We start from the raw sequence: 57,671 nt of genomic DNA, 5'->3' as shown, positions 1-57,671 counted from the left end.
TGTAAGTTATAGTTATGGTGTACAAGTAGTAATATTAAATGAAAAAGGCAAAGTAGAAAAGGTTGTTGCAGCATATGATGTAGGAACACCTGTTAATATTCAAGCAGTCGAAGGTCAAATTGAAGGCGGTATGGTAATGGGGCTTGGATATGCACTAACAGAAGAATTTAAATGTGAAGATGGTTATTGTAAAACAAAACTTGGAACTCTTGGGTTGATGCGCTCAACAGAAACTCCAGAATTAGAAGTTAAACTTGTCAAAGGACCGGGAGAAATACCACTTTCATTTGGAGCAAAAGGTTGTGGAGAACTTTGTATGATACCAACTGGTGCTGCTTGTTCACACGCGTACTATCGTCTAGATGGAAAGCTAAGGACATCTATGCCATTAAGAGAAACTTATTATAAAAAATAATAATAAAAAGCCTAGTAAAGCAATAAATAGTAATATGTGAAATAAATATTTATAGAACTATATTACTAGGGAGCTAATTAAAAAATAATTAAAAGGAGAGATGTAAATGGAGAAGATTAGTGAGTCAGTTATAAAAAAAGACCACAGTGCAAAAATAAAAGGCGAAGCTCTTTATGTTGGTGATTATGATAATAGCGATATTTTATTTGGGAAAATGCTTCGTTCTAAAAAAGCAAAAGCAAGACTAGTCAATGTAAAATTGCCACTATTACCACATGGATATTATTATGTTGATAAGACGGATATACCTGGAGATAATAATGTAAATATTGTTATGGATGATACACCTGTTTATGCTCGTGAAACAGTAGAATATATTGGTGAACCTATTGGTATGGTTTGTGGACCTGATAGTACTGAAGTAGAAAGAATTATATCAGAAATCGAGGTTGAGTATGAAGATTTAGCTCCAGTATTAAAAATAGAAGATTTTGATACAGTTTTCTTTGATTATGAATATGGTAAAGGTGATATTGATAAAGCTTTCAAGGAAGCTGATAAAATTTACGAAGAGGTTTTTGAAACAGGTTATCAAGATCAAACATATCTTGAGACCCAAGGTATGATGGCTGAAGTAATGGATGATGGTAAAGTATTTGTTCATGGATCAATGCAATGTCCTTATTATGTTAAAGGTGCCATAATGAGAGCTTTAAACCTTGGACCAGATAAAGTACGTATCGCACAAGATGTTACAGGTGGAGGTTTTGGCGGAAAAGAAGCATTCCCATCAATTCTTGGATGTCAAGTTGCAGTGGCAGCTGTTAAAACAGGTAAAAAAGTAAGATGTATTTTTGAGCGTAGGGAAGACTTAGAATTTACATCAAAACGTCATCCATCAAGAAACACATATAAAGTAGCTGTTAAAGATAGCAAAGTAACGGCAATGGATATAGATGTTATGTTTAATAGTGGTGCTTATACAACATTATCTGCAGTTGTATTACAACGTGGAATCATATGTGCAAATGGTATATATAATATTCCAAATCTACATGTTAGGGGTAGAGCAGTAAAAACCAATACAACTCCAAGCGGAGCTTATCGTGGATTTGGAGCACCACAAACTTTCTTTTCAGTTGAAATGATGATGAACCACGTTGCAAAAGATTTAGGTATAGATACTCTTAAATTCAAAGAAGAACATCTGGTGAAACAAGGAGATTCTACATCAACATCAGGTGAATATCATTTCCCTGTACCAATTCCAGCTATGATTGATAGGGTAGATAAAGCTTGTGATTATAGAAGAAAGCATAGTGAATATGCTAAAGACCAGACAGGAAGATATCGTAAAGGTATTGGTATGTCAATGTATTTCCACGGTGCAGGATTTACAGGATCAGGAGAAAGAGATCATATTAAAGCTGTTGCGAAGCTTCATAAATTTTCAGATGGAACAGTTCAAATTCTTGCTTCAAACGCTGATATAGGACAAGGATTAAGAACAACATTCCCTAAAATAGTTGCAAAAGAGTTAAATCTTCCTTTAGAGAAAGTTTTCTATGAGTATCCAGATACAGATGTTGTTCCAGATTCAGGTCCAACAGTTGCATCAAGAAGCTTAATGACAGTAGGAGAACTTTTACGTAGGGCGGCAATTAAACTAAGAAAAGAATGGGTTGATGGCGAAGACCAAATTGTTGAAGAAAGATTTGTTGAGCCAGATTTTATGATTCCATTTTATTTGGATAAATTCCAAGGGGATGCTTATCCGACGTATTCCTGGGCTGTTAATGCTATAGAAGTTGAAATTGACACATACACAGGACTTTCAAAAATATTAGGAGCTTATGGATGTTTTGATGTTGGGACACCTATGGACTACAATATTGTAGTAGGCCAAATGGAAGGTGGATTTTTACAAGGAATTGGTTATGCTTCTACAGAATATATGGTATCTGACGACAAAGGTAGAATTCGTAATAATTCATTCTCTGATTATATTATTCCAACAGCTGTTGATGTTCCAAATCTTTATGTTGATATGTTTGTTGATGAAAAATATCCATTTGGACCTTATGGTGCAAAAGGGGCTGGAGAATTGCCACTAGTTGGAGCTCCAGGTGCCTATGTTGAAGCTGTTGAACAAGCCTTAGGAAGAAATGTAAGGTTGAATCATGCACCATTTACTGCAGAGGATACAATGAAAGTTTTGATGGGAGAGATGGAATAGATGAGTAATAATATAAAATTTAACTTGAATGGTAAGGATGTTATTTATGATGGAAATGCATCAGATAGACTATTAGATATTCTTCGTGAATATTATAAACTTACTGGTGTTAAATGCGGTTGTAAAGAAGGGGAATGTGGAGCATGCTCAATTTTAATGGATGGAGAATTGGTAAATTCTTGTACAGTTGCTATGGGAAGATGTGAAGGAAGTAAAATTGTTACAATTGAAGGCTTCCGCGAAACAGAACGTTTTAAGGTTATTGATAAGGCATATGCATCTGTATCAGCAGTTCAATGTGGATATTGTATTCCTGGAATGGTACTTGCTACAGAAGCTATACTATCAAAAACACCTCATCCAACAATAGAACAAATTCGTGAAGGTATTTCTGGAAATCTATGTAGATGTACAGGATATAACGCTATTGTTAAAGCAATTAAGGTTGCATCAGAGGAGGGGAATGGATTATGGTAAATGGTTTTATGGCGACTTCTCTTAAAGAAGCCTTAGAAATTCGTTCATCTGAAAATGTTACTCCTTATTGTGGTGGCACAGACCTTATGATTGAGAATAAAGAAGGTGCAACCTATCTTTTTTTGAATAAAGTGCCTGAAATGAAAAAGATAGTTGAAGATAATGATTATATAAGAATAGGTGCAGCATGTACCTTTACTGAAGTTTTAAATTCAAGTATTGTTCCGAAGCTTATGAAGGAAGCAGTTTCAAGAATTGCAGCACCTGCAATTAGAAATATTGGAACAATGGGGGGAAACATTGGAAATGGTTCTGCTAAAGCAGACTCTGTACTGATTGAGTATGTTTCAGATGCAAAAGTTGTTGTTGCATCAAAAGATAGAAGTAGAATTGCTCCTATAGATGAATTTTATAAGGGTAGAAAACAACTTGATTTAAAAAAAGATGAGCTAATAGTAGAGATTCTTTTACCTAAAACAGGGCTTGATAATTATTACTATAAAAAAGTTGGAGCAAGAAATGCCCTTGCTATTTCAAGGGTTTCCTTTGCAGGTATTATAAAAATGGATGGTGATATTATAAAAGATATAGCCATTGCATTTGGAGCTATTTCTGGTACTGTTTTAAGGTTTAAAGAAGTTGAAAAATTGTTTGTTGGAAAAACGTTATTTGAAGCAAAAGGAATGAAGGACAAATTTATAAGTGAATATGAGAAAAAAATAGTCCCAACGAAGGGACGTGTTTCTTCAGAATATAGAAAAGCTGTATGCTTAAATCTTCTTAAGGATTTCTTAACAGAAAAAGGAATATAAAATATTATAAACTCTATGATATAAGAAATCTTGAGTAAAAGGAAGTTGTATTGAGATAACTCACTAAATTTGTATTCTGAATATATTGTAAATCAGAGTTAGATTTTTTTAGTGATGCTTTACTTAAACTATCAATACAACTTCCAAAATTTATAAAAGTAATTTTGCAAGGTAAAGTAGAAGTAATTTCTTTAGCTGTTTCATAAGCTGATTTCATATAATTTATATATTCATTATCAGTTGTTGCATTACAGATAAAGAAAACACCACGAACAGCAATAGCATCTGCATTTTTTAGTGCTAAAGAAAGTTTTGAAAGATTTTCTTTGCAAAATGTAGAATTATTATCAAGAGAAAAACTAATAGCAATTGATTCTAGGAATCTTTTTTTATTTAATTCTTTTGAAATAGAATTAATTTTTTCCAATTGATAAAAATCACTTACAACATAACGACATTTTCCAAATATAGAGCGAATTTCGTCATCAGATTGTGCATTTACAATATAGTACAGATCGTCACGAGAAACTCCTTCGTTGTAAGCAGTGAGTATATCTTCTGTAATATTTGTTTTTATAGCACATTTTAATTCTTTTAATTTTTTTATATCACTTTGATTAATATTATTTGATGTATAGATATAATAATAGTTTTCTAAGGTACTAGACAGAGTATTTACTTGTTTTATAAAGTTAACTAATTTGTTCATTAAAATCCCACTTTCAATTTAAAACATTATAAGAAAATTTTAACATAGCAAAAGGGTATTGCAAGTTATTTTAAATAAGAATTTGTTTGTATAGGAGAGTTATAAATGAAGGTTAATGGATTAATTCTTGCTGCAGGAATGTCAAGTAGAATGGGAGACTTTAAACCGTTAATGAAAATAAATAATAAAACGATGATAGAGCGAAGTATAGATAGCATGTTGATGGGGGGAAGTTATAGTGTCACTCTTGTTTTGGGATATCAAGGTGAAAGAATAGAAAGATTACTGAAGAGAAAGGGATATTTAGAGAAAAATGTTATACTTGTTTACAATAAAAATTATGAAGTAACTAATATGATTGATTCAGTTAAAATTGGTATTAGTAATATTGGTGAGTGTGATGCTTTTTATTTATTGCCTGGAGATATGCCAGCAATAAAGGCAAATACATTTATTAAAGTGAGAGAGGCTATGGATAGGACTAGAGCAAAAGCTGTATTTCCAACAATGGATGGATATAAAAAACATCCACCGCTTATTTCAATTGGACTTATTAAGGATATATTAGAATTTAATTCTGATGGGGGATTAAGAGAGATGTGGAAAGAGCTTGATAGTGAAATAATTACTGTTCCAGTTGATGATTTAGGATGCAATTTAGATGTTGATACTAAAAGTCAGTATATAAATGTATGTAAGTATATGACTACATAGAATTATATGGTTGAATAATAATTATCATAATTTATTATATATAAAAGCATCATATTTTATAATGATGCTTTTTATATTAATAGATTAACTTAAATATTAAATATGTTTTATAAGTAAATTGAAATAGTAATTAATGATAAGTAATTATTAGTTGAATACAGCGGTTACCCATTCATTAGTTTGATGCTTTTCTAAAAGAGTAAAGCCATACTTTTCAACATTAGATTTTACCTCTTCAAAGCTCCATTCCACAAGACCTGACACTAATAAGTTTCCACCATGGTTTAGATGAGATTTTATAAAATTCATGAACATTTTAGTTTCTTCTCCACCTATATTTATAAAAATCCAATCAAATTTATCCTGTATTAATGAAGTATTATCTAATATATTACCAACTATAGTAGTTATATTTGTAAGATTATTTAAAGAAGCGTTAAGCTCAACTTCATCTCGTACATCACGAATATCTACAGCTGTTACAGATGATGCACCGGCAATTGAGGAAGCTATAGAAAGAATCCCTGATCCAGTACCAATATCAAGCACAGATTTATTTTTTAAATTTAATTTATTAAGTAGTAATCTTAATATATCTTGAGTTGTTTCGTGAAGTCCAGTACCAAAAGCTCCTTGAGAAATAAAATTTATTTTTTTCTTATGGTCAAAGTTTTCTTCAGGGCCAGCAATAACCCATGTATCGTCTAAGTGTATTATAGGAGACTCAAAAGTAGTATAATCGTTAGTATTTTCTTCAACATTGATATAATCAATCTTTAAAATGTTTTTTAGAGTAATTAAAAATTCATCTAATAATTCTTTAGATTCTTCAAAAGCTACCTTTAGAATTATATCTTCATCATCCTTTTCTAAATAGCCGTATCCATAATCATCTGTAGTTATTTCCAAAGGGTTTTCATAAAATACATTGTATATATCATTTATTGCTAAAGTTTCAATTGTAGAGTCTAATAAAGCGTATGGAAGCTTATATGAAATTATAAACATAATATCATCCTTTCAAGTAATTATTTTATCTTTTGTTTATTAGAGTTAGTATTTTTCTTCTTAAATTTTGAATTATTTTTAGAAGTATTTCTTTTTTTTGATGAAACTACAGATTTAGAAGATTTATTCTTAGCTTTATTTTTGCTTTTAGAAAAATTATTTTGTTTTGTAGAATCTTTTTCAGTTGTTTTTTCTTTCGATAATGTAGAGCTTTTTATTTCTACCGGTTTTTTAGCTACAGAATATCCGAATTTTCCAAGAGGATATTTATCCATCTTGTAATATTCTCCGTGACAATATGTAATTAAATCAGCTTCTTCAAAGTGAATCTTACCCTTATCATCCATAAGACTTTCATCTACGTGGGATCCAACAACATCAGCGATAAATAAATCATGAGTACCTAAAGGAATAATACTTTTAACTTTACATTCTATCGATATAGGACACTCATCTATATAAGGAACGTTTATATTAGTTCCTTCTTTCATAGTAAAGTTCATTTCTTTAATTTTATCGAATTTTCTACCAGGTCTAACTCCACAGTAATCTACAGCTTTTGTCATTTTTGAAGTAGGAAGATTTACTGTAAATTCCATAGTTTCTTTTATATATTCATAGGAAAGACGTTCTGGTCTTACTGAAATTGAAAGCATTGGAGGTTTAGTACAAACTGTTCCTGTCCAAGCTACAGTAAAGACATTTTCCTTTCCTTCTTTGTTTCTTGAAGTTATCAAGACTACTGGAACAGGGTTTAAGATAACACTGCCTTTAAAGTCTACTTTTTTAGTCATATTAAATTCACACCTTTTTTAAAATTATCTTAAAGATTATAACATAATAATTAACGATTAAAAAAGAAAAATAAATAATTTAGTATAAACTAGATATATTATGTATAGATTTTTAATTATTAATAAAAAACGACTGCTTAAGCAGCCGTTTTTCTATCTGTAGTATCTATTTCTTCTATTTTTTCTACTTGATTTTCTTATTAAATTAACTATTATAACAATTAATACGATAGCAATTATAGTACCTATTATTACAGCTGCATAAACAGGCAAGTTAGCTTTGAATATTTGGCCTGTAGTTAAAGCAATAGTTCCTTTAACAGTTTCAGTAAAATGTCCTATTGAGAAAGTTAAATCAACAGAGTTATTAGATGCAACCTTCCAAGCATCGGCGTTTGTATTAGATAGAGAAAGGTTTGCATTTGTATCATTAAAATCATTTTTATAGTATTCTACATCTTGAGCTAATATAACTGGCGCAGTTATTGTTTTTGTTGGCCCAAAGAATTTAAATAGTTTGTAGCTTAAATCTACGTTTCCTATTTCTTCTCCAGTTGTTTTATATGGAACTTTGCTAACTTCGTAGCTATAGTCAGCTACAGCTTTAGTATCATTAAATACATTTGTACCATCAGAGCCATAATCAGATCCAAGTACAACAGTAACTAAATTTCTGCAATCCCTATTATAAAATCCAACAAAGCAATGACCAGCTAAAGTTTCAGTACCAGTTTTTCCACCAACATTACCATCTTTATTAAGATTCTTGTTTCTTGTTTCAAGATCAATTCTACCACCATTAAGATACACAGGAGTATCTTCTAATGTCATAGTTTCTCTTATCCAATCATTTTTATAAGCTGCTATACCTATTAATGCTAAGTCATAAGCTGTAGTTGAATTATTGTTATTAGGATTTGTAGGATCTTCTAATCCATTTGGACTAACAAAATTTGAATTAAGTGCACCAAGTTCTTTGGCTTTTTCATTCATCATCTTTGAAAAAGCTTCAATTGACCCTGCAACTGATTCTGCCATAAGAACAGAAGCATCATTAGCAGAAAAAATCATAACAGCTTTCATAACATCATCTGCTGTCATAGTATCGCCAGGTTTTACACCGCCAGCTATAAAACCACTTAAAGTAGTTTCTGTAAGTGATGCAGAAGTTTCAGTATAACTAATTAAATCACCTTTATTTTTATTTTCAGCAAATAATAACGAAGTTAGTAATTTTGTTGTACTTGCTGGAGAACGCTTCATATCAGCATTTTTAGAGTAGATTACTTCTCCTGTATCTATATCCATAGTTATTGAAGATGCTCCAATAATTTCTGGAGCTTGTAATTCAGATGCAAAAGCTTCAATATTACCTATAAAAGGTAGAATTAAAGTTAAGCAAAGTAATAAAACCATACCTTTAAAAAATCTTTTCGTCATTTAATTTCCCCGTCCTTTTAATTTGTATAACTTTTAAAGATTACTTACCAGAAAGTCTAGTAATCATTTTTTCTTTTGCTTTCAATTCTAAACTATCATCTAGTTTTTCTAGAGCAATTTCTGAGTATTTTACATCAAGAGCAGTTTTAATAAATCTATCTGCAAGCTCAGGGTTTTTGGCTAGTAATGAACCGTGGAAGTATGTGCAATAAGTATTTTTATATACACAACCTTCGTATCCATCTGAACCATTGTTGCCATAACCGTGAATACATTTTCCTAATGGTTTAAGACCATTAACGTAAGTTCTACCTGAGTGGTTTTCAAAGCCTACGTAAGTTTCATCAAATTCTTCGTTATAGATAACAGTATCGCCTATAAATCTTTTATCACCGGCTTCAGTATAAATATCTAATATTCCAAGGCCTTCTATTTTTTCACCATTAGGTGCAGTATAGTATTTTCCTAAAAGCTGATAACCACCACAAATAGCAATCAGTACTTTACCACTATTTATGTATTTAGATAATTCTTCTTTTTTATTATTCATCAAATCATCTGAAACGATTGATTGCTCAAAGTCTTGACCACCACCAAAGAATACAATGTCATAATCTTCTGAATTAAATGTATCATTCATAGATACATTTATAATATTAACTTTTATACCCCTAGCTTCAGCTCTATGCTTGAGTATTAGTATATTACCAACATCACCATAAACATTTAAAAGATCAGGATATAAGTGGCATATATTTAATTCCATAATAATCCTCCAATATTACCAAAGATTTTTTATATAACCTTTAGAGTGTAAGTGCTTTCTATAATTAATCATAGCTGTATAAGTGGCAAGAATATAAACTTTTTTATTCTTACTACCTTTTATGCTTTCTGTTAGTGCATCATATTCTTCATTTATTGAAAATTTTGAAGAGTCTAAGCCAGCAGTTTTTAGTCTTACAGCCATATCATAAGATCTTAATCCAGAAACATATATCTCGTTTAATTCTACATCATTTAAGTGTTCAAAATTTACATCCCAAATCCAAGATACATCTCTTCCATCAGCATAATTATCATTAAGTATAAATGCAGCAGAGAATGGATCTTTACTAAGACATAAAGTATCCAATGCTTGGTTGTAGCCAGCTGGATTTTTTACTAATATTATTTTAACTTCTTTATCATCAATATTAATAGTCTCTTGTCTTCCAAAGCTAGAACTTTGACTTTCTAATGATTTTTTAATTGTTAAGTCATCTACTCCAAGCTCCTTTGTAATACTATAAGCACAAAGGGCATTATAGATGTTATATACTCCTGATTGACTAAGGAATATTTCTGTATCATTAATTTTTACAGTAGAGCTTTCAGATGTAAGATCTATAATTTCATCTACTCCGTATTTTAGTTCAGGACGTTTATATCCACAGCCTGTACAGTAATAGTCACCTAAGTGATTATATGTAACAAAATTATATTGGTATGGAGTTTTACAGAATTTACAGAACTTTGCATCTGCATTTATGTCTATTGTTTTATTCTCATTTATATGTGTTTTAAATCCATAAAAAACTACAGGATTTTTGATATCAAGCTTACCAAGTAGAGATTCATCACCATTTAAAATAAGTTTCGAAGTTGGAACGTTAGTTACACCTTCTAAAATTTTAGTTAGAGTAGTATATACTTCTCCATATCTATCAAGTTGATCTCTAAATAAATTTGTAACTGTAATTATATTTGGAGTAATCTTTTCAGTTATAAATTTTACATTAGCTTCATCTACTTCAATTACTGCATATTTTTCATGATTTTTATCTGAAAATTTATAGTTATCTATAAAAGTAGTAACTATTCCAGAATAAAGGTTTGCACCTGTATTATTTGTAATAACTGAATAACCTTTTTCTTTCAGTATATTGTAAATCATGCTTGTAGTTGTTGTTTTTCCGTTTGTACCCGTTACAAGGATTACATTATATCCTGAAGCAACCTTAGTTAAAATATCCTTATCTAATTTTAATGCAACCTTACCAGGAAAAGTTGTACCACCTTTTAAAATAGTTTTAGTAAGGAATATTGTAAATTTAGTTGCTAAAATACTAATTATTGATTTAATACTAATTTTGCTCACCGCCTATATAATTTATTTAACATTATTACCCAAAAACAAAGAGGCTAAACAACTTTATTTTTATTTAATAATAACATCAATAGTATATCATAAACTTTGATTTATACAAATGAATCTTTAGATTAAATCTAGAAAAATTCTTAATAATTATAGTTCAATAAAATATAGAGTTTTCTGATATATATTTTTGAATATGCTATTAAGTATTTTAGTATTAAGTGAAAGTTATAAGTTATTATAAAATGCGTATAAATTAACATTATAAAACATATAGTATATTGAAAAATATACAAGAGGTGTTTTATGAGTAAGAAGGAGAAAAAAGAGATTAAACATAAAAAGAGCATTAATAATAAAATAGAAAAGCAACAAAAAAAACTTGCTAAAAAACTAAAGAAAAAAGAGAAAGGAAGTATAATTGGAAGGATTTTTAAGGTTAATAATAAGTTTAATTTAGTAGCTTTAATTAAAAATATTTTATTACCATTAGGGGGAGTACTTTTAATAGGTTTCTTAACTAGGAATAGTATGGTGGTATACAATAGCTTGAAAAAACCAATATTTACTCCACCTTCATTTGTATTTCCTATTGTATGGACTATCTTATATATATTAATGGGAATAGCTGCATACAGAGTTTATATGAATAATAAAGCTGGAAAAGATGATAAAGGTGCTTATTTTTATTATTTAATTCAATTATCTATAAATTTTTTATGGTCAATAATATTTTTTAATCTTAGGTTATACGGAATTTCATTTATAATAATTATTATATTACTAGTATTGATAATTTTAACGATAATTAAATTCTTTAAAGTGGACAAGATAGCAGGCGTGCTTATGATTCCATATATTTTATGGGTATCCTTTGCGGCTGTGTTAACATTTTTTATTTGGATGCTTAATGAAATGTAGAAAAAAATATAGTATAATGTAATAGACTTTCTTCATGGAAGTCTATTTTATTTTAAAAATAGTAAGGAATGTGATTATGGGAAAAACATTATTTATAGCTGAAAAACCATCTGTAGCAATGGATTTTGTAAAGTTATTAAAAGTAAATGGTAGAAGAAATAATGGCTATATAGAAGGGGATAATAGCATATTTACTTGGTGTGTGGGACATATGGTTACAATGAGCTACCCAGAAGCATATAATGAAAAGTTGAAATATTGGAATTTAAGAGATTTACCTTTTTTGCCGGAGGAATATAAATATCAGGTAATCCCATCAGCTAGTGGTCAATTTAATGTTGTATCATCGCTTATGAATAGAGAAGATGTAGATACTATTTATGTTTGTACTGACTCAGGGAGAGAAGGAGAGTATATATATAGATTAGTTGATGATATGGCTGGAAAGCCTAATAAAATAAAAAAAAGAGTATGGATTGACTCTCAAACTGAAGATGAAATAAAGAGAGGAATTAAAGAAGCAAAAGATTTATCATGCTATGATTCTTTAGCTCACTCTGCATATTTAAGAGCAAAGGAAGATTATATATTTGGGATTAATTTTTCAAGATTATTAACATTAACATATGGGAAAGTATTAGCAAACTCATTAAAAAAAGATAAAAATGTTGTGATAGCAGTAGGTCGCGTAATGACATGCGTTTTAGGAATGGTTGTAGAGCGAGAAAGAGAAATAAGAGATTTTAAGAAAACTTCTTTCTTTAAAATAGTAGGCTCTTTTAGTAGAGAAAGTGAAGAGAGTATAATAAAGGGCGAGTGGAAGACTCTAGAAGGTTCAAAATATTTAGATTCTCCTAAGCTTTATAATGAAAGTGGATTTAGAAAACGTGAAGATGCGGAAAGTTTAATGCAAGAATTGAGAGATGTAGGACATGGAGTTATAAAAGAAGTTAAAAAGACAAAGGAAAAGAAAAATCCTCCATTATTATTTAACCTTGCAGAACTACAAAATGAATGTACTAAGAAATTTAAGATAAGTCCAGATGAAACATTAAAATATGTTCAAATGCTTTATGAAAAGAAGATGGTCACATATCCTAGAACTGATGCTAGAGTATTATCAACAGCTGTTGCAAAGGATATAAAGAAGAATTTAAGCAAGTTAACAACATTACCAATAGGTAAGGTATTGCAAGATGCTGCTCAAATGATAATAGTAGAAGATAAAGCAAAGTCAATATTAAAAAGTAAGTATGTTGATGATTCTAAAATTACTGATCACTATGCTATAATTCCAACTGGAGAGGGTAGAGAGGTTATAGGAAAGCTTAGTGAGTTAGAAAGAAAAATTTATAGCATAATTTTAAGAAGATTTTTAGCAATTTTTTATCCTTCAGCTCAATATAGTAAGATGAATGTTACTATAGGAATTGATATAGAAAACTTTACTCTAAGTAAAAAAGTATGTGTAGATAGAGGATATCTTGATATTATTGAAGGTGAGAAGGAAGAGAGTGGAGATGATTTCCCAGAAAATATAAGAAAGGGAAATAAAGTTATCATTGATGATTTAGAAATAAAAGAAGGTGAAACTACTCCTCCTAAAAGATATACAACAGGATCTATGATTATTGCTATGGAAAATGCAGGTAAACTCATTGAAGATGAGGAATTAAGAGAACATATAAAAGGTGCAGGTATAGGTACATCTGCTACTAGGGCAGAAATACTAAAGAAATTAATTAACATAGAATACATAGCATCAAACAAAAAGACTCAAATACTTACTCCAACTGAGTTAGGAGAAATGATATATGAATCCATAAGAATATCAATCCCATCATTATTAAATCCATCTCTTACAGCATCTTGGGAAAAAGGGTTAAAGCTTGTTAATGATGAGGAGATAAAACCTGAAGAGTTTATGATGAAATTAGAGACATATACCAAAAAGAATACACACAAAGTATTACAGAATGCTAATATGGGAATGTTGTTAAGAGAAGTTAATAAGGTTAAAGATGTATATGCAAAGTAAAAAAGTTTCAAGTTGTAGATTATGTTAATCTACGCTTGAAACTTTTAATTTTATTTTATAAAGTTAGCTAATAAATTATAGCATAGTGGAGCGAGAAAAACAGTTATAACTCCAGCAATACCAATCGACAATGAGCTCATAGCTCCCTCTGTCTCACCAATCTCAAATGCTTTTGAGGTACCAACTGCATGGGAAGCTGTACCTATACTAACACCAACAGCTACTGAATTAGTAATTTTAAACACTTTGCAGACTGTTGGAGCAACAACAGCACCAATTATACCAGAAATTATTATTGCAAGAACTGTAACTGGAGTTAAACCACCTAATTGATTAGTAATTTCTATACCAATCGGAGTTGTAACTGATTTTGATAGTAGTGATATAGTTATAAGAGAATCTAATTTAAAAAATACAGATATAGATATTACTGATAATATACCTACTAAGCTACCTATAGTTATTCCAATTATAATTGGTATAAAGTTCTTTTTTAATAATTCAAATTGTTTATATAGAGGGACAGCAAGCACTATAGTTGCAGGTCCTAAAAACATATTTATAAATTGACCGCTTTGATTATAAGTATCAAAGTCTATATTAAAAACTTTTAAAAATCCAATAACTATAATAATAGCAATTAAAAGGGGATTAAAAAGAGGAAATTTTGTTTTTCTATATATAATTAATCCTATTTCAAAGGCTATTAAAGATATAAAAAGTCCAAAAAACATATTGTTAGTGAAAATATCCATAGTGATTAAGCGTCCTTTCTTTTGTAATCTGATTTTTTATCTTCTTTTTTCTTTGCAAGCATATTTGAAGTAAATTGAACTATAATTCCAGTTACAGCCATAACTATTATTGTAGTTATTATACAGATAATAATTATTTGGATTGCCGAAGATTTAATGCTATCAAAGGAGTTAATAAGTCCTACTCCAGCAGGAATAAAGAAAAAAGCTAGATGATCTAAAAAGAAAGTAGAAATATCATCAACTTTTTCAACTTTAATTATTCCAGTACATAAAGATACAAAAAGTAAAATCATAGCAATAATATTCCCAGGGATAGGGATATTGAAGATTTTAGATATTAATTCACCTATAAAGTATAAAACTAATATAATAATAAATTCTCTAAAAATTTTCATTTTAAGCCTCCTATACAAATATCATATTTACTTTATCACTAAAGTTCTTTCTAGTAAATCATATATTTAAAATAGATACAATGTAAAAGTTTAAATTATTATTTGATAATTGACAATATTTTATGACAGTTTTTTACAGTGAAAATTAACATTTACTATCTAATAATCATACTATATAAACATAGAAGTAATTAAATATCGGTAAGGAGTAGATATGAAAAAGGGATTAAAAAAGGCTATTGCTTTTATAGCTTCATCAGTTTTAGTTATAAGTGCATTAGTTGGTTGTTCTAGCAATACTACTAAAGATAATGGAGGAGAAACAACTAATGAATTGAAGACTGTAAGGTTAAATGAAGTTGTGAGATCTGTGTTTTACGCTCCGATGTATATTGCAATAAATGAAGGATTTTTTGAAGAAGAAGGTCTATCTATTGATTTGTCAACAGGGCAAGGTGCAGATAAAACAATGCAACAACTTTTAAGTGGAAGTGTTGATATTGGATTCTCTGGACCAGAGCAAGTTGTATATATTTATAATCAAGGTAGAGAAGACTATCCGGTAGTATTTGCACAACTTACTCAAAAGGATGGATCATTCTTAGTAGGAAGAGAAGAAGAGGAAAATTTTGATTGGACATCACTAAAAGGTAAAGAACTTATAGGAGGAAGGCCAGGTGGGATTCCAGAAATGGCACTTGAATACGTATTGAAAGAAAATGGTTTAGATCCAACAAAAGATGTTTCTATGGTTACTAATATTGATTTTACAGCTACCTCAGGAGCTTTTAAGTCAGGAACTGGTGAATATGTAGCATTGTTTGAACCAACAGCTTCTATGTTAGAAAAAGAAGGAAGTGGACATATTGTAGCTTCAGTTGGAGAATCAGCAGGAAATATTGCATATACTTGTTTCTATACAACTAAGTCATATATGGATGAAAATCCAGAAATAATTCAAAGCTTTACTAATGCAATATACAAAGGACAACAATGGTTTGCTACTCATAGCGATGAAGAAGTTGCAGATGCTATTATTTCATTTTTCCCAGGAACAGATAAAGATATAATTATTAATGTTGTATCTAATTATAGAGAGATAGATGCATTAGCTTCTACACCAGAAGTAAGTGAAGAAGGTTTAAACAAACTAATAGATATAATACAAGGGTATGATAGTAGTTTAATTACAGAAAGACCTGATTTTAACACTATAGTAAACAATACTTTTGCAAAGGAAGCAATAAAATAGATATTTATAGAGTTGATAAAGAGGTAATATAAATGAAATCCGGCATTGCTGGATTTCTAATTATCTCTTAACTTAAACAATTGCTATTTTAAGGTGGTGATAAAGTGAGTTTGTTAGAAATTAATGATATAAATATGAATTATCATACAAGCAAAGGTGTTACAGAAGCTATAAAGCATTTAAGCTTCAATATAGAAGAAGGAGAATTTGTAAGCATAATAGGACCATCAGGATGTGGTAAGTCGACTTTACTAAATATAATAAGTGGATTATTAGAACCATCATCAGGTAAGGTTATATATAATGATCCTGAAGTGAAAAACAATTTAGATAAAATGGGATATATGTTTCAAAAAGATTATTTATTTCCATGGCTAACTGTAAGAGAAAATGTATTACTTGGGTTAAAAATAAAAAATATTTTAACTGATGATAATATAAAAAATGCAGATAAGCTTTTGAAAAGCTATGACTTAGAAAAATTTAAGAATCATAAGCCAACTCAATTATCAGGAGGAATGAGACAGAGGGTAGCCCTTATAAGAACTCTAGCACTAAATCCTAGTATATTATTATTAGATGAACCTTTTTCAGCTTTAGATTATCAAACAAGACAAAAGGTTACAGATGATGTTTATGAAATAATTAAAAGAGAAGGTAAAACAGCAATAATGGTAACTCATGATTTAGGAGAAGCTATTATAATGTCTAAAAGAGTGATAGTTTTAACTAAGAGGCCTGCAACCATAAAAGATGATGTTAAAATAATATTTTCTAATAAGGATGCAACTCCTTTTAAAAAGAGACAAGAACCAGAATTTAATAGATATTTTGGTGAGTTGTGGAAGGAGATTGATGGTGTAAATGGATAGAGAACATGAATTGTATTTAAAAAAGATTAAGAGAGATAAAATAAAGATTACAATATATAGAATAACAATTTTGATAGTGTTTATAGCTTTATGGGAAGTGTTAGCTAACTTTAAAATTATTGATCCATTTTTAACATCAAGTCCTAGTAGAATAGTAAAGTCATTTGTTAGTTTTCTAGAACAAGGTACTATATGGAATCATATATTAATAACTTGTTATGAAACTATAATAGGATTTGTATTAGGAACAGTGCTTGGAACAATTATAGCTGTTATATTATGGTGCTTCCCAACTGTATCTAAAATATTAGACCCATATCTTGTTGTATTAAATGCATTACCTAAAATAGCTTTAGCTCCAATAGTAATATTTTGGGCTGGAAATGGTATGTCTGCTATAATAGTGATAACTCTATTAATATCAATAGTAACCACTATTATAAGTGTATTAACAGGATTTAATGAAGTAGATAAAGGCAAGATGTTATTGATGAATACTTTTCAAGCTAGTAAGTGGCAAAAACTTAGGTATTTGATTTTCCCAGCTTCTATTCCAATTTTTATTTCGGCTTTAAAGATAAATGTTGGACTTTCATGGGTTGGAGTAATAATGGGAGAATTTTTAGTTGCAAGAAGTGGATTAGGATTCTTAATAATTTATGGTGGACAAATAGCTCAATTAGATATGGTTATGATGAGCATAGTAATTCTTTCTATAATAGCATTTGTAATGTATAAAATTGTTGCAATGTTTGAAGTTAGAGTTGTTAAAAAGAATGAATAATTATATAGGATATAAATTAACTCTAGTCTTTGTGAGGCTAGAGTTAATTTATAACAATTGAATTATTTTAATAAATTTGATAGAATAAGAAATATGTAAAATGCTGTTGAAAAGGCAGGAGGAATTTATGAAAAAATTAAGTGAAATTTATAAAAGGCTTAATAAAAATGAATGGTTTGAACCTGTATTTGTTATAGGAATGTCTTTAACTGTAACTCTTGGAATTGTGATAGGTGTGCATAGTATTTTTGGACAAGCAGATGTTACTATAGCAGATAATACGGCGGAAGAGTATTTTTATGAAGGAAAATATGATGAAGCTATAGATGAATTTGGAAATCTTCAGAAAGATGAAGAGTGGCCAATATGGAAGGTTAAGCAAGCAGAAGTTTATTCAATTAAGGGTGATTACGATAAATCTAATTCATTGTTAAAGGAAGCAGTAATTATAAGGAATAAGCTTATTCAAAAAGATAGTAGTAAATATTTAGATAAAGATAATGAGTTTATAAATGAGGTAGTATTTACTTTCTTTATGAATAAAGAGTATGATCAAGCTGTATCTTTAGGTGAAGATTACATAATAAATAATGAAGAGTATAAACCGCTTATGAGAACAATGTTAGCTGTATATATGTCTTTAGGTGAAGAGGAGAATGCTAAAGACATAGTTAAGGAATATAACATGGATAAGGACTCAGCTTATGATATGTCTGTTTATGCCAATATGCAAATGGTGACAGGAGATATTAAAGGAGCAATTAAAACTTTAAAAGATGCATTTGAAGTGGATAATGATGAGATTAATATTCTTGATGTACTTAACCAACTTGCAAACTATGATAGGGATGAGGTTCTAAATTCTATAAATGAGCTTGTAGATAATGATGAAGTATATAATCTATTTTTAGCTAAAATATATTCAATGGATGAAACGGAATATGATGAAGCTATAGATATATTAGATTCTTTAGACGAATCATTAAAAGACAATTTAGTTTATGCAGTTTTAAAGGCTCAGTTATTATCTAATAAAGGTAATGAGAAAGAAGCTACTGACATTATAAACAGTATAATTAATAATAAAGAGAATGGATATGCTAAATATTATATTGAAGCTATGGAATACCTAAAGCAAGGTGAATATGATAAGGCTATCGAATCTTGTAAGAAAAGTATTTTGGAAAATAATGATTATGCTGATAATTATGGTATATTATTACCAGAAATATTAATAGCTAAAAATGATATAGACAGTATAGAAAGCTATTTTAGGAAAGCAATACTAAAGGAACCTTTCAATATAAGTATGATTATTAATATAGGTAATTATTATTATAACAACTTAAAGCAGTATGATAAAGCATCACAATATTATGAATTGGCATCAAAGCTTAAACCTAATGATAGTAATATATATTATTTATTAGGAAATGTAGAAGTGAATAAAGAGAAATATGAAGTTGCTATTGAATATTTTGAAAAAGCTATATCTTTAGAGAGTGAAAATGGCAAATATTTCAGAGCATTAGGAACTGCGTATTATAATTTAGGTGATTATGAAGAGGCGTTAAATAATATAAGGGAAGCATACTCATTAGATGAGAATGATGTGTTAGCTCTTAATAATGCTGGTTGTTATTATATGATGGTAGAAAAAGATGTATGGAGAGGTTTTTCAAATATTGAAGCAGCATACGAAGAAATGCCTGAAAGTATAGATGAAAATATTAAGAAGAAAATAATTGATAATTATAATAAAGCAAAAACTATATTCGATAAATATATAGAGGACGAAGATATGGATATAAATATGCCTATTTTTGAATTGTTTTATTAAGAATAAAGAGTTGCATATGCAGCTCTTTTATTTTATCTATAAAAACAATAAAAAATTATTAAATAAAATATTTATGTATACATTTACAATCATTTACACATTTAACCTTAAATGGTAAAATTATACTGGAGTTAATAAATGGGGGATTAAATAATAATGTGTAAGAATTGTATTTTTTCAGAAATCAAAAATAGTGAATATGTATTTTGTAAGAATTTAGAGAGATGTATTTTAAGCACTGAGGCATGTAAAAGATTTATTGAAGATAATTTATCTTTAGTAAAAGCTAAAAAATAAATCTAGATGAATAATTATATTAGGAAGTTATTTTAAACAATTATTTAATATTATTCTAAATTGTTAGATAATTGTAAAAATTCACAAATAACAAAAAATTTACTTTTCAGATAGTAATCTTTATGATATCATAAAATAAGGAAATATTTACAAATAACTTTGTTTATTATGATAGTTTAAGGCATATATTGTAATATTAAGTGAAAAGTTGAAAGAGTTTTTGAGGTATTTGGGTGAGGAGGATTTGTGAAATGGCACAAGAAATTAAAAAAATAGCTTTATTAACAGGCGGCGGTGATTGTCCAGGATTAAATGCAGTAATAAGAGCAGTAACAAAAGCTGCAATTTTAAACTATGGGATGGAGGTAATAGGCTATAAATTCGGGTATAGAGGCCTATATAAAAATGATTTTGTCCCATTAACATTAGATAGTGTATCAGGAATCCTTAATAGAGGTGGTACAATACTGTATAGTTCAAATAAAGACAACCTATTTGATTATCAAGTTGAAGAAAATGGTGTACAAGTAAAAAAAGATGTATCTGATGTAGCAATCGAAAATTTAAAAAAAGAAGGCGTAGATGTATTAATTGTAATTGGAGGAGATGGTACATTAACTTCAGCAAGAGATTTTTCAAGAAAAGGTGTTAAAGTTATAGGAGTACCAAAAACTATTGATAATGATTTAGCATCAACAGATGTAACTTTTGGATTTAATACTGCAATAGATGTTGTAACTGAGGCTTTAGATAGGTTACATACAACAGCTGAATCTCATCATAGAATAATGTTATGTGAAGTTATGGGTAGAAATGCTGGATGGATAGCATTAGAAGCAGGTATTGCTGGGTCAGCGGATGTTATATTAATTCCAGAAATAGCTTATGATATAAATAAGATAGCTGAAAAAGTAAGAGAAAGAGAAGCTCAAGGTAAAAACTTTACTATAATAGTTGTTGCTGAAGGAGCAAAACCTAAAAATGGAGAAGTTGTAGTTTCTAAAATTGTAAAAGATAGTCCAGATCCAATTAGATTAGGTGGAATAGGAAATAAATTAGCAGAAGATTTAGAAAGATTAATTGTAGATCATGAAGTTAGATGTACTGTATTAGGTCATATTCAAAGAGGTGGGAATACTTCTACTTATGATAGAATACTTTCTACAAGATACGGGGTAGCGGCAGTAGAGTTAATAAGAGAAGGAAAATTTGGACATATGGTTTGTTTAAAAGGAGATACTATATCAAGTGATACATTAGAAAATGTTATTGGAAAACAAACTAAATTGGTAAATCCAGAAGGTGAATTAGTTCAAGTTGCGAAGAAAATAGGCGTTACGTTTGCAGAATAATAATTTATGAAATAGTACCTATTTTTTTAGTAGGTACTATTTTTTATAAAATTATTATCAGAAAAATTGTCAGAATACTTCAAAAACTTTTGACAGTATGATATAATTTAATAAAGCAGATTTTATTATAGAAAGCTGGAGGGTATTATGAAAGAGATTAAGAGATATTTAGAATCAAGAATTGGGACATATGGTTTTTTCTTTGAAGATTTAAAAAGCGGGTATGTATATGGATATAATGAAAACGTTTCTATGACTGCAGCAGGATGTATGAAGCTACCAATAGCTGTTTCTTTAATAAAGGCTGTAGAAGATGGAAAAGTAGATTTTTTAGATAAGATCAAAATTCAAAGTGAAGATAAGGTATATGGTACTGGAATAATTCATGAGTTTAATGAAAGAGAATATACAGTTTTTGAGTTATTGGTAATTATGCTGATACAAAGTGATAATACTGCTGCAAATAAAATAATTGATATACTTGGAATGGAAAAAATTAATCAAGATATTTTAGAGATGGGATTAAAAAATACAAAATTAAATAGGAAGACAACAGATGAAAGAGATAATCATACAGATATAGAAAATTTAACTAGTGCATATGATTTAAATTTAATATGGAAACATCTTTATAATGGTACATTTTTAAATAAAGATAATGGTCAGATGTTAATAGATATTTTAAGAAGACAGCAAATAAAAAATAAATTGGCATTATATTTATGTGATGATTTAAAATATGAAATTTCAAGTAAGACAGGTGATAAATACGGTGTAGAAAATGACACAGAATTTATCCAATTACCAAAAGGAGATTTTGCTTTTACAGTTTTATCAAGTGGATTACCAAATAGTGTTTATGGTACTGTAACTTTAGCTAAATGCGGAAAAATGATGTGGGATGAAATTGCTAATAATTGGCATTAATATTCTTTCATTTATAGAGGTAATAATAAAAAAATAAATAAATAGCTTTCCTTAATTGGGAAGCTATTTTTAATAATAGTAGTTATTTAATATATTGAATTAAGGTTATTATTATATTGATCCTTTGAATAAAAACTTTAATTATGTTACGAAATGGTGTAAAATGTATATAACCTAAAATTGGAAAAGAGGATGTAATATGAATAATGAAAAAAATAAAAAATTATATATGGCTATATCAGTTATAATAATTTTTATTTTATTGATATTTATAATAATAACTTTAAAAAATATATATGGTAATTCATCAAAGCAGATAAAAGAGAGTTATGATTTTTTATATGAGTTAGAAAAAGTTGATGCTATAAGTGAAATGGATAGAATGAGTATAAATGAATTTCAAGAGATTAAGAAGGTTAGTGATTTTGCTAATGTTAAATATACTATAGTGAATAATAATTATGTAATTGAACTTAATGATGAATATAAAGTAATTGGTTTTTTTGAACAAAATGTAAGAAAAATATATAACGTTGATAAATTGACAGTAAAAGATTGTAAAGAGTATGCAAAAAAGTATTTAAATAAAATATATAAGGGTGAAGTAACTTTTAAGGAAGTAAAGGATAAAAATCTTGATGAGAACCCATTCTACACAATGGTTTATTATAAAATGAATAATGGTTATATTTGTTATAGTAATGAGATAGTAATTAAAATAAATAAATATGATGGGACTTTAGTTGGTTATTCAAATTATTCTGGAAATGATGAAAAGTTTTTATCTAATATTTATATAACTGAAGAGGACAGTAAAAATATATTCAATAATTATATGAAAGAATTAGGATTAGAAGGTGAAATAGTTAGTAACCCTAAAATTGGATATTTTAATATTGATGGAGAAGCAAATCAAATATGTTACATAATTATTTATAAGATGATTGAAAAAGATAATAACGTTAAGTTTAATGATATAGTTATTAATGCTGAAACTGGTGAGATAGTTAAGCATATTATTAATATAATAGAATTAATAGATGGCGAAGATATAGATAAGTAAAAAACGGACGAGCTATTATAATAGCTCATCCGTTTTTTTTCTTATAGAACATTTTCGTTAGTTGATGAAATATCATTTGTCCATTCTTCAACTTCGTTACCTAATTCGGGAATTGAAGAAGCATAGAATACTGGATCTTTACCAGCTTGTTTTTGAGTGGCATAATCTTTATATGCTTTAATAGCAATATTACTTAATAGTACTATAGCAATTAAGTTAATTACAGCCATAAGTCCCATGAATACATCGGCAATATCCCATACAAATTGCATTGATGCAATTGAACCAAAGAATACCATTCCTATAACTATGATTCTATAAATATATAGATAAATCTTTTTATTTGAAATAAATTGAATATTTGTTTCTCCGTAATAGTAGTTACCAATGATAGAGCTAAATGCAAAAAGTAGAATACAGATTGCTATAAATGTACCACCCCATGATCCTACTTGAGAAATTAAAGCAGATTGAGTTAATTCAATTCCTGTAAGGTTTCCGCTAGCGTAATTTCCAGATAATAATATTATAAATGCTGTAGAAGTACAAATTATTAATGTATCAGTAAAAACGCCTAATGTTTGAATTAAACCTTGCTTAACTGGGTGAGAAACTGAAGCTGTAGCAGCAGCGTTTGGTGCAGAACCCATACCGGCTTCATTAGAGAATAAACCTCTTTTAATACCTTGCATTAAAGCAGCACCTATTCCACCACCAACTATTTGTTCTATTCCAAAAGCATTTTTAAAGATAAGTGCAAATAATGAAGGAATAGCAGTTATATTTTTAGCTATAACAAACATAGCGATTAAGATATAAGCAGATGCCATTATAGGAACAATTACTGATGAGATTTTAGCAACTCTATGAACACCACCAAAAATAATTATAGCAGTTAAAATTGTAATTATAGTACCAATAACAGTTTTATTAATTCCAAAAGAAGATTGGAAAGCAGCTGCTATTGTATTAGATTGTACAGAGTTAAATGCAAAACCAAAACAAATTATAATTAAGATAGAGAATAATACTCCCATCCACTTTTTATTTAATCCTTTTTCCATATAGTAGGCTGGACCACCTCTATAAGAATCTCCATCTTTAACTTTATAGATTTGAGCTAAAGTAGATTCTATAAACGCAGATGCAGAACCTAATAAAGCAATAAGCCACATCCAAAAGACAGCACCAGGACCGCCAACTGCTATAGCTGAAGCAACACCAGCTAGATTACCAGTACCTACTCTTGAAGCTGTACCGATACAAAAAGCTTGGAAAGATGAAACTGATCCCTTTTCAGATGAACCTTCTCCAAGAAGTTTAAACATATCCTTTAATCGTCTAAATTGTATAAAGTTTGTCTTTACGGAAAAATAAATTCCGATAGTAATAAGTGAAATAATTAGAACATAAGTCCATAAAAAATCATTAATATGTAGGATTATACTATGTATTTTATCCATTGTTTACCCCCTATTTTATCTAAAGTTATTTTTTTACTAATTTAATAATAGCTTAAAAAAAAGAAAAATGCAAGAAGTGAAAATTAAAAATTCATAAATTTATATTTCGTATATTAATATTATTGAAAAACGAAAAATATATGAATAACAGTTTAATTAATTATGCATAAAATAAGAGTTGCCTTTAAGGCAACTCTTATTAATTCATATATTATGGCGTTGTACTTTCAGTATTATTTGCAGTGTTATTGTCTAAATTATTAGTATCTGTACCGTTATTATCTTGATTATCTCCATTATCAGGATTTTCTGTGCTAGGATTTTCATTTCCTATGCCAGGGTTTTCTTCTGATGGAATGTCATTTTTCTTTATTGTTAACTCTACAGTACCATCTTTAACTATTTCAGAAGTGAATTTTGTTAAAGTGTAAGTTTTAGGACTTAAAGTGCCTGAAACAGATTCACCACCTACAAAGGTGTATTTGATACCTTTATCATTTAAAATAACGATAGCATCATATAAATCCATATTTTCTTTTAAACCGATTTGTGATAAGTTGATTTTTTCTTCAGGTTTAGTATCATCTTTTTCTGTAGGTACTACATAAGGGTAATCTGCAGCATCTTGACTTGCATTTTCTTTCTTAATAAATACCCTTTCTTCAACTAAATCCTTAGGTGTATCATCAGTAGCAAGTTTATTATTATTTTTATTAACTTTTACTTTTACATGAACATCACAAACAGAGTTTGGTTGAGTACCTTCTATAAACATTTCATTTCTAACTCTATTACCTCTTTGATCTAGATTGCAAAGATCAGTAGCAAGTTTACCGGAATCGATACAAATTGTTGCATTAACGATTCCTGAAGGCTTTTCAATTTCTTTATATTCTAAGCCTTGATGAACTTGAGCCATTACTTTTCCCCAAAGTTCAGCAGCAGCACTACTGTATCCTGACATTGATTGAGGCATATCATAGCCAATCCAAACAGAAGCAGAGTAATAAGGAGTTAAACCAGCGAACCAAAAGTGATCTACATTGTTAGTAGTACCTGTCTTACCAGCAACGGGGATATCACCAAACTTAGCAGCACCAGCATCAAATCTTGTGATAGGTCCTTTTAATATATCATACATAATATATGCAGTTTGTGGTGAGAATAATTGAGTTGCTTTTGGCTCCTTATCAAGAAGTACTTTACCAGTAGCATCTTCAACTCTTGTATATAGTATAGGTTCGTTTCTAACACCATTATTACCAAATGCTCCAAAAGCAGAAGCTAATATAGTAGTGTTTCCGCCATCTCTATCTTCAGGGCGATTATCATGTTGACCTAAAGCTATAGCAGACATAGAAGTTTTAGAAACATCGTTATATACTATTCCGGCTTTTTCACCATATTCTAATGCAGTATCTATTCCAATTTTATCTACAAGTTTAACTGAAGTTATGTTTTTAGAGAAGGCTATACCATCTCTAGCAGTTATAAATCCATCAAACTTAAAGTTGTAGTTATTAAGACCAGCTGTAAAGCCATATTTATTTAAAATTGAAGATGATACAGGTGCATCATCTAATGGAGTAGCAGCTGTTATTATTTTAGTATCAATACCAGGACCATAAACAGTTAATGGTTTAGTAGTTGATGCAATAGGTTTTAAGTCGTCATAGGCTCTGTTTATTGAGTGAGGAGGTTGTTCGCCTCTACCACCTACTAAAGCAAGAACTTTACCAGTTCTATAATCCATTACTGTTGCAGCGGCTTGAAGTAATGGATATGAAATTTCACCTTCATCTTGAACTCCATTACCATTGATATCATCGTATGTTGTAGTATCTCCAGGATTAGTATCCCAATCAACATTTAGATTATTTCTATCATCTAATACTGCTTGAACTGCATCTTGCATAGTAGTATCTAAAGTTGTATAAATTTTTAAGCCACCGTTAACAAATAATTTGTTAACTTCTTCATCTGTATATTTATATTTCTCTTTTAAGTCATCTCTTACTTGTTCTAGTGCTGGGTATATAAACCATTCATATTTAACTTTATAATCAGTTGAAATAGGTTCAAAAGTAAATTGGTTTTCAGCTGTAAAAGTATAAGCAGAATCATATTCTTCTTTAGTTATAAATCCCAATTCTAACATTTTCATAAGAACAGTTTCAGTTCTTTCTATATAGGTATTAGGATAATCTTTAGCTTCTGTATTATATGCACTATAGTATGATGGAGCCTGAGTTATTCCAGCTATATATGCACATTCAGGCAAAGTTAAATCTATAGCGTTTTTACCAAAGAAATATCTAGAAGCAGCTTCAACACCGTATACATAACCACCAAGTGGAATTGTATTTAGATAAGCAGTGATAATTTCTTCTTTACTAAGAGTTTTTTCAAGTTGTAAAGCAAGATATATTTCTTTTATCTTTCTATTAACTGAAGCTAAAGGACCACTTCCTGCTTTATTTTCATTTGAAGCTTCTTCAAATAATAATGTATTTTTTATTAATTGTTGTGTTAAAGTAGAAGCACCATGGACACCACCTTCTCCAGTTAGTATAACTTTTACATCTCTAACAGCAGCACCTATAATTCTTTTCACGTCAATTCCAGGGTGAGTTAAGAAACGCTCGTCTTCTATCGCTATATATGCATTTATTAAATTTTGAGGTATTTGGTCATAAGTTATCATATATCTTTCTTCTTCGGTTGGTATATTATCAATTACTTCACCTTTATTGTCGTAGTACATAGATGTTTGATTTAAATCGTGTATAGATTCAATATCTAACGCAGGTGCAGTTTTAATAACAGCAACAACATAACCTACCCCTACAACTGATAATAGTAAACCGGCTATTAAAATAGTAAGAAAGAAATATTTAAAAAATCTCTTTGTCTTAGAAGGTGGCATCTTTTTTTTCTTGTTTTTACTGGAACCACTTTCTGAATTAGCTTTATTATTTTTAGGTTTATCATTATTAGCCATTTGTTCCTCCCTTTATTAATTTATCTAATTTAAATAATATAATATTATCTTTTATTATAGCATATTAATTATAATAATAAAATAATAAGTAATTTAAGGTGAAATATGAGATATTATACTGAAAGACCAAGAAGAGGTAAAAATAGAACTAAAGTTCCGTATATGCTATTTGTTATTATAGCCATAGTAATAGTATTTAATTCTTTTTTATATTTATTCCAAAAAAGGATTTTACCAACAGTATTAGATATAGCAGAAATAGTTATGAGGTCTGAAGCTGTAAAAGTTATAAATGAAGAAACTATGAGAATTTATGAAGAGAATTTTAATTATGATGATATTATGAAGATTGAAAAGGATTCAGATGGAAACATAACTATGATAAGGTCAGATACAATTAAGCAAAATAAGCTAACTGCTGAAGTCGTGTTAGGATGTAACGAAAAACTTAAAAATTTAGGAGAACTTGGAACAAAAATTCCTCTAGGGTATATGACCAATAATGCTTTTTTTTATAGGATGGGACCTAAGATAACTGTAAATATGGAACAGATAGGTAATATTAATACAAGTTATGACTCTACATTTGAAAGTGCAGGAATTAATCAAGTTAGACATAAAATTTATCTAAATGTAGATGTGAAGATGAGGTTAGTAGTACCACTTGCAAGCAAAGATGTTGAATTAACCTGTGAAATACCAGTAGCGGAAACTATAATAGTTGGTAAAATACCAGATACAGCTGTGAATATAGGTAGATAATAAAGTGAGAAATTAAAAGTGACAAGTTAAAGGTAAAACTACAAGTAGTTTTGCTTCTTGACTTGTCACTTTAAAATGCTATTAGTGTATCAAATAGTATTTTTCTATTATTAAAATTTTATTCCCAATTAAATACATAAGGAACGTTTCTGTAGAATCCATGGTAGTCTAGTCCGTAACCAACAACAAATAAATCTTCAATTTCGAAGCAACAGTAGTCAGGTTTTAGATCAACTTTTCTTCTAGATGGCTTATCAAGTAATACACATGTTTTAACAGATTTTGCTCCTAATTTTTTTACATGATCAATTGCAAATTCCATAGTGTAACCTGTATCAACGATATCATCAACAATAAGAACATTTAATCCTTCGATATTATCAGGAATATCATTAACTACTTTAACCTTTCCAGTACTAACTTCATCATTACCATAACTAGAAGTTGTCATAAATCCAACTTTAGCTTTTACGTCAAGAGATTTAAAGATATCAGCACCAAATACAAAACTTCCTCTTAATAAAGGAAGCACATAAAGTTCTTCACCTTCGTAATCTTTAGAAATTTGTTCTCCTAATTCTCTAACTCTAGTTTTAATTTGCTCTTCAGAAAAAAGAATATTACGCTTCTTATCTTCCATTGTAAACCCTCCAGTACTATAATTCCTTAAAATTACTTATGTAATAATATACAAACTATAATGTAATAAAATTACATTAATATATATTTAGAATATGTTTTAAGTTATGATTTGCTTATTTTGTATTGTATATATAGTTTAAATATTAGCAAGAAATTATAGTTTTTGCAACTCTAAAATACTAGTATCAATAAAGTAATATGATTAATATAATACATTATAGAAATATAGAATATTAAAAATATATTTTAGTAAAGTATAGGGGAAATTGCTTATGATAATTATAAAAGGAGGAAAAACAAATGATAAAAGGTATAGATATATGTAATTACCAAGCAGGTTTAAATTTTACTACAGCAAAAAATATGGGATTTGAAGTTTGCATAATAAAAGCTACAGAATCTATAAACTATACTAATCCTTTATTAGATAGCCAAGTTAACTCAGCATTAAATAATAATATGAAGATAGGATTTTATCATTTTTTTAGGAATAATGGAACAGCAGAGGGTCAATACTTTGTAAGTAAGATTAAGCCTTATTTATCTAAAATGACAGTTAATCCAGCTATAGATATAGAGACAACTTATTCATATTCACAAGTTTTAGATTTTATAAACTACGTAGAAAACTCTTTAGGAATTGAATGTATGGTATATTGTAATTATTCATATGCAAAGCAATTGAGTTTAAACAGTGAAATAGCTAAAAGAACTTTATGGTTAGCTTATTATGGAATAAATAATGGAGAGTATTATGAAGCTCCTACTAACCATGGATTTGCAAAATTTGCAGGACAGCAATATTCAAGTGCTAATTATATTGGAGCAATAAATACAGATACTAATTTGTTCAATGAAAATGTATATATTAAAGGAAAGGTTAATGTTACTGAATCAACAGGTAGTTCAAGTAGTAGTGGAGGAACAAGTACAAATACGACTTATACTGTAGTTTATGGTGATACTTTAAGTGAAATAGCTAAAAAATATGCTGTATCTGTATCAGAATTAGTAAGTTTAAATAAAATAGTAGATCAGAATTTGATATATGTAGGACAAATCTTAAGAATACCAACATCTTCAAGTGATAGAGCTAAGACATCACAAAAAATATATTATACAGTAGTAAGTGGAGATACACTAAGTGGTATCGCAGCGAGATTTGGAACAACTGTTGCAGCTATAGCCAGTCTAAATAAAATATCAAATATAAATTTAATATATGTTGGTCAAGTACTAAGAATTAAATAAAGACTATATGTTAAAAAACAAAATATTTTGAATAAAGTATAATCCACTCATAAAATACTAATGATTAGTTTATGAGTGAATTAATATTTTTATAAGGTATTACTGGATTTATTTACTTTTTAACAGGAATAGTATACAATTAATGAAAGATTTGGGGAAGTTAATATCAGTAAAGTAATAATAAATTAATCTCAAATTAGTTAATTAATATAAATATAATAAAGTGAGTATATTAATTTTAAAAACCTAAATATTAGTTATGAGGTGAGTATATGATATATGGAAATATAGATGGAATTAAGAAGTCGGCTATAGAAGAGTTAGAGAGACTTTATAAATCAAAATGTCCTAAAGATGAAGTTTGTTCATTAGAAATTATACAAACTATTTCAAAGGTTTCATCATTTATTGAAAGAGAAGTAAGTGTAGCTATAGATAGAAGAGGAAACATTAGATCTATAGCAGTAGGTGATTCAACTTCTGTTGAAATAGAAACTTTAGATATAAGAGAAAAAAGACTGGCAGGGGTAAGAATAATTCATACACATCCAAATGGCATGAGTAATTTGTCAGCGCTTGACATTAGTGCATTACTAAAATTAAAACTAGATGCTATAGTAGCAGTTGGAATTTATGAAGATAAAATTTTAGATTGTTCTTTAGGATTATTGACAGTTTTTGATGATAAACTTGATTATGAAGAGATACAGCATATATCTTTAGAAGATTTATCTAAGATACATATATTAAATAAAATATCTTATATAGACTCTCTTATAAAAGAAAAGGATGTTGTTGAGGATGAAGGCGAAAAAGCTATTTTAGTTGGATCTGATACAAGGGAAAGTCTAGAAGAGTTAAGAGAGTTAACAAAGGCTTGTGATATACCGGTATTAGAAAGCGTATATCAAAGTAGAAGTAAAATAGATGCAGCCTTTTATATAGGAAGAGGTAAAGTTTTAGAAATAGCTCAACTTAGACAAAAATTAAGAGCTAATGTAGTTATTTTTGATGACGAGTTATCAGGGTCACAGGTAAGAAATTTAGAGGCAGCTATTGGAGCTAAGGTTATTGATAGAACTACTTTGATTCTTGAAATCTTTGCAAGAAGAGCTAAGAGTAGAGAAGCTAAGATTCAAGTAGAGTTAGCACAGCTTAAATATAGAATGAGTAGACTTCAAGGACTTGGGACTATAATGTCAAGAACAGGTGGAGGAATAGGAACTAGAGGTCCAGGGGAGAAAAAGCTTGAAACAGATAGAAGACATATAAAAGAAGAAATATATGATTTAAATAATGAACTTAAGAAAATTAAGAAGATAAGAGAGACTCAAAGAGAAAAGAGAAATAAAGAAAGTATACCTAAGGTATCATTAGTTGGTTACACAAATGCTGGTAAATCTACTCTTAGAAATCATCTTTGTGATGTAGCAGCTCAAAAAGATGTTCAAGGTAAAGAAAAAGTTTTTGAAGCAGATATGCTGTTTGCAACTTTAGATATAACTACAAGAGCTATAGTATTGAAAAATAAGGGAGTTATTACTTTAACTGATACTGTAGGTTTTGTAAGGAAATTACCTCATGATTTAGTTGAAGCCTTTAAATCGACTTTAGAAGAGGTTATATATTCTGATCTTTTATGTCATGTAGTAGATGTATCATCTGATTATGCTTTAGAGCAAATTGAAGCTGTTGAAGAAGTATTAGCTGAGTTAGGTGCTTTAGATAAAAAAACATTATTAGTATTAAATAAGATTGATAAAGCTACAGAAGAACAAATTATAGCTGTAGAGGAAGCAACATCAAAATATGAAAAAATAAAAATTTCTGCAAGGACTGGAGAGAATTTAGAGGAATTATTAAGTTTAATAGAAGAGAACTTACCTTACACTATGAAAAAATGTGAATATATTATTCCTTATGATAGAGGTGATATAAATTCATTTTTACACAGAAACGGTAGAGTTTTAGAGGAAGATTATAGAGAAGATGGTACTTTCATATTAGCTGAAGTTGATGATGAAACTTACAATAAAACTAATGAATTTATTATAAAAGAAATTTAATATTTGTAGTTATAGCTTTTAGATTGTTAAAAATCTAAAAGCTATATTTTTTAATAAGTAAAATATATTCTTTAAATAGTTATTAAGTATAGTGTATAATTTATATTAAATTGTATTGATACAATTATGTTCTTTAAGAAAAGGGAGTATATATGGAAGAATATATTTTGGAATTAAATGAAGAAGAGCCTAAATACATTCAAATAGCAAATCATATAAAAAAATTAATAAACTCTAAGATAATAAATGACGGAGAAAAACTACCTCCTATTAGAAAGTTAGCAGAGTTTTTAAAAGTCAATAATGTTACTATTATTAACTGTTATAAAAAGCTTCAAAGTGAAGGTTATGCATATCAAAAGATGGGATCAGGAACATTTGCAAAAAGAAGAGAGTTAGTGCAAAGTTTTAAAAATGAGTATAGTAAAGAGATTAAAAATATAATAAATAAAAATTACGAAGATATAATTGATTTTACAGGAGAAAGTTTAATAGATTTATATTTTCCTATAAATGAATTTAAAGATGTACTAAATAAAGTTCTTGATAGAGATGGAGCTGAAGCATTATTAATACAAGAAACACTAGGATATAGTGAGTTAAGAGAGACAATAAATAAAGTATTTTGGAATAAAGAATTTGATGAAGAAGAAATTTTGATTTTATCTGGAGCACAACAGGGAATAGATATAGCAGCTAAAGCTATAGTTAATATTAATGATAATGTGATGGTTGAAAAGCCTACTTATGGGGGAGCATTATCAGTATTTAAGTGGAGAAGGGCAAATATATTTGAAGTACCAATTAATGATGATGGAATTGATATAAAGTTATTCGAAGAAATCTTGAAGAAAAACAAAATAAAATGTTTCTATGCCATGAGTTACCTTCACAATCCTACAGGAATAAGTTATAGCAAGGAATGTAAACTGAAAATTTTAGAGCTTGCAGAAAAATATGATTTTTATATAATTGAAGATGATTATCTTTCAGAATTGATATATGATGAAGAGCTAACTCATGAGCCTTTTAAAATTCTAGATAGAGGTAATAGAGTCTTTTATATTAAAAGTTTTTCAAAGATATTTTTGCCGGGAATTAGATTAGGATATATGATTTATCCAAATGGGTTTAAAGAAGTTATGCAGAGTTCTAAAGTAAATACAGATACAGCTACGTCAACTCTTATGCAGAGAGCTTTAGAGTTATACATAAAAGAAGGATATTTTACTGGGCATATTGAGTCATTGAAAAAAGAATATAAAAAAAGATATAATATAATGAAAAAACTAATTAAAGATGAACTTTCAAATTATGTTGAAATGAAGGAACCTAGAGGGGGGTTATATTTTTATCTTAAATTGAAGGATAAAAATATAAGTTCAAAAGAATTGTTTTATATATTAAAGGATAAGAAAATTTTTATTACCCCAGGGGTGATTTTTTATAAAGAGATAGATGGAGGGATAGATTCTTTTAGATTATGTTTTTCTCAAACTAATGAAGAGAAAATAAAAGAAGGAATCTATACTATTAAGGAGGTAATTGATAAATGGCATATATAACGATAAGACAATATGGTGAAGATGAATTTATAGAAAAAAAATCTCAATTTATAGGATATGCTAAAAGATGTGAAAGTGAAGAAGAAGCTAAAGCATTTGTTGCTGAAATAAAAAGTATGCACAAACAGGCTACTCATAATTGCTGGGCATATGTTGTAGGAAAAAATATGGGGATTCAGAGATACAGTGATGATGGCGAACCACAAGGAACAGCAGGAATACCTATACTAGAAGTTATGAAAAAAAGTAATGTTACTGATTGTGCTATTGTTGTAACCAGGTACTTTGGTGGAATAATGCTTGGAGCTGGTGGTTTAACTAGAGCTTATACAAAAGGAGCATCTATTGCGCTAAAAGCTGGTGGAGTGGTTGAAAAGGTTGAAGGTGTTAATGTATCATTAGAGATGGATTATGATATGATTGGTAAAGTTCAATATATGTGTGGACAAAATAATTGGCATATTGAAGATACAGAATATACAGATAAAGTTATTGTTCATATATTGGCAGAAATATCTGTAGCTGATGAAATAGAGAAGGCAGCAATTGAAGCTAGCAATGGTAAAATATTAATTAGTAAAAGTGATGCAGAGATATATTTTAAAGAAGATAATAGACTTTATAAAATGATTTAAGTATATAGCGTTAGCCTTTAGGTTAGCGCTTGATGATTATACAGCGTGTTTGTAATAGCTATATAATAATAGCTTATGATTTATTAGTAGTAATAAATATTAATGGACAAGTAGATACTAAATATTGAAGACAATTTTATTTTGTAATAATGTACTAAGGGAGAGAAAATAAGAAAGTATGAATAGTAGAAGTAAAGATAGAAAGAAAGTCAAAAAGAAATATATATATATAATTCTTGTAAGTTTAATACTTTTAATTATGGGACTAGTATTTTGGAGTTTATCAATAAAAAAAGTAACAGTTTTAGTAGATGGAAAAGAGATAGTGCATAAAACTAATAAAGAAACTGTAGGTGACGTAATAGATGAATTAGGAATAACTTATAGTGAAAATGATAAATTATCAAAAGGTATATCTGAAAGCATAAGTAATAATGACAACATAGTGATTACAAGAGTAAGTTTTAAAGAAGAGACCGTGGAAGAAGATATTGATTTTGAAGAGAAAGAAGTAAAAGATTATAAAATGCCTTTAGGAGAAAGTAGAGTAATAGATGAAGGTCAAGTAGGGAAGAAAACTTTAGTATACAAAATTACTTATGAAAATGGAGTTGAAGTAAAAAGAGAATTAATTAATGAAGAAATAATAAGTGATGCTTCAGATAGGATTATAGCAAAGGGAATATTTGATCCTACAAGCATGACTGTTTGTGTAAATAAAACAAGGACAGTGGATAGAGATTATGAACCGCAAGACTTAGTAGTTCCTAATGTAAGATCATTGGTTAGTACAAGCAGAATAATGATGAAATCAGAGGCTGCAGCAGCGCTAGAAAATCTTTTCAAAGGAGCGGATGCTGATGGTGTGTATCTTTATGCTGTATCTGGATATAGATCTTATGATTATCAGGCAAGTATCTATAATCCATACTCTGGATATTCTGCACCACCAGGAGCAAGTGAGCATCAATTAGGATTAGCTATGGATGTTAATTCATCTTATTATGGATCGTCATTAACTACTGAGTTTGGATATAGTGTAGAAGGACAATGGGTTAGAGAAAATGCTCATAAATACGGATTTATAGTGAGATATTTACCAGGAAAGGAAGATGTCACAGGATATTACTATGAACCATGGCATATAAGATATGTAGGAGTGGATTTAGCTACAGAATTATATAATAGTGGACTAACTTTAGAAGAATATTATGGAGAATATTAATATTAAATAACTAAATCTAAGAGTTAGATTGTCAAGTGAAACTCCTATTCACATATGTTCATAGGAGTAAGTTCGAATAACTAAATCTTAGATTTAGATTCTCACTTAAGTAAATTGAAAAATAAATTTCGCTATGATATACTGTTTATGGATATTTAAGTAAAGAACAAATTATATTAATTTAGGAGGAAGAAAGATGTCAGGACATTCAAAATGGCATAATATACAAAACAAAAAAGGTAAAGCTGATGCGCAAAGAGGAAAAATATTTACTAAGCTAGGTAAAGAATTAGTGCTTGCAGTAAAAAATGGAGGTCCAGTTCCTGAGAACAACCCTAAATTAAGAGATGCAATAGCAAAAGCAAAGGCTGCAAATATGCCTAATGATACAATAAATAGATCAATAAAGAAAGCTTCAGGAGAGTTAGCTTCAGTTGATTATGAAAGAATAGTATATGAAGGATACGGACCATCAGGAGTTGCTGTTATAGTTGAAACATTAACAGACAACAGAAATAGATCAGCTGGGGATGTTAGAGCTGCATTCTCAAAAGGTGGTGGAACTTTAGGAACAACTGGGTGTGTAAATTTTATGTTCCAAGAAAAGGGTGAAATAGTAATAGAAAGAGCTGACTTAGATGAAGAAGAGGTAATGATGATGGCTCTTGATGCTGGGGCAGAAGATTTTGAAGCTGAAGATGAAGTATTTGTAGTAACAACATCACCAGATGATTTTGGAACAGTAAGAGAAGCATTAGAAGCAGAAGGATTAGAGTTCTTAGAAGCAGCAGTAAAAATGATTCCAGATACTTATACTGAAATTGATGAAGAAGCAGCTAAGAAGATGCAAAAGATATTAAACATGCTTGAAGATAGTGATGATGTTCAAGAGGTATATCATAATGCTGAATTCCCTGAAGGATGGGATGAGTAAAAATTTATATAATTAATAAAAGATAGTTTTAACCTCATTGTCTTAAGTAATATTAAGTATAATGAGGTTTTTATTATATTTAATAGATTTAATAAGTTGGAGAGAAGAGAAAATGTTAAGATTAGCTAGTGAAAAAGATAGAAAAGAAGTACTAGATTACTGTTTAGGAGAACCAAATATAAATTTATTTATTATAGGTGATATTGAGAATTTTGGATTTGATAAGGAGTTTCAAAATGTTTGGATTCAATACGATGAAGAAATTATAAGAGGAATTGTATTAAGATATCATACTAATTTTATTGTTTATAGCAGAAATTTAGATATGAATTTTAAAGAAATTGCAGAATTGCTTGTAGAAAAAGATGCAAAAGTAGTTAGTGGAAAATTATCAGTTATAAATAAAATATATGAATTAATTGAAAATAGTTATAACAAACGAGAAATGTTTTTTTGCGAACTTAGAGATGAAAGTAAGTTAGAAGAAGTGAAAGAAGAAAATATAGTAATAGCTACTTCAAGTGACTCTATGGAAATTGCAAAAGCATATGAAAAAATAGAAGAATTTAAAGGTATGTACTCTGATGATTTAAATGAACGTTATAATCAAATTAACAATAGAATATTAAGTAAAGAAGGTATACATATATTTATTAAAGAGGATAATGAAATTATTGCTCATGGAAATACGACTGCTACTACAAGTGTTAATGCAATGATAGGAGGAGTTTTTACAGTTCAAAATCATAGAAACAAAGGATTAGCAAGTAAAATAGTATCATATTTAGCAAAGAGACTAATAAATGAAGATAAGTCTGCCTGTTTATTCTTCGACAATGAAGAAGCAGGAAGAATATATCATAGATTAGGGTTTGAAAATATAGATAAATGGTGCATGTTGATGAAAAAGTAAATTTTAATAGATATAATACTTTATTATTAAGAATTAGATAGTGTTAAAAATAAATAAGTATATAAAAGTGAAATAAAGCCAAAATGAACCTATTGAATTTTAAATATAAACTTCAATAGGTTCATTTTTTATATAATTTTAAATAATTCATAAAATATAACAATTTTAGTTGTAGAATTTAAATTTATTTATGAGGGTATATGTAAATAATACCTTTTACATAAATTAATTTATGAATAGTCACTATTTATAGGAAATATGAATAATATGAAGTAGATGTCTAAATATCATTAAAAGATACAAAGGAGGAATTTTGAAAAGTGACAAATTATAGAGGGATAGATATAAGCAATTGGCAAGGAAGTATAACATTTTCAGAAGTGAAAAATAGCGGAATACAAATAGTATATATACAAGCAACTGAAGGAAATTATTATACAGATCCTTATCTTCAAGAATTTTATGATGGAGCTAAAGATAATGGGTTATTAGTAGGATTTTATCATTTTTTCAGTCCATCAATATCAGCAATAGTACAAGCAAGGTACTTTGCTGATGCAATAAGTGGTTTAACTTCTGAGTGTAAATTAGTTTTAGATTTAGAAGAATCTGGGGGATATGAAGTAGGAACGTTATCTAGTATAGCAGTAGAATTTTTAGAGGAAGTTAAAAAGATTACTGGCTTAGATGTTGCTATATATACCTATGCAAGCTTTGCAAACAATAATATTACCACTGGATTTGGATTAGAGAATTATCCATTATGGATAGCTGAATATGGTAGTAGTGAGCCGGAAGAAAATTCTATATGGGGTAATGCATATGTAGGATGGCAATATTCTGATACAGGAAATATATCTGGAATAAATACTAATGTTGATTTAGATATATTTAAGGAAGGAATTTTATTAAGTGATGATACAACAGTGCCTGGAAATAAAAAACAAGAATCTACTCAAAGTGGAGTTAAGTATTATGTAGTTCAAGCTGGAGATACTTTAAGTAGTATTGCAGCTAGATTTGATACAACAGTAGCTAGTTTAGTTTCAATAAATAGTATAGCTAATCCTAATTTGATTTATGTAGGAGAAACATTAAAAATATATACAGATAAAACAGTATCAACTAGAACTAACTCATTTAGTAAGACTTATATAGTAGTTTCAGGTGATACTTTAAGTTCAATTGCATTAAGATTTGGAACAACAGTAAATGAATTAGTTCAGCTAAATAATATTACAAATCCAAATTTAATTTATCCAGGAGAAGTATTAAAAATACCAACAAATGTTTCTGTTAAAAGTGGAGCAACATCCAACCAACATTCATCAACTTATGTTGTACAATCAGGAGATACTTTAAGTGGAATAGCGAGTAAATTCGGAATAACTGTTCAGTATTTAGCAAGAATAAATGGTATAAGTAATCCAAATCTAATTTACCCAGGAGAAGTTTTAAAGATAGAATCTTCAGGTGTATCTAAGCAGGAACAAAGTGAAAGTTTAATATATACAGTTAAAGCTGGAGATACACTAAGTGGGATTGCGAAAAAGTATGGAACAACAGTTAGTAATTTGGTTAGTTTAAATAATATAAGTAATCCAAATATGATTTATGTAGGAGAAAAGTTAATAATAAGTAAAGATAAATCTAAAAATTTCACAGGATTAGTAGTTGTAAAAACAGGAGATACAATAAGTGGAATAGCAGCTAGATATAATACTACTGTAGATAATATAGTGAATTTAAATGATTTACAAAATTCAAATTTAATTTATCCGGGAGAAACATTAAAAGTTTAGATTTTATTATGACAGATAATAAATTAATAAACTTAATTTAGATAAAATTAAATTTAATAAAAAAATAGAATGGGAATGGTGAATAAAGTATATTTACCATTCTTTAGATTTAATAAATAAAATAGTAATTAAACTTCAAATTATTATAATATTTTAGTATTTACAATACTATAGATATTATGTAGAGAAATATATTTTGGAGGATAAGTATATGGAAGAGTTTAATTTGTTAGAAAAATTTGAATGTCATAAAAAGAAGATAATAGAAAATATTGATGCGGCAAAAGATATGGAACTAAATAAGATAACAGCAATTCTTGTTATTGATGATGATAGTGAAGAAGTACAAAGAAAGCTAATAAACTGGTTAATTATTGAAGGATATAAAGTTTCACTAAGAAGAGAAGAATATAATATTTTATCAATAGAATGGTAAGAGAAAATTAATTTTATACTGAATAATTTTTGTAAAAAGTGGAAATTATTATTCATAAGGAGTGATGGAAATATGAATAATAATTTTCAAAATGATAAATTTAAAAAAGATAAGTTGAAAAAAATATATTTTGGAGTTGGAGTAATAGTTTTATTAGGAATGTGCTTCAGCTTAAGCTATTTAATTACAGATTGGATAACAAAACCTAAATATGAGAATGCTCTTGAAGAAAAGACAGTTTATAATTCTACAGAGGTATTAGAAGATAATACAACTATAGCTTTAATGATTGGAGATAGTATTGATAAAGAGCAAAGTTTAAAAGATTTTAAAGAAGAAAATAATATTCAGGTTGATGTAAATCAACAATTCTTAATAGATTTTCTTGATGATTCAGGATATAAGCTTGAAGCATTAAGTGATGATAGAATTGTATTTAGTAAAGAAAATAGTGATAATACTCTTATAGGCGGTAAATATTACTTAGGTGAAAAAGATGGATATTTTGCTATTTATAAAACAGATGAGAATGGAAAAGCTTTTATAGAATCAGAAAGTGATGTTTTTAGAGATTATAAAAAGGTAAATACTATACCAATAGCTGCGGAAGAAGAAATAAAGTCATTTAAGCACTATTATGATTCAAAGGAAGAAGCATTAGAAAGATTAGCTGGTTATATGAATTAGAATTTATATATTTGAATTAAATTTGTAAAGTATATAAAATTAGTGGGAAAATAGCCATAAACATAGGTAGAATAAGAAAAATTAAAAAAGGGGACAATAGTATTAGAAACGATGGAGAGGAGGTCACAATATGAGCATCATTCCAGAATTTCAATATTTATTGGTTATGCCTGATGGTCATGTAAAGGGATTTAATGATTTAGATACTACTAAAGCATATATAAATATGTATTATATGCAGAAAGTTAGAAATTCAACTATAATAACTGAAGTAAATGACTTAACAGATAGTAGTGAGCAGTTTATTAACACCGTATGTCAGAATTTAGGCGTTATAGAAGGAGAATGTAGAGTATATAATACAAATGATATTATAGAAAAGCTTCAAGAAGATATAGTATTTGATGAAGAAAAGGAAGAAGTAATATCTAAATTATTAAGTAAAGATATTAATTTAAACATTTATGATTTTGCAATCGATAATATATTCAATGATGTTGAAGCTATTGATATAATGGAACCTTATGGTGAGTTTTGGAGTTAAAGTAAAATAATTTTTAAAAGGCTATCACAAATGTGATAGCCTTACTTTATTATTGAAAAAAACATTGTAAAATGTTAAAGTAGAAATGTTATGTTTATTACTTCAAGATGAAGATAAGGGGGGAATTGTATGTATGAATATATTAAAGGGAAGTATATTGGTATAAATAAAGATTATGTAATTGTTGAAAATAATGGTATTGGATATAAAATATTTACTTCTGGAGCTACTATGGCTGAATTGCCAAAAGTATCGGAAGAAGTTATGTTATACTTAGAGCAGATAGTAAGGGAAGATTTTATTGGTATATATGGATTCTCCACAAGAGAAGAATTAGAGATGTTTAAGTTATTACTATCAATAAATGGTGTTGGAGCAAAAGCGGCTTTATCTTTATTATCAATAAGTAGAATAAATAATTTAAGATATGCTATATTAATGGGTGATGAAAAACATTTATGTAGGGCACCAGGAATTGGCAAAAAGACAGCAGGAAGAATAATTTTAGAACTTAAAGATAAAATCAAAACTGATGATGTGGTTGAAGGTGTTGATATTCAAGAAGGATTTAAAGATATTGCTCCAAGTAATGCAAATGTTGTAGGTGAAGCTTTAGGGGCATTATTAGCTTTAGGATATTCAGAAAAAGAAGCTGAGACAGCTCTTAAGAAAGTTGATAAAACACAGTCTGTTGAAAATATAATCAAGGAATCATTAAGAGTATTAATGGGATAGAGGTGAAATAATGGAGAGAATTATTACACCAGCAGAAATGCTAGAGGACGGAAATGGAGAGTTAAGTTTAAGACCTCAAAAGATAAATGAGTATATTGGTCAAGATAAAGTTAAGGAAAGATTAAATATATTTGTAAAAGCAGCTAAAACTAGAGGAGAAGCTTTAGATCATGTTCTTTTATATGGACCTCCAGGACTAGGTAAAACAACCTTAGCAAATATTATAGCTAAAGAGATGGGTGGAGATTTAAAGATAACTTCAGGACCTGCTATAGAGAGAGCTGGAGATTTGGCGGCTATTTTAACAACATTAAAAGACAATGATGTTTTATTTATAGATGAGATACATAGATTAAATAGAAATGTAGAAGAAATTCTTTATCCTGCAATGGAGGATTACGCTCTAGATATTGTTATAGGAAAAGGTGCTGCAGCTAAGTCGATAAGATTAGACTTGCCACAGTTTACATTAATAGGAGCAACTACAAGAATAGGAATGCTTAGTTCACCATTGAGAGACAGATTTGGTGTGTTATGTGATATGCAGTATTATACTGATGAGCAATTAAAAGAGATAATAGTTAGATCTGCTTTTGTATTGGGCTGTGATATTACAGAAGAAGGGGCATTTGAGATTGCCAGAAGGTCTAGAGGAACACCTAGAATAGCAAATAGATTATTAAAAAGAGTAAGGGATTATGCTCAGGTATATTCGGATTCTTTAATTAGTTATAAAGAAGCAAAAGAAGCATTAGAACTTTTAGAAGTAGACTCTAAAGGGTTTGATAGGGTAGATAATAAAATATTGGAAGCTATCATTGATAATTTTAATGGTGGACCTGTAGGAATAGAGACATTATCTTACTTTATAGGAGAAGAACTTGGAACCGTTGAAGATGTTTATGAGCCATATCTTCTTCAAAAAGGTTTTATAGTAAGAACAGCTAGAGGTAGAGTTGCAACAGATGCAGCTTATGCTCATTTAGGAAGGACAAAAAAGAAGAAAAAGCACACAAATCAAAAGAGCTTTTTTGATAGTGAGGAGTAAAAAATGAAAACAAGTGATTTTAATTTTGATTTACCAGAGGAACTTATTGCTCAGCATCCATTAGAGAAGAGAGATTATTCAAGATTAATGGTGCTAGATAAAAAAACTGGAGAGATAGAGCATAGACATTTTTATGATATATTAGAATATCTAAAAGAGGGAGATACTTTAGTTTTAAATAATACTAGAGTTATGCCAGCAAGACTTTTTGGTCAAAAAGAAGAAACAGGAGCTAAAATTGAATTCTTATTACTTAAGAGAATTGAAGGAGATAAGTGGGAATGTTTAGCTAAGCCTGGAAAAAAAGCTAAGATTGGAGCTACTTTTACTTTTGGTGAAGGTAAGTTAAAATGTAAAGTAGTAGATATAGTAGAAGAAGGAAATAGAATTATTGAGTTTTCTTACGATGGTATTTTTGAACAAGTTTTAGATGAACTAGGAGAAATGCCACTTCCACCATATATAACTGAAAGGTTAGATGACAGAGAGAGATATCAAACAGTATACTCTAAGGAGAAAGGATCTGCAGCAGCTCCTACTGCTGGATTACACTTTACTGAAGAGTTATTAGAAAAAGTTCGTGAAAAAGGAGTTAACATAGCATATTTAACTTTACACGTTGGACTTGGAACTTTTAGACCAGTTAAAGTTGATGATGTAAATGAGCATGTAATGCATTCAGAGTACTATTGTCTTTCAGAAGAAGATGCTGATATCATAAATAATACTAAGAAAAATGGTGGGAGAGTAATATCTGTTGGTACTACATCAACAAGAACTCTTGAAACTATTGGAGATGAAAATGGATATGTGTCTGCAAAAAGTGGATGGACTAATATATTTATATATCCAGGATATAAGTTTAAAGTTGTAGATAACTTAATAACAAATTTCCACCTTCCAGAGTCAACGCTAATAATGTTAGTTTCAGCTCTTGCAGGTAAGGAACATGTTATGAATGCTTATAATGAAGCTGTTAAAGAAAAATATAGATTCTTCTCATTTGGAGATTCAATGTTTATAAAGTAATACAAAAACTAAGGAAGTGAAATTTTGAGTAAAAAAAGATATACGTTACTAAAAAAAGACGGAAATGCTAGAAGAGGAAGATTTGAAACTCCTCATGGAACAATTGAGACACCAGTATTTATGAATGTTGGAACTTTAGCTGCAATAAAAGGTGCAGTATCATCTATGGACTTAAAAGAAATAGGATGCCAAGTTGAACTTTCTAATACATATCATCTTCATTTAAGACCAACAGATAAGGTTGTTGCTAAAATGGGGGGACTACATGAATTTATGAATTGGGACAGACCAATACTTACAGATTCAGGTGGATTCCAAGTATTCTCACTTGCTGGAATGAGAAAAATTAAAGAAGAAGGAGTTTACTTTAATTCTCATATAGATGGTAAGAAAATATTTATGGGACCAGAAGAATCAATGCAGATTCAAAGTAACCTTGCATCAACTATAGCAATGGCTTTTGATGAATGTATACCAAATCCATCAACAAGAGAATATGTTGAAAAATCAGTAGCTAGAACTAACAGATGGCTTGATAGATGTATAGCAGAGATGAATAGACTAAATTCTCTTCCAGAAACAATAAATAAAGAACAGATGTTATTTGGAATAAACCAAGGTGGATGCTATGAGGATATTAGAATCGAACATGCGAAACATCTTGCATCTCTAGATATGGATGGTTATGCTATTGGTGGTTTAGCAGTTGGAGAAACTCATGAAGAGATGTATAGAGTAATTGAAGCTGTTGTACCTCACTTACCAGAAGATAAGCCAATATATTTAATGGGAGTTGGTACACCTGAAAATATAATTGAAGCTGTAGATAGAGGTGTTGATTTCTTTGACTGTGTATTACCAGCTAGAAATGGTAGACATGGGCATGTATTTACTGGAGAGGGAAAGATAAATCTATTTAATGCTAAGTTTGAGCTTGATAATAGACCAATTGATGAAGGGTGCCAATGCCCAGCTTGTAAGCACTATACAAGGGCTTATATAAGACATTTATTTAAAGCTAAAGAAATGTTAGCTATGAGACTTTGTGTACTTCATAATCTTTATTTCTACAATAAATTAATGGAAGATATAAGAGCGGCTATTGATGCAGGAAATTATAAAGAGTTTAAAGAACAAAAACTTAGAGAGTGGAATATAAAGAAATAAAATATAAATAAAGTATTAACTTTACCTAATATTTCTTTAATAATTGACAGATTATTATGTAAATAGTATAGTTTTCATTGAGACTATCTTTAAAATTAATATAGAGAAGGGAATGAATATAATGGGCAATGTAGGTGGAATGTTAGCTACTTTCTTACCATTAGTAATAATGTTCGGTCTTATGTACTTATTACTAATATTACCAGAGAAGAAAAGAACTAAAAAATATAATGCTATGTTATCAGAATTAAAAGTTAATGATGAAATAATAACTAGAGGTGGACTTGTTGGAAAGATTATAACTCTTGAAGATGAGTATATGGTAATACAATCAGGTCCAGATAGAACTAGATTTAAAATGCTTAAAACTTCAGTTTCTCAAAAAATAAATAAGAGCGAAGAATAGTAGAATAATACCTCCTTATGTATCATAAAAATGATACTAAGGAGGTGTTTTTTATGGAAATAAAAAGTTATTTTAACAATGTACTAAAAGGTGTAGTTGGTGCTTTTGCAGTAACTGTATTACTTACAGCTATTTTTTCTTTGCTTATATCTTTTGTAGAATTTAGTCCAGCTGTTTTTAGTGGAGTATTTGTAGTTATTACTTCATTAGGATTAATATTTGGAACAATAGTTGCAGCTAAGTTGCAAGGAGAGAAAGGTTGGCTAGTTGGATTAGCGGTAGGGGTATTATTTTACATAGCTTTATACGCAACAGGAGTTTTATTTGGCGCCGAACCAACACTAGGAGTATATGATTTTATTAAATTTGGTTTAAGTGTTCTTGTTGGGACTTTATCAGGAATGCTTGGAATTAACTTAGGAAAAGAATAGTTAATAATATAAGGAAAGATTTCACCTAAATATGGTGAAATCTTTTTATTTAATTAGGAAAAGCACTAATAAATAATATTTTTATACAATTAGATATACTTATAATGTATAATGAAGAATAGAAAATTAATTTAAGGAGAAAATTATGGATACTAATATATTAGGAATTATAATATCTTTTATATTTGTCTTAAGTATTATAGGGATATCTACTATATTAACTAAAAAGAGAATAATATCTGGTGAGGCAAGTAGAAAGTTTATACATATAGGTGTATGTAATTGGTGGATAATAGCTATGATTTATTTTGATAATAGGTATTATGCAGCTATTGTTCCAGCTTTATTTGTAGTTATAAATTACATATCTTATAAATATAAAGTTATTGAAGCAATGGAAAGAGATGGAGGAAAAAAAGATTTAGGAACTGTTTATTATGCCATCTCTTTATTAATACTAGCTTTACTTACTCTTGGTGACAGTGGTAAAGGATATATTGGTGCATTAGGTATACTAACTATGGGATATGGAGATGGATTCGCAGCGGTTGTAGGTACTTTTAAAGGAACTAAATATATTCCTATAGGTAGAAATTTAAAATCTAAAGAAGGAACACTTACTATGTTGGTAGCTACTTTTGCGGTAATAACTTTAATATTAGGTGTTTGTACAGATATATCAATCACAGGAGTTATTTTATATGCAGTGGTATTATCTGTAGTAGCTACATTGCTTGAGCTATTCACACCACATGGGTTAGATAACTTATCCGTACCTCTAGGGATTTCACTTATTTACTACATAATTTCTATTTTTATGGGGTGATATAAGTTGGAAATAATTATTGGATTAATAAGTTCTACTATAATTGCTTTAGTAGCATATAAGAAGAAATCTTTAAATAAAAGTGGAATGATAGCAGCTATAATATTGGGAACCGCTATATTTAGTTTAGGTGGAAGTATTCCATTTACTCTTATGTTAGTATTTTTCATTTCATCATCTATTATTTCAAAGATAGGTAAGAATAAGAAAAAAGGTTTAGACAAGATACATGAAAAAAGTGATGCAAGAGATTTTGTACAAGTTATTGCAAATGGAGGAGTAGCTGTAATATGCTTATTTCTATTTCAGAAAACTAAAGATATTAGATTCTTTATAGCTTCAGCAGTATCTTTTGCTGCAGCAAACTCAGATACATGGGCTAGTGAAATTGGAGTGTTATCAAAAGGTAAAACTATATCGATAATTACAGGTAAAAAAATAGAAAAAGGAGTATCAGGTGGTATAAGCTTATTAGGTACAGTATCTGCTTTTCTAGGAGCGACAGTAATAGGAATAGCATATACAACTATTTATATATTACTTGTAGGATATGATAAAAAGAGTTTAATAATATTATTTATAATAATAATATTAGGATTTTTAGGTTCTATAGTGGACTCTATATTAGGAATAACAATTCAAGGACAGTATATTGATGATATTGAAGGAAATATTACTGAAAAGAAATTTAATGGTAGGAAAGAGAATCGTTTAATATCAGGATTTAGATTTATCAACAATGATGTAGTTAATATTTTAAGCAACTTTATAGTTACAACCTTATCTATATTAATTTTATAATTAATAGCATTTATATAAAAAAGCATAAATAAAACATGGACTACTTAATAATGTACTCCATGTTTTATTTATTTTAAATAGAATTTTATTATGTTGTATTAAAAAGCAAATTATACTTTTTCCTTTTTTAATATATCGATAATTTCGAAAAGTCTTATCTCTAGTTTATTTATATCAGTTTCTAACCAGCCTTGATCTATAGCAGGAGCTTTACTTTTTTTATCAATAGTTCTTTGTAAATCATCTAGAATTCTAACATACTCTAAAGTTAAATCATAACAATTCATAATTAATTACTCCTTTATTTAATCTATATTTATATATAGTATTAAAGAGTGAAAAAAATGCTACAAATTTTAAAGAATATAGAAGAAATATGAAAACAAAAGATGTAAACGGTTATAATTTGTAGTTTAGAAGATTATCACTAAAAGTAAAGATAAGCATTGCAAAAATACTTGTCTACATTTATATTAGTAAATATAAAAACTTTACAAGGAGAAAAAAATGAAGAAGAAATCAGTTACTAGTTTATTAATATTAGCATTATTAATTCAGCTAGTTTTAAACATGGCACATCCTGTAACTCCAGTACTTATAAGAAGTTTAGGACTTCCTAGCATTATGTTTGGTATATTTTTTGCATCTATGTCTTTAGGAAATTTTTTCTTTTCTCCAATTTGGGGAGGGCTTTCTGATACTAAAGGAAGAGTAAAATTTCTTGTTTTAGGTTTGTTTGGATATGGAGTTAGTCAATTGGGATTTGGATTTGCAACTAATCCAATTCTTATAGTTATATTTAGAATACTTGGAGGAGCATTTGTTACTAGTTATTTGACGGTATCATTAGCTTATTTAACTGATATAACTACAAAAGATAACAGATTAAAAATTATGTCTTACTATGCAGCTGTAACAACTATAGGAGGATCGTTAGGATCTCTTTTAGGAGGGATACTAGGCAATACAAATTATAAAGTAACTTTTGTGTGGCAATTTATTTTAGCAGTAATATTAAGTTTAGCATTATATCTTGTATTAGAAGAAACTATTCAGAAAAAGAAAATTAAAGCAAATATTAAACTAAATACTTTTTCATTTAGTAAGTATAAAGACCTATTAAATAAAAACTTATTAGTTGTTATGATTCTTATTATGATGTTCTTTTTCTCATCAACAAGCTATAACTCATCAATAAACTATTATATTGAATCAATATTAAATTTACCACCTACTTTTAATGGTGTTTTCTTATCAATTGCTGGAATGGTTGGATTCTTAGCTAATATCATAATTACACCTATTATAGGTAAAAAGTTTACTAAAGAAGTTAGCTTTAAATACATAACATTGATTTTAGCATTAAGTATGATGCTAGTTGGTTTATCCAAAAACTTAGTAATATTCTTTGGTGCAATAATATTATTTGTAGCAGTTGCAAGTGTTTATGTACCAGTACAACAAAATATAGTTTCAACATTAGCAAAAGAAAATTACGGAACACTAATGGGATTACAAAATTCAGCTAAGGCTGTAGGCATGGTAATTGGGTCATTATTTGCAGGTGCAATTTTTGATTTTGGAGAAAAGCTTCCGTTTATAGCATCAGCAATAATGTTATTTATTGGATTTGTAATTCTTATGAAAGTAAAGATAGAAGTTGAATAAAAGTGCGAAGCACTTTGGTGAAAAGTTTGACTTCGTCAAAAGTGAAAAATCAGGTGAAGCTGGGGAGAAAAGATAACTGCCGTGACGGTGAAAGGATTGCCTATGGCAATTGGAGAAAGTGTGTATATGTTACTAATTTCCTTACTACGTTAGTAGCATTTTCACCTCCATGCAGTCTACTTTTCACCTGAGAGCCTTAGCCTGAACTTTATTTATTAAAGGTATTTCCATTATTAGCCATTAAAAATTTAGATAAAGCATCACTAAGCTTTTCTAAATCACTATAGTCAATATTTTCTAAGTTATCTTTATTAGTATGAACTACATCCATTATTGTAGAATCTCCTAAAACTAAAGAAGGCGCTCCGTATTGACGTATAACTATATGATCGCTAGTTCCATAACGAACACCATTTTTTGTGGCGTATAAAGAATCATCATAGATAACATTTTCTTTATCAAAGATTTCTTTCATAGCCTTATATAATTCTTCAGAGTTTGGATCATCGTTGCCCATTGATAATGTGTTACAATTCTTTTGAGCTACACAGTCAATATTAATATTATAGCTTTCTGAGTAAGTATTATAGTATTTATTAAAGAAGTTTTGGCTACCTAAAAGTCCAAGCTCTTCAGCATTAAATGCAACAAAAACTACGTCCATATCTAATGGGGTTTTATCAGTTAATTCTTTAACTTTGTGAGCAGTTTCAAGAAGGACAGCGATTCCTGAAGCATTGTCTATAGCACCATTTAGTGGATTATTATTAGCATCGTTAACATGATCAAGGTGAGCAGTAATATATACTGCTTTAGAACTATCAGTACCCTTAATAACTGCTGCAACGTTATTAGTATTCTCACTTAAGGAAATTACTCCATCTTTGTTAGAAATATAATAGTTATTATCGAAAGGAGAAATATTTAATTTTTTAAAGTAGTCTTTTATATATTCTTGAGCTCTTTCATTTTCTAAAGTTCCTACAACTCTTCCTAAATAAGCTTCAGAACATAAATCATTCATTATTTTTTCAACGTGCCCGTCAGTATCTATTTTGTATTGGAAGTTACTCCAATCACTAGTTTGTTCTAATAATGTATCAGAAGTTGCATCAGGCCTTGTGTTTGCTGCTTTATCACCACAAGAAATCAGTGAAAAAATCAATAATATTGATAGTAGTCTATTTAGAGTTTTCATAATACACCTCTCATTTATAAAAATTGGTAATTAATTTATTTTAACATATTAAAAAGTTCTAATAAAAGTATTATTGGTAATTAGAAGAAATTAATACATAAATATCTTAATTGATTTAATAGATATGTTAATATAAAATTAAATTGAAATTTCTAGTATAGGTATTAAAAGGAGAAAAATGAATATTTATTTAGTTAGACATGGTACTACGAAGAGTAATGAAGAGAAAAGATATTATGGAGCTTATGATAGTGAATTATCGATAAGAGGAATGGAAGAAGCTAAGATTTTAAGAGAAAAACTTAAGGAAATTAAATTTGATAGAATTTATGTTAGTTCAAAAAAGAGAAGTAGTGAAACTGCAAAGATTATATTTGGAGCAGATGTTAAATATGAAGTAGATGCAAGATTAGATGAAAGAAACTTTGGAATATTTGAGAATAAGACATATGATGAAATCTGTAAAGAGTATAGTGAAGAAGTTAGAGCATGGGAAGAAGATTGGAAAAATTATAAAATTCCTATGGGAGAAAGTGCGATGGAAAGCTACTTAAGAGCCGAGGATGTTTTAAAAGATATTGAAAGTAAAAAGTTTGAAAATATTCTTTTAATAACTCATGGGGGATTTATAAGAAATTCTTATTGTTACATACTTAATGGGTTAGATAATTTTTGGAAATTTTCATCAAAAAATGGGGATATATCAATTGTTAAATATGAATATGGACATTGGTACATAGATTCTATAACTCATATATGAAGGGAGAAAAAATGAGCAAAATAATTTTAGTAACAGGGGGAAGTAGGAGTGGCAAAAGTTCCTATGGAGAAAGCCTTTTAAAAGAAAAAGATGATGTTGCTTATATAGCAACATCAATAATTTATGATGAAGAGATGAAGGAACGAGTTAAAAGACATAAAGAAAGTAGAAATAGGCTATGGAGCACAATTGAAGACTACAGAGAACTGTATAATAGGGTAGCTGATATAAAAGAAAAATATATAATGTTAGAATGTATTGGAACTATGATAACAAATTTAATTTTTGATAAATATACGAATGTAGATAATTTAAGCAAAGATGAGATTAATGTTTTAGAGAAAGAAATTGTTAATGAGGTATTGAAGCTTTTAGAGCAAATAAGAAGAAAAGATAAAGATGCAGTAATAATTACTAATGAAGTTGGGTTTTCATTAGTATCTGAATATAAGTTAGGTAGAATTTTTACAGATATTTTAGGAAGGGTTAATCAGATCTTAGCTAAAGAAAGCGATGAAGTATATTTAGTAGCATGTGGTTTGCCAATGAGGTTAAAGTAATATGAAAAGATATTTTGAGAATTTTTTACTTATGCTTCAAGTACTAACTAGAATTCCTATAAATAAGTCTTTGCCTTGTGAAAACACAGACTTTAAAAGAGGTGCAAACTTTTTTGCTATAGTTGGATTAGTTATAGGATTAATTCAATTTATAGTATATTCATTTTTAATAAAGTTTTTCAATTTAGATATAGCAGTAATATTTGTAATAATTATAGATATTCTTATCACTGGTGGGTTTCATATAGATGGATTCGGTGATACCTGTGATGGATTCTTTGCAACTAAAGGAAAAGATAAGATTATAGATATAATGAAAGATAGCAGAATTGGTACTTTTGCTTGTATTGGAATAATAATAAATATATTAATTAAATTTATAGGATATACAACTATATTAAATAATATAACAAGTTATATAATAATATTATTACCTATGATAAGTAGAGTAAGTATAGTATTAATAAGTTATATAGGAAAAGCTGCTAAAGAAATTGGAAGTGGAAATTTATTTATAAATACTGTGACTTTTAAAGAAGTTATAATTAATTATTTATTATTTATATTAATAGCTATTTTTATGTTGGATATAAAAAGATTATTAATTATAGTCATTATATCAAGTATTACAACGATACTATTTAATAAGTATTGTAATAGTAAAATAAATGGAATAACAGGAGATTCTTTAGGTGCAAATAATGAATTGGTAATGTTAATTTTATTAATTGTTTTAAGTTGTAATTTTTAATTTTAAATAAAAGTATTGCTAATTTATAATATCTACAATATAATGAGTGAGGAAAATTATATAGAAATTTAGGTGCCTTCGTAAAAGAAGGGTAAAAGGGAATGTAGTAAAAGCTACAACAGCCCCCGCTACTGTGATTGAGGACAAACTTTCAAACATACCACTCTAAGATTTAGGGGAAGGTGAAAGTGAGGATGATTCATAAGTCAGGAAACCTGCCTAGATGGATTCTAAGAGCTTTCGGAGGGAGAGACTACTAGGGAGAAAATTCGTTTATATTATGCTAATAAAAATATTGGCATTTTTATGTGATGAATAGAGGGTATATAGGAATAAATATACCCTTAACTATAGTAGTACACTAACCGTGTACTACTTTTTTTTTCTAGAGAATTTCTAAATTAGAGGAAATTTCTACTTATATACGCTCGTAGTAGATATTTCACTTGCTAAAATAATGATTTAGAGCGTTATTTAAAGGAGGGATAAAATTGGCAAAGATAATGATACAAGGTACTGGATCATCGGTTGGTAAAAGTATATTAGTTGCGGCTTTATGTAGGATATTCACCCAAGATGGGTATAAAGTATGTCCTTATAAATCTCAAAATATGTCTTTAAATTCCTATATTACTTTAGATGGTAAAGAGATGGGAAGAGCTCAAGTATTACAGGCCTATGCATCAGGAATAGAACCCGAAGCTTATATGAATCCAATTCTTTTAAAACCAACTAGTGATAGAAAATGTCAAGTAATAGTAAATGGTAAAGTATTTCTAAATACTGATGCAAAAGGCTATCATAATTTAAAAGATGAATTTAAAGTTATGCTTAAGAATGACTTTGAAAAAATTGAAGAAAACTTTGATATTGTTGTTATGGAAGGTGCTGGTAGCCCTGCTGAAATTAACTTAAGAGAAAATGATATAGTTAATATGGGAATGGCAGAACTAGTTGATGCACCAGTAATAATTGTTGGAGATATCGATAAAGGTGGAGTGTTTGCATCTTTAGCTGGAACTTTACTTTTACTTAGTGACTCAGAAAAAGAAAGAGTTAAAGGTGTAATAATAAATAAATTTAGAGGAGATATTGATCTTCTAACACCTGGAATTGATATGCTAACTGATATTATTCATAAGCCAACACTAGGAGTTGTACCACATTTTACTTTGAACTTAGAAGATGAAGATGGATTTATGGCTTCATCTATTGAAAGGGAAGGTAGAGGAGATATAGATATAGCTGTTATTCATTTACCTCATATATCGAATTTTACGGATATTGATGCTTTAAAGGTTGAAGAGGATGTAAGTGTTAGATTTATTTCTAAGGCTAATGACTTTGGAAATCCTGATTTAGTAATCTTACCAGGTAGTAAAAATACAATAGATGATTTAATTTATTTAAGAAATTCTGGATTAGAAGAAAAATTGTTAGAATACAGTAAATCAGGCAGAATACTAGGTATTTGTGGTGGATATCAGATGTTAGGAGAAGAGATATTAGATCCACATAAAGTTGAAAGTGAAAATTTAAGTGTAAAAGGAATTGGTATAATTCCGTGTATTACAAAGTTAACTACAGAAAAAACGATGACTAGATCAGAAGGTATAACTTCTTTAGGTGACAAAGTATATGGATATGAAATTCATATGGGTGAAACAATAGCCAAAGGTGAATATAATTATTTCGTAAACTTAACTAGTTCTAATGGAGAAGAAACTAGCATTAATGATGGATATATAAGTGAAGATAGAAAGATAATGGCAACATATCTTCATGGAGTATTAGATAGTAGCTCTTTTAGGGAAACTATTTTAAACGCTATTAGAAGAGAAAAAGGATTAATTGAAAAGAAGTCATCAAAATATGAAGCAATACGAGATAAAGAAATAGATAAACTAGCTTCTATTGTTAGGGAAAGTATAGATATAGATAGTATCTATGATATTATGGGGATAAAAAGATGATAGACTTTTTACTATTAAACTTAATATCTATTGGGATTGCAATTGTAGTTGATTTTATAATTGGAGATCCATATGGATTTCCACATCCAGTAATATATATGGGAAAATTCATCTCAACTTTAGAAAAGTATTTTAGAAAAAAAGCTAAGGATGATAAAGAACTAAAAAAATATGGTGTATTTATTTTTCTTATAGTTAGTTTTACTACTTATCTAATTACATTTTTAATAGTAAATTTATTTAGTTTCAATAAAATGCTTTATATATTATTAAATAGCTTTTTACTTTATACAACAGTAGCAGCTAAGTGTTTAAAGATAGAAAGTGAGAAGGTTTATAAAGCATTAGATGACGTAGATATAAAAAAAGCTAGGCTTATGCTTTCATATATCGTTGGAAGAGATACGACTTATTTAGAAGAAAATGAAATAGTAAGAGCTGCGGTAGAGACTGTAGCTGAAAATACATCAGATGGTGTTATAGCTCCACTTTTCTATGGAATTATAGGAGGAGCACCTTTAGCAATGATGTATAAAGCTATAAATACTATGGATTCTATGCTTGGATATTTAACAGAAAAGTATAAATATATTGGGTATTTCCCAGCAAAGCTAGATGATATAGCTAACTTTATTCCAGCAAGGATTACAGGGATGGCTATGTGTATTTCATCACCAATAGTTGGAGGAAATATTATAAGGGCATTTAGAATTATGATAAGAGATAGAAAAAATCATAAAAGCCCAAATTGTGCTTATCCTGAAGGAGCGGCAGCTGGAGCTATGGATATAAGATTAGGTGGAACTAATATCTATTTTGGAGAAGTAATAGAAAAGCCTACAATAGGCGATAATATAAAACCGATAAATAGAAAACATATAAAAGAATGTAATAAGCTTATGATAGTAAGTGAAATATTATTTTTTATCTTTAGCATTTGTATAGTAGGAGTAATTAACTTATGAACAAAACATTGACTAGTCATGGTGGAGATATATATACAGAAGGGTTATTAAAAGGTAAGGAGCTTATAGATTATAGCTCTAATATAAATCTTTTAGGTGTACCTAGTAGTTTTTATGAAGGTATAAAAGAAGCAACAAACTTAATAAATTATTATCCAGATATACAATATAGATCTACTAAGGAAGCTATTATTAAATATCATAAAATTTCTATAGATAATGATAATATAATTTTAGGAAATGGTGCTGCAGAGGTATTAGACTTAGCAATATCAACATTAAAAAGTATATGTATTATTGCACCATCATTTTCTGAATATGAAATTAGTGCTAAAAAATATGGATTAGAGATTAAATATAGCTATTTAAATGGTGATATGACTTATAATTATGAAGATATTTTAGATAAATTAAAGGTATGTGATGGAATAATAATAGCTAATCCTAATAATCCAAATGGAAGTAACATAGATAAAGAAAAATTTAAGTTCATTTTAAATTATTGCGAAAAGAATGGTAAAAGAATAATTATTGATGAGGCTTTTGTTGAGTTTTCAGGAGATAAAGCTAAAAGTTTTATAGACGAAGTAAATAATTACAAATCTTTAATTATTGTTAGAGCAATTACAAAATATTTTGCCTTACCAGGAATAAGGTTAGGCTGGGCAATAAGCTCTGATAAAAAAATACTTAGTAAACTTAGAGGAAAACAATTGCCTTGGAATATAAATACATTTGCTGCTTTATCCTTGAGGTATTTATTAGAAGATAGCGAGTATATAGAGAAATCTTTAAAAGTAAATATTAATGAAAAAGAATTTTTAATTCAAGAATTAAGAAAACTTAATGTAATTAATAGAGTATTTGATAGTAATAGTAATTTTGTTTTATGTAAATTAGAAAATTCAACAGATAATGAACTTTTTGAATTTGCTTTAAGCAAAGGAATACTTATTAGAAAATGTGGTAATTACAGAGGGTTAGATAGTTCTTTTATAAGATTAGCAGTAAAAAGTAGAGAAAATAATGAGATTTTATTAGATATGTTAAAATGTTTTGAGAATATTAGGAGAGACTAGATGAATTTATTAGATGATGCATTAAGTAAAATTAAACCTTTAGATCAAGAAATAATGGATAAGACATGGGAGTATTTAGATAATTTAAGTAAGCCACTTAGAAGTCTTGGAGTACTTGAAGAAATAGCTGTTAAAATATCGGGAATGACTGGTGAAGTTTTTAATAAGGTTAATAAGAAAAATATACTAATCTTTTGTGCTGATAATGGAGTTTGTGATGAAGGGGTAAGTGGATGTTCTCAAGAAGTTACAAATATAGTAACTAATAATTTACCTAATTATACAACTGGAGTTGGAATATTAGCAAAGTTTTATGGAAGTGAAATAAAAGTAATTGATGTTGGTGTAAAAGGTCAAATATCAAATTTAAATGTAGTTAATAAGAAGGTTAGAGAAGGTTCTAGAAATATGGCATTAGGAAATGCTCTTACAAGAGAAGAGGTAATTAAAGCTATAAATATAGGAATAGAATCTGTAGATATTCTTGTTAGTGAAGGATATAACCTACTAGGTACTGGAGAGATGGGAATAGGAAATACATCAACTAGTACAGCAGTTATAGCAGCTTTATTAGATTTAGATGTAGAGGATTTAGTAGGACTTGGAGCAGGTCTTACTGAAGGTGGATTAGAAAATAAAAAAAAGGTCTTAAGAAAGGCCTTAGAGTTAAATAATCCAAATAAAGATGATGTTATTGACGTATTAAGTAAAGTTGGAGGTCTTGATATTGCAAGCCTTTGCGGAAGTTTTATAGGTGCAGCAAAAAATAGAGTTCCAATAGTTATAGATGGATTAATAAGTTCAGCAGCAGCATTATGTGCATATAAGATTAATGAAACTGTTAAAGACTTTATGTTTTCATCACATAAATCTACAGAAAAAGCTATGAATGAAGTTTATAAAGAAATGAATTTAGAGCCTATGTTTGACTTAAAGATGAGATTAGGGGAAGGTAGTGGATGTCCAATTGCCTTTTCTATAATAGAGTCAGCATTAACAATTATAAAAGAAATGGATACTTTTGATAAAGCTGGCTTAGATAATGACGAAAGTAAAAATTATAAAAAGTTATATGAGGAGAGAAAAAAATATGAAAAAGACGTTTAA

At 28.7% G+C, this 57,671-nt stretch carries 57 protein-coding genes and 1 riboswitch (2 of these 58 cut by a window edge); of the genes, 44 read left to right on the top strand and 13 right to left on the bottom strand.

The genetic code is table 11. The features are described 5' to 3' along the window. From xdh to LQE93_RS01475, 4 genes are all read left to right on the top strand, one after another. Window positions 1-415, top strand: the end of a protein-coding gene (xdh, locus tag LQE93_RS01490) for a selenium-dependent xanthine dehydrogenase (protein ID WP_231071706.1). Its footprint begins 2,141 nt before the window's first position; the window shows 415 of its 2,556 coding nt (coding positions 2,142-2,556); its start codon lies off the left edge, out of view; its stop codon occupies window positions 413-415. 106 nt (window positions 416-521) lie between these two features. Further along, a complete protein-coding gene (locus LQE93_RS01485) occupies window positions 522-2,651 on the top strand; it encodes a xanthine dehydrogenase family protein molybdopterin-binding subunit (RefSeq protein WP_231071704.1) in 2,130 nt (709 codons plus the stop codon). After that, window positions 2,652-3,128: a (2Fe-2S)-binding protein gene (locus tag LQE93_RS01480; protein ID WP_231071702.1), complete on the top strand. Its 477-nt coding sequence runs from the start codon at window positions 2,652-2,654 to the stop codon at window positions 3,126-3,128. Continuing rightward, a complete protein-coding gene (locus LQE93_RS01475; protein ID WP_231071700.1) occupies window positions 3,122-3,940 on the top strand; it encodes an FAD binding domain-containing protein in 819 nt (272 codons plus the stop codon). The genes LQE93_RS01480 and LQE93_RS01475 overlap by 7 nt, the downstream gene beginning before the upstream one ends. A 13-nt stretch (window positions 3,941-3,953) precedes the next feature. Here the strand turns inward: LQE93_RS01475 and LQE93_RS01470 are convergent, their stop codons facing one another. Continuing rightward, window positions 3,954-4,649, bottom strand: coding sequence for a hypothetical protein (locus tag LQE93_RS01470; protein ID WP_231071696.1), 696 nt, complete (start codon window positions 4,647-4,649; stop codon window positions 3,954-3,956). 105 nt (window positions 4,650-4,754) lie between these two features. Here LQE93_RS01470 and LQE93_RS01465 point away from each other — a divergent pair, with 105 nt between their 5' ends. After that, window positions 4,755-5,363 carry a nucleotidyltransferase family protein gene (locus LQE93_RS01465; RefSeq protein WP_231071695.1) on the top strand — a complete coding sequence of 203 codons (609 nt, stop codon included), beginning with the start codon at window positions 4,755-4,757 and terminating at the stop codon, window positions 5,361-5,363. 147 nt (window positions 5,364-5,510) lie between these two features. On the opposite strand, the gene LQE93_RS01460 is transcribed toward LQE93_RS01465, so the two are convergent. From LQE93_RS01460 to LQE93_RS01440, 5 genes are all read right to left on the bottom strand, one after another. Next, complete coding sequence (locus tag LQE93_RS01460; RefSeq protein WP_231071693.1) at window positions 5,511-6,371, bottom strand: 50S ribosomal protein L11 methyltransferase; 861 nt, start codon at window positions 6,369-6,371, stop codon at window positions 5,511-5,513. Window positions 6,372-6,391: 20 nt separating this feature from the next. After that, window positions 6,392-7,165 (bottom strand): flavin reductase family protein, encoded by a 774-nt coding sequence (locus LQE93_RS01455; protein ID WP_442870529.1) that lies wholly within the window; start codon window positions 7,163-7,165, stop codon window positions 6,392-6,394. A gap of 153 nt (window positions 7,166-7,318) precedes the next feature. Then, complete coding sequence (locus LQE93_RS01450; RefSeq protein ID WP_231071691.1) at window positions 7,319-8,605, bottom strand: D-alanyl-D-alanine carboxypeptidase family protein; 1,287 nt, start codon at window positions 8,603-8,605, stop codon at window positions 7,319-7,321. 40 nt (window positions 8,606-8,645) lie between these two features. After that, window positions 8,646-9,371 carry a type 1 glutamine amidotransferase gene (locus tag LQE93_RS01445; RefSeq protein ID WP_055264803.1) on the bottom strand — a complete coding sequence of 242 codons (726 nt, stop codon included), beginning with the start codon at window positions 9,369-9,371 and terminating at the stop codon, window positions 8,646-8,648. Window positions 9,372-9,386: 15 nt separating this feature from the next. After that, on the bottom strand, window positions 9,387-10,745 hold the full coding sequence (locus LQE93_RS01440) for a Mur ligase family protein (protein WP_186839686.1): 1,359 nt from the start codon (window positions 10,743-10,745) through the stop codon (window positions 9,387-9,389). Between the two features lie 303 nt (window positions 10,746-11,048). On the opposite strand from LQE93_RS01440, the gene LQE93_RS01435 reads away from it, so the two are divergent. Both LQE93_RS01435 and LQE93_RS01430 read left to right on the top strand, forming a co-directional pair. Next, the gene (locus tag LQE93_RS01435; protein WP_231071689.1) at window positions 11,049-11,663 is read left to right on the top strand and encodes a TspO/MBR family protein; all 615 of its coding nucleotides are present in this window, start codon (window positions 11,049-11,051) and stop codon (window positions 11,661-11,663) included. A 76-nt stretch (window positions 11,664-11,739) separates the two neighbouring features. Continuing rightward, window positions 11,740-13,701, top strand: coding sequence for a DNA topoisomerase (locus LQE93_RS01430; protein WP_231071687.1), 1,962 nt, complete (start codon window positions 11,740-11,742; stop codon window positions 13,699-13,701). Between the two features lie 50 nt (window positions 13,702-13,751). Here the strand turns inward: LQE93_RS01430 and LQE93_RS01425 are convergent, their stop codons facing one another. Both LQE93_RS01425 and LQE93_RS01420 read right to left on the bottom strand, forming a co-directional pair. After that, on the bottom strand, window positions 13,752-14,456 hold the full coding sequence (locus tag LQE93_RS01425; protein WP_055264809.1) for an LrgB family protein: 705 nt from the start codon (window positions 14,454-14,456) through the stop codon (window positions 13,752-13,754). Between the two features lie 5 nt (window positions 14,457-14,461). Continuing rightward, window positions 14,462-14,854: a CidA/LrgA family protein gene (locus tag LQE93_RS01420; protein ID WP_055264811.1), complete on the bottom strand. Its 393-nt coding sequence runs from the start codon at window positions 14,852-14,854 to the stop codon at window positions 14,462-14,464. Between the two features lie 214 nt (window positions 14,855-15,068). On the opposite strand from LQE93_RS01420, the gene LQE93_RS01415 reads away from it, so the two are divergent. From LQE93_RS01415 to LQE93_RS01380, 8 genes are all read left to right on the top strand, one after another. After that, window positions 15,069-16,106, top strand: a complete 1,038-nt coding sequence (locus LQE93_RS01415) for an ABC transporter substrate-binding protein (protein ID WP_055264813.1) — start codon at window positions 15,069-15,071, stop codon at window positions 16,104-16,106. 104 nt (window positions 16,107-16,210) lie between these two features. Continuing rightward, window positions 16,211-16,978 (top strand): ABC transporter ATP-binding protein, encoded by a 768-nt coding sequence (locus tag LQE93_RS01410; protein ID WP_055264815.1) that lies wholly within the window; start codon window positions 16,211-16,213, stop codon window positions 16,976-16,978. After that, on the top strand, window positions 16,971-17,762 hold the full coding sequence (locus LQE93_RS01405; RefSeq protein ID WP_055264817.1) for an ABC transporter permease: 792 nt from the start codon (window positions 16,971-16,973) through the stop codon (window positions 17,760-17,762). Before LQE93_RS01410 ends, LQE93_RS01405 begins: the two co-directional genes overlap by 8 nt. A gap of 127 nt (window positions 17,763-17,889) precedes the next feature. After that, complete coding sequence (locus tag LQE93_RS01400; protein ID WP_055264819.1) at window positions 17,890-19,602, top strand: tetratricopeptide repeat protein; 1,713 nt, start codon at window positions 17,890-17,892, stop codon at window positions 19,600-19,602. 156 nt (window positions 19,603-19,758) lie between these two features. Then, the gene (locus tag LQE93_RS01395; RefSeq protein WP_156334257.1) at window positions 19,759-19,899 is read left to right on the top strand and encodes a hypothetical protein; all 141 of its coding nucleotides are present in this window, start codon (window positions 19,759-19,761) and stop codon (window positions 19,897-19,899) included. Between the two features lie 251 nt (window positions 19,900-20,150). Continuing rightward, entirely contained in the window at window positions 20,151-21,251 is a 1,101-nt protein-coding gene (locus tag LQE93_RS01390; RefSeq protein ID WP_055264821.1) for a 6-phosphofructokinase, read from the top strand. A 147-nt stretch (window positions 21,252-21,398) separates the two neighbouring features. Further along, window positions 21,399-22,178, top strand: a complete 780-nt coding sequence (locus LQE93_RS01385; protein ID WP_055264823.1) for a serine hydrolase — start codon at window positions 21,399-21,401, stop codon at window positions 22,176-22,178. A 199-nt stretch (window positions 22,179-22,377) separates the two neighbouring features. Continuing rightward, window positions 22,378-23,241 (top strand): hypothetical protein, encoded by an 864-nt coding sequence (locus LQE93_RS01380; RefSeq protein WP_231071686.1) that lies wholly within the window; start codon window positions 22,378-22,380, stop codon window positions 23,239-23,241. 41 nt (window positions 23,242-23,282) lie between these two features. Here the strand turns inward: LQE93_RS01380 and LQE93_RS01375 are convergent, their stop codons facing one another. Then, the gene (locus LQE93_RS01375; RefSeq protein WP_055264827.1) at window positions 23,283-24,704 is read right to left on the bottom strand and encodes an alanine/glycine:cation symporter family protein; all 1,422 of its coding nucleotides are present in this window, start codon (window positions 24,702-24,704) and stop codon (window positions 23,283-23,285) included. Window positions 24,705-24,915: 211 nt separating this feature from the next. Next, window positions 24,916-27,705: a transglycosylase domain-containing protein gene (locus tag LQE93_RS01370; RefSeq protein WP_231071684.1), complete on the bottom strand. Its 2,790-nt coding sequence runs from the start codon at window positions 27,703-27,705 to the stop codon at window positions 24,916-24,918. 105 nt (window positions 27,706-27,810) lie between these two features. Between LQE93_RS01370 and yunB the strand changes: the two genes are divergently transcribed. After that, entirely contained in the window at window positions 27,811-28,467 is a 657-nt protein-coding gene (yunB, locus tag LQE93_RS01365) for a sporulation protein YunB (RefSeq protein ID WP_055264831.1), read from the top strand. Between the two features lie 118 nt (window positions 28,468-28,585). On the opposite strand, the gene hpt is transcribed toward yunB, so the two are convergent. After that, a complete protein-coding gene (gene hpt / locus LQE93_RS01360) occupies window positions 28,586-29,107 on the bottom strand; it encodes a hypoxanthine phosphoribosyltransferase (protein ID WP_055264833.1) in 522 nt (173 codons plus the stop codon). Between the two features lie 302 nt (window positions 29,108-29,409). On the opposite strand from hpt, the gene LQE93_RS01355 reads away from it, so the two are divergent. The 19 genes from LQE93_RS01355 to LQE93_RS01265 all read left to right on the top strand — a co-directional run bounded on the left by LQE93_RS01355 (window position 29,410) and on the right by LQE93_RS01265 (window position 47,610). After that, window positions 29,410-30,360: a LysM peptidoglycan-binding domain-containing protein gene (locus LQE93_RS01355; protein ID WP_231071683.1), complete on the top strand. Its 951-nt coding sequence runs from the start codon at window positions 29,410-29,412 to the stop codon at window positions 30,358-30,360. A gap of 272 nt (window positions 30,361-30,632) precedes the next feature. Next, window positions 30,633-32,426 carry a GTPase HflX gene (gene hflX / locus LQE93_RS01350; RefSeq protein WP_231071682.1) on the top strand — a complete coding sequence of 598 codons (1,794 nt, stop codon included), beginning with the start codon at window positions 30,633-30,635 and terminating at the stop codon, window positions 32,424-32,426. A 152-nt stretch (window positions 32,427-32,578) separates the two neighbouring features. Next, window positions 32,579-33,991 carry an aminotransferase-like domain-containing protein gene (locus LQE93_RS01345; protein WP_231071680.1) on the top strand — a complete coding sequence of 471 codons (1,413 nt, stop codon included), beginning with the start codon at window positions 32,579-32,581 and terminating at the stop codon, window positions 33,989-33,991. Beyond that, window positions 33,979-34,626, top strand: coding sequence for a YigZ family protein (locus LQE93_RS01340; RefSeq protein WP_055264841.1), 648 nt, complete (start codon window positions 33,979-33,981; stop codon window positions 34,624-34,626). The genes LQE93_RS01345 and LQE93_RS01340 overlap by 13 nt, the downstream gene beginning before the upstream one ends. A 178-nt stretch (window positions 34,627-34,804) precedes the next feature. After that, on the top strand, window positions 34,805-35,851 hold the full coding sequence (locus LQE93_RS01335) for a D-alanyl-D-alanine carboxypeptidase family protein (protein ID WP_231071678.1): 1,047 nt from the start codon (window positions 34,805-34,807) through the stop codon (window positions 35,849-35,851). 196 nt (window positions 35,852-36,047) lie between these two features. Then, window positions 36,048-36,785 (top strand): YebC/PmpR family DNA-binding transcriptional regulator, encoded by a 738-nt coding sequence (locus LQE93_RS01330; protein WP_186839191.1) that lies wholly within the window; start codon window positions 36,048-36,050, stop codon window positions 36,783-36,785. A 112-nt stretch (window positions 36,786-36,897) separates the two neighbouring features. Further along, the gene (locus LQE93_RS01325) at window positions 36,898-37,698 is read left to right on the top strand and encodes a GNAT family N-acetyltransferase (protein ID WP_055264847.1); all 801 of its coding nucleotides are present in this window, start codon (window positions 36,898-36,900) and stop codon (window positions 37,696-37,698) included. Between the two features lie 320 nt (window positions 37,699-38,018). After that, complete coding sequence (locus LQE93_RS01320) at window positions 38,019-39,500, top strand: LysM peptidoglycan-binding domain-containing protein (RefSeq protein ID WP_231071676.1); 1,482 nt, start codon at window positions 38,019-38,021, stop codon at window positions 39,498-39,500. Between the two features lie 211 nt (window positions 39,501-39,711). Next, window positions 39,712-39,936 (top strand): hypothetical protein, encoded by a 225-nt coding sequence (locus tag LQE93_RS01315; protein ID WP_055264849.1) that lies wholly within the window; start codon window positions 39,712-39,714, stop codon window positions 39,934-39,936. Window positions 39,937-40,008: 72 nt separating this feature from the next. Next, window positions 40,009-40,623, top strand: coding sequence for a hypothetical protein (locus LQE93_RS01310; RefSeq protein WP_055264851.1), 615 nt, complete (start codon window positions 40,009-40,011; stop codon window positions 40,621-40,623). A 130-nt stretch (window positions 40,624-40,753) separates the two neighbouring features. Then, window positions 40,754-41,167, top strand: a complete 414-nt coding sequence (locus tag LQE93_RS01305; RefSeq protein ID WP_055264853.1) for a hypothetical protein — start codon at window positions 40,754-40,756, stop codon at window positions 41,165-41,167. Window positions 41,168-41,296: 129 nt separating this feature from the next. Next, on the top strand, window positions 41,297-41,902 hold the full coding sequence (gene ruvA / locus LQE93_RS01300) for a Holliday junction branch migration protein RuvA (RefSeq protein WP_055264855.1): 606 nt from the start codon (window positions 41,297-41,299) through the stop codon (window positions 41,900-41,902). Between the two features lie 10 nt (window positions 41,903-41,912). Then, complete coding sequence (gene ruvB / locus LQE93_RS01295) at window positions 41,913-42,950, top strand: Holliday junction branch migration DNA helicase RuvB (protein ID WP_055264857.1); 1,038 nt, start codon at window positions 41,913-41,915, stop codon at window positions 42,948-42,950. A gap of 3 nt (window positions 42,951-42,953) precedes the next feature. Beyond that, window positions 42,954-43,979 (top strand): tRNA preQ1(34) S-adenosylmethionine ribosyltransferase-isomerase QueA, encoded by a 1,026-nt coding sequence (gene queA, locus LQE93_RS01290; RefSeq protein WP_055264859.1) that lies wholly within the window; start codon window positions 42,954-42,956, stop codon window positions 43,977-43,979. Window positions 43,980-44,003: 24 nt separating this feature from the next. Next, window positions 44,004-45,146 (top strand): tRNA guanosine(34) transglycosylase Tgt, encoded by a 1,143-nt coding sequence (gene tgt, locus LQE93_RS01285; RefSeq protein WP_055264861.1) that lies wholly within the window; start codon window positions 44,004-44,006, stop codon window positions 45,144-45,146. A gap of 121 nt (window positions 45,147-45,267) precedes the next feature. Beyond that, on the top strand, window positions 45,268-45,552 hold the full coding sequence (yajC, locus tag LQE93_RS01280) for a preprotein translocase subunit YajC (protein ID WP_055264863.1): 285 nt from the start codon (window positions 45,268-45,270) through the stop codon (window positions 45,550-45,552). Between the two features lie 53 nt (window positions 45,553-45,605). Further along, window positions 45,606-45,983, top strand: coding sequence for a TIGR04086 family membrane protein (locus LQE93_RS01275; RefSeq protein ID WP_055264865.1), 378 nt, complete (start codon window positions 45,606-45,608; stop codon window positions 45,981-45,983). Window positions 45,984-46,128: 145 nt separating this feature from the next. Then, window positions 46,129-46,809 (top strand): diacylglycerol/polyprenol kinase family protein, encoded by a 681-nt coding sequence (locus tag LQE93_RS01270; protein WP_055264867.1) that lies wholly within the window; start codon window positions 46,129-46,131, stop codon window positions 46,807-46,809. Between the two features lie 6 nt (window positions 46,810-46,815). Continuing rightward, window positions 46,816-47,610: a DUF92 domain-containing protein gene (locus LQE93_RS01265; RefSeq protein ID WP_055264869.1), complete on the top strand. Its 795-nt coding sequence runs from the start codon at window positions 46,816-46,818 to the stop codon at window positions 47,608-47,610. Window positions 47,611-47,720: 110 nt separating this feature from the next. Here the strand turns inward: LQE93_RS01265 and LQE93_RS01260 are convergent, their stop codons facing one another. After that, window positions 47,721-47,897 (bottom strand): hypothetical protein, encoded by a 177-nt coding sequence (locus LQE93_RS01260; protein WP_156334258.1) that lies wholly within the window; start codon window positions 47,895-47,897, stop codon window positions 47,721-47,723. Window positions 47,898-48,117: 220 nt separating this feature from the next. Here LQE93_RS01260 and LQE93_RS01255 point away from each other — a divergent pair, with 220 nt between their 5' ends. Beyond that, the gene (locus LQE93_RS01255) at window positions 48,118-49,278 is read left to right on the top strand and encodes an MFS transporter (protein WP_055264871.1); all 1,161 of its coding nucleotides are present in this window, start codon (window positions 48,118-48,120) and stop codon (window positions 49,276-49,278) included. 208 nt (window positions 49,279-49,486) lie between these two features. On the opposite strand, the gene LQE93_RS01250 is transcribed toward LQE93_RS01255, so the two are convergent. Beyond that, window positions 49,487-50,476: a M28 family metallopeptidase gene (locus tag LQE93_RS01250; RefSeq protein ID WP_231071674.1), complete on the bottom strand. Its 990-nt coding sequence runs from the start codon at window positions 50,474-50,476 to the stop codon at window positions 49,487-49,489. A gap of 178 nt (window positions 50,477-50,654) precedes the next feature. Between LQE93_RS01250 and LQE93_RS01245 the strand changes: the two genes are divergently transcribed. Continuing rightward, entirely contained in the window at window positions 50,655-51,236 is a 582-nt protein-coding gene (locus LQE93_RS01245) for a histidine phosphatase family protein (RefSeq protein ID WP_055264875.1), read from the top strand. A gap of 11 nt (window positions 51,237-51,247) precedes the next feature. Next, window positions 51,248-51,796 (top strand): bifunctional adenosylcobinamide kinase/adenosylcobinamide-phosphate guanylyltransferase, encoded by a 549-nt coding sequence (gene cobU / locus LQE93_RS01240; RefSeq protein WP_055264877.1) that lies wholly within the window; start codon window positions 51,248-51,250, stop codon window positions 51,794-51,796. 1 nt (window position 51,797) lies between these two features. Further along, on the top strand, window positions 51,798-52,547 hold the full coding sequence (cobS, locus tag LQE93_RS01235) for an adenosylcobinamide-GDP ribazoletransferase (RefSeq protein ID WP_231071672.1): 750 nt from the start codon (window positions 51,798-51,800) through the stop codon (window positions 52,545-52,547). A 53-nt stretch (window positions 52,548-52,600) separates the two neighbouring features. Beyond that, window positions 52,601-52,784: riboswitch (cobalamin riboswitch) on the top strand. Window positions 52,785-53,038: 254 nt separating this feature from the next. Then, on the top strand, window positions 53,039-54,520 hold the full coding sequence (locus LQE93_RS01230; protein WP_055264881.1) for a cobyric acid synthase: 1,482 nt from the start codon (window positions 53,039-53,041) through the stop codon (window positions 54,518-54,520). Beyond that, the gene (gene cbiB, locus LQE93_RS01225; RefSeq protein ID WP_231071670.1) at window positions 54,517-55,485 is read left to right on the top strand and encodes an adenosylcobinamide-phosphate synthase CbiB; all 969 of its coding nucleotides are present in this window, start codon (window positions 54,517-54,519) and stop codon (window positions 55,483-55,485) included. Before LQE93_RS01230 ends, cbiB begins: the two co-directional genes overlap by 4 nt. Further along, window positions 55,482-56,564 (top strand): pyridoxal phosphate-dependent aminotransferase, encoded by a 1,083-nt coding sequence (locus tag LQE93_RS01220; protein WP_055264885.1) that lies wholly within the window; start codon window positions 55,482-55,484, stop codon window positions 56,562-56,564. Before cbiB ends, LQE93_RS01220 begins: the two co-directional genes overlap by 4 nt. Beyond that, window positions 56,565-57,671, top strand: coding sequence for a nicotinate-nucleotide--dimethylbenzimidazole phosphoribosyltransferase (gene cobT / locus LQE93_RS01215; protein ID WP_055264887.1), 1,107 nt, complete (start codon window positions 56,565-56,567; stop codon window positions 57,669-57,671). After that, on the top strand, window positions 57,655-57,671 hold the start of the coding sequence (locus LQE93_RS01210) for an ABC transporter substrate-binding protein (RefSeq protein ID WP_055264889.1). It continues 925 nt past the right edge of the window; the window shows 17 of its 942 coding nt (coding positions 1-17); the start codon lies at window positions 57,655-57,657; its stop codon lies off the right edge, out of view. The genes cobT and LQE93_RS01210 overlap by 17 nt, the downstream gene beginning before the upstream one ends.

It is taken from the genome of Clostridium sp. NSJ-145 (assembly GCF_021044725.1).
Classification (GTDB): domain Bacteria; phylum Bacillota; class Clostridia; order Clostridiales; family Clostridiaceae; genus Clostridium; species Clostridium disporicum_B.
The sequence above is the reverse complement of the archived record's forward strand: the minus strand, read 5'-3'. Positions and strand labels throughout refer to the sequence as shown.

Coding starts and splice junctions, on each gene's coding strand:
- LQE93_RS01485 (WP_231071704.1), top strand. CDS start 522: ATGGAGAAGATTAGTGAGTCAGTTATAAAAAAAGACCACAGTGCAAAA.
- LQE93_RS01480 (WP_231071702.1), top strand. CDS start 2,652: ATGAGTAATAATATAAAATTTAACTTGAATGGTAAGGATGTTATTTAT.
- LQE93_RS01475 (WP_231071700.1), top strand. CDS start 3,122: ATGGTAAATGGTTTTATGGCGACTTCTCTTAAAGAAGCCTTAGAAATT.
- LQE93_RS01470 (WP_231071696.1), bottom strand. CDS start 4,649: ATGAACAAATTAGTTAACTTTATAAAACAAGTAAATACTCTGTCTAGT.
- LQE93_RS01465 (WP_231071695.1), top strand. CDS start 4,755: ATGAAGGTTAATGGATTAATTCTTGCTGCAGGAATGTCAAGTAGAATG.
- LQE93_RS01460 (WP_231071693.1), bottom strand. CDS start 6,371: ATGTTTATAATTTCATATAAGCTTCCATACGCTTTATTAGACTCTACA.
- LQE93_RS01455 (WP_442870529.1), bottom strand. CDS start 7,165: ATGACTAAAAAAGTAGACTTTAAAGGCAGTGTTATCTTAAACCCTGTT.
- LQE93_RS01450 (WP_231071691.1), bottom strand. CDS start 8,605: ATGACGAAAAGATTTTTTAAAGGTATGGTTTTATTACTTTGCTTAACT.
- LQE93_RS01445 (WP_055264803.1), bottom strand. CDS start 9,371: ATGGAATTAAATATATGCCACTTATATCCTGATCTTTTAAATGTTTAT.
- LQE93_RS01435 (WP_231071689.1), top strand. CDS start 11,049: ATGAGTAAGAAGGAGAAAAAAGAGATTAAACATAAAAAGAGCATTAAT.
- LQE93_RS01430 (WP_231071687.1), top strand. CDS start 11,740: ATGGGAAAAACATTATTTATAGCTGAAAAACCATCTGTAGCAATGGAT.
- LQE93_RS01425 (WP_055264809.1), bottom strand. CDS start 14,456: ATGGATATTTTCACTAACAATATGTTTTTTGGACTTTTTATATCTTTA.
- LQE93_RS01420 (WP_055264811.1), bottom strand. CDS start 14,854: ATGAAAATTTTTAGAGAATTTATTATTATATTAGTTTTATACTTTATA.
- LQE93_RS01415 (WP_055264813.1), top strand. CDS start 15,069: ATGAAAAAGGGATTAAAAAAGGCTATTGCTTTTATAGCTTCATCAGTT.
- LQE93_RS01405 (WP_055264817.1), top strand. CDS start 16,971: ATGGATAGAGAACATGAATTGTATTTAAAAAAGATTAAGAGAGATAAA.
- LQE93_RS01400 (WP_055264819.1), top strand. CDS start 17,890: ATGAAAAAATTAAGTGAAATTTATAAAAGGCTTAATAAAAATGAATGG.
- LQE93_RS01395 (WP_156334257.1), top strand. CDS start 19,759: ATGTGTAAGAATTGTATTTTTTCAGAAATCAAAAATAGTGAATATGTA.
- LQE93_RS01390 (WP_055264821.1), top strand. CDS start 20,151: ATGGCACAAGAAATTAAAAAAATAGCTTTATTAACAGGCGGCGGTGAT.
- LQE93_RS01385 (WP_055264823.1), top strand. CDS start 21,399: ATGAAAGAGATTAAGAGATATTTAGAATCAAGAATTGGGACATATGGT.
- LQE93_RS01380 (WP_231071686.1), top strand. CDS start 22,378: ATGAATAATGAAAAAAATAAAAAATTATATATGGCTATATCAGTTATA.
- LQE93_RS01375 (WP_055264827.1), bottom strand. CDS start 24,704: ATGGATAAAATACATAGTATAATCCTACATATTAATGATTTTTTATGG.
- LQE93_RS01370 (WP_231071684.1), bottom strand. CDS start 27,705: ATGGCTAATAATGATAAACCTAAAAATAATAAAGCTAATTCAGAAAGT.
- yunB (WP_055264831.1), top strand. CDS start 27,811: ATGAGATATTATACTGAAAGACCAAGAAGAGGTAAAAATAGAACTAAA.
- hpt (WP_055264833.1), bottom strand. CDS start 29,107: ATGGAAGATAAGAAGCGTAATATTCTTTTTTCTGAAGAGCAAATTAAA.
- LQE93_RS01355 (WP_231071683.1), top strand. CDS start 29,410: ATGATAAAAGGTATAGATATATGTAATTACCAAGCAGGTTTAAATTTT.
- hflX (WP_231071682.1), top strand. CDS start 30,633: ATGATATATGGAAATATAGATGGAATTAAGAAGTCGGCTATAGAAGAG.
- LQE93_RS01345 (WP_231071680.1), top strand. CDS start 32,579: ATGGAAGAATATATTTTGGAATTAAATGAAGAAGAGCCTAAATACATT.
- LQE93_RS01340 (WP_055264841.1), top strand. CDS start 33,979: ATGGCATATATAACGATAAGACAATATGGTGAAGATGAATTTATAGAA.
- LQE93_RS01335 (WP_231071678.1), top strand. CDS start 34,805: ATGAATAGTAGAAGTAAAGATAGAAAGAAAGTCAAAAAGAAATATATA.
- LQE93_RS01330 (WP_186839191.1), top strand. CDS start 36,048: ATGTCAGGACATTCAAAATGGCATAATATACAAAACAAAAAAGGTAAA.
- LQE93_RS01325 (WP_055264847.1), top strand. CDS start 36,898: ATGTTAAGATTAGCTAGTGAAAAAGATAGAAAAGAAGTACTAGATTAC.
- LQE93_RS01315 (WP_055264849.1), top strand. CDS start 39,712: ATGGAAGAGTTTAATTTGTTAGAAAAATTTGAATGTCATAAAAAGAAG.
- LQE93_RS01310 (WP_055264851.1), top strand. CDS start 40,009: ATGAATAATAATTTTCAAAATGATAAATTTAAAAAAGATAAGTTGAAA.
- LQE93_RS01305 (WP_055264853.1), top strand. CDS start 40,754: ATGAGCATCATTCCAGAATTTCAATATTTATTGGTTATGCCTGATGGT.
- ruvA (WP_055264855.1), top strand. CDS start 41,297: ATGTATGAATATATTAAAGGGAAGTATATTGGTATAAATAAAGATTAT.
- ruvB (WP_055264857.1), top strand. CDS start 41,913: ATGGAGAGAATTATTACACCAGCAGAAATGCTAGAGGACGGAAATGGA.
- queA (WP_055264859.1), top strand. CDS start 42,954: ATGAAAACAAGTGATTTTAATTTTGATTTACCAGAGGAACTTATTGCT.
- yajC (WP_055264863.1), top strand. CDS start 45,268: ATGGGCAATGTAGGTGGAATGTTAGCTACTTTCTTACCATTAGTAATA.
- LQE93_RS01275 (WP_055264865.1), top strand. CDS start 45,606: ATGGAAATAAAAAGTTATTTTAACAATGTACTAAAAGGTGTAGTTGGT.
- LQE93_RS01270 (WP_055264867.1), top strand. CDS start 46,129: ATGGATACTAATATATTAGGAATTATAATATCTTTTATATTTGTCTTA.
- LQE93_RS01260 (WP_156334258.1), bottom strand. CDS start 47,897: ATGAATTGTTATGATTTAACTTTAGAGTATGTTAGAATTCTAGATGAT.
- LQE93_RS01255 (WP_055264871.1), top strand. CDS start 48,118: ATGAAGAAGAAATCAGTTACTAGTTTATTAATATTAGCATTATTAATT.
- LQE93_RS01250 (WP_231071674.1), bottom strand. CDS start 50,476: ATGAAAACTCTAAATAGACTACTATCAATATTATTGATTTTTTCACTG.
- LQE93_RS01245 (WP_055264875.1), top strand. CDS start 50,655: ATGAATATTTATTTAGTTAGACATGGTACTACGAAGAGTAATGAAGAG.
- cobU (WP_055264877.1), top strand. CDS start 51,248: ATGAGCAAAATAATTTTAGTAACAGGGGGAAGTAGGAGTGGCAAAAGT.
- cobS (WP_231071672.1), top strand. CDS start 51,798: ATGAAAAGATATTTTGAGAATTTTTTACTTATGCTTCAAGTACTAACT.
- cbiB (WP_231071670.1), top strand. CDS start 54,517: ATGATAGACTTTTTACTATTAAACTTAATATCTATTGGGATTGCAATT.
- LQE93_RS01220 (WP_055264885.1), top strand. CDS start 55,482: ATGAACAAAACATTGACTAGTCATGGTGGAGATATATATACAGAAGGG.
- cobT (WP_055264887.1), top strand. CDS start 56,565: ATGAATTTATTAGATGATGCATTAAGTAAAATTAAACCTTTAGATCAA.